The sequence below is a fragment of the Mesorhizobium sp. f-mel genome (genome assembly GCF_053850215.1).
In genome coordinates this window covers 1-55,651 of sequence record NZ_JBSPTO010000009.1, presented here as the reverse complement: position 1 = coordinate 55,651, position 55,651 = coordinate 1, and the positions used below count along the sequence as shown (strand labels likewise).

Annotated in this window: 53 protein-coding genes, 1 tRNA gene and 3 pseudogenes (1 of these 57 cut by a window edge); 19 read left to right on the top strand and 38 right to left on the bottom strand. The window is 63.1% G+C overall.

Annotated elements, in window-relative coordinates:
* A protein-coding gene (locus ACWUKX_RS13975) for a DMT family transporter (protein WP_456007411.1) crosses the window boundary here: on the top strand, positions 1-848 show its 3' portion. Its footprint begins 67 nt before the window's first position; the window shows 848 of its 915 coding nt (coding positions 68-915); its start codon lies off the left edge, out of view; the stop codon is at positions 846-848.
* Positions 849-926: 78 nt separating this feature from the next.
* On the opposite strand, the gene ACWUKX_RS13970 is transcribed toward ACWUKX_RS13975, so the two are convergent.
* Positions 927-1,826 (bottom strand): LysR substrate-binding domain-containing protein, encoded by a 900-nt coding sequence (locus tag ACWUKX_RS13970; protein ID WP_456007409.1) that lies wholly within the window; start codon positions 1,824-1,826, stop codon positions 927-929.
* 113 nt (positions 1,827-1,939) lie between these two features.
* On the opposite strand from ACWUKX_RS13970, the gene ACWUKX_RS13965 reads away from it, so the two are divergent.
* Both ACWUKX_RS13965 and ACWUKX_RS13960 read left to right on the top strand, forming a co-directional pair.
* Complete coding sequence (locus ACWUKX_RS13965) at positions 1,940-2,347, top strand: tautomerase family protein (protein ID WP_456007407.1); 408 nt, start codon at positions 1,940-1,942, stop codon at positions 2,345-2,347.
* A gap of 180 nt (positions 2,348-2,527) precedes the next feature.
* Positions 2,528-4,750, top strand: a complete 2,223-nt coding sequence (locus tag ACWUKX_RS13960; RefSeq protein ID WP_456007405.1) for an AMP-binding protein — start codon at positions 2,528-2,530, stop codon at positions 4,748-4,750.
* A gap of 103 nt (positions 4,751-4,853) precedes the next feature.
* On the opposite strand, the gene ACWUKX_RS13955 is transcribed toward ACWUKX_RS13960, so the two are convergent.
* The 3 genes from ACWUKX_RS13955 to ACWUKX_RS13945 all read right to left on the bottom strand — a co-directional run bounded on the left by ACWUKX_RS13955 (position 4,854) and on the right by ACWUKX_RS13945 (position 6,887).
* On the bottom strand, positions 4,854-5,117 hold the full coding sequence (locus ACWUKX_RS13955; protein WP_456007403.1) for a hypothetical protein: 264 nt from the start codon (positions 5,115-5,117) through the stop codon (positions 4,854-4,856).
* Between the two features lie 252 nt (positions 5,118-5,369).
* Complete coding sequence (locus tag ACWUKX_RS13950) at positions 5,370-6,185, bottom strand: CDP-alcohol phosphatidyltransferase family protein (protein ID WP_456007401.1); 816 nt, start codon at positions 6,183-6,185, stop codon at positions 5,370-5,372.
* 3 nt (positions 6,186-6,188) lie between these two features.
* Positions 6,189-6,887, bottom strand: coding sequence for a phosphatidylserine decarboxylase (locus ACWUKX_RS13945; RefSeq protein ID WP_456007399.1), 699 nt, complete (start codon positions 6,885-6,887; stop codon positions 6,189-6,191).
* Between the two features lie 351 nt (positions 6,888-7,238).
* Between ACWUKX_RS13945 and ACWUKX_RS13940 the strand changes: the two genes are divergently transcribed.
* Positions 7,239-8,105, top strand: a complete 867-nt coding sequence (locus tag ACWUKX_RS13940; RefSeq protein ID WP_456007397.1) for an SMP-30/gluconolactonase/LRE family protein — start codon at positions 7,239-7,241, stop codon at positions 8,103-8,105.
* Between the two features lie 3 nt (positions 8,106-8,108).
* Here ACWUKX_RS13940 and ACWUKX_RS13935 read toward each other — a convergent pair whose 3' ends face one another.
* The 3 genes from ACWUKX_RS13935 to ACWUKX_RS13925 form a co-directional block, all read right to left on the bottom strand.
* Positions 8,109-9,995, bottom strand: coding sequence for an ABCB family ABC transporter ATP-binding protein/permease (locus ACWUKX_RS13935; RefSeq protein WP_456007395.1), 1,887 nt, complete (start codon positions 9,993-9,995; stop codon positions 8,109-8,111).
* A 100-nt stretch (positions 9,996-10,095) separates the two neighbouring features.
* Positions 10,096-10,422, bottom strand: a complete 327-nt coding sequence (locus ACWUKX_RS13930; protein WP_456007393.1) for an ArsR/SmtB family transcription factor — start codon at positions 10,420-10,422, stop codon at positions 10,096-10,098.
* Positions 10,423-10,485: 63 nt separating this feature from the next.
* Positions 10,486-11,895: a LysM peptidoglycan-binding domain-containing protein gene (locus ACWUKX_RS13925; protein WP_456007391.1), complete on the bottom strand. Its 1,410-nt coding sequence runs from the start codon at positions 11,893-11,895 to the stop codon at positions 10,486-10,488.
* Between the two features lie 147 nt (positions 11,896-12,042).
* Here ACWUKX_RS13925 and ACWUKX_RS13920 point away from each other — a divergent pair, with 147 nt between their 5' ends.
* Positions 12,043-12,654, top strand: a complete 612-nt coding sequence (locus tag ACWUKX_RS13920) for an LOG family protein (protein ID WP_029354434.1) — start codon at positions 12,043-12,045, stop codon at positions 12,652-12,654.
* A 72-nt stretch (positions 12,655-12,726) separates the two neighbouring features.
* Here the strand turns inward: ACWUKX_RS13920 and ACWUKX_RS13915 are convergent, their stop codons facing one another.
* Complete coding sequence (locus ACWUKX_RS13915) at positions 12,727-14,079, bottom strand: PQQ-dependent sugar dehydrogenase (RefSeq protein ID WP_456007584.1); 1,353 nt, start codon at positions 14,077-14,079, stop codon at positions 12,727-12,729.
* A 213-nt stretch (positions 14,080-14,292) separates the two neighbouring features.
* Between ACWUKX_RS13915 and ACWUKX_RS13910 the strand changes: the two genes are divergently transcribed.
* Positions 14,293-14,922, top strand: a complete 630-nt coding sequence (locus ACWUKX_RS13910) for a CorA family divalent cation transporter (RefSeq protein WP_456007389.1) — start codon at positions 14,293-14,295, stop codon at positions 14,920-14,922.
* On the opposite strand, the gene rarD is transcribed toward ACWUKX_RS13910, so the two are convergent.
* The 7 genes and pseudogenes from rarD to cysS form a co-directional block, all read right to left on the bottom strand.
* Complete coding sequence (rarD, locus tag ACWUKX_RS13905; RefSeq protein ID WP_456007387.1) at positions 14,856-15,791, bottom strand: EamA family transporter RarD; 936 nt, start codon at positions 15,789-15,791, stop codon at positions 14,856-14,858. The genes ACWUKX_RS13910 and rarD overlap by 67 nt on opposite strands.
* Before the next feature lie 83 nt (positions 15,792-15,874).
* Positions 15,875-17,491 carry a citramalate synthase gene (gene cimA / locus ACWUKX_RS13900; protein ID WP_456007385.1) on the bottom strand — a complete coding sequence of 539 codons (1,617 nt, stop codon included), beginning with the start codon at positions 17,489-17,491 and terminating at the stop codon, positions 15,875-15,877.
* Positions 17,492-17,493: 2 nt separating this feature from the next.
* Positions 17,494-18,450 carry a prolyl aminopeptidase gene (gene pip, locus ACWUKX_RS13895; protein WP_029354441.1) on the bottom strand — a complete coding sequence of 319 codons (957 nt, stop codon included), beginning with the start codon at positions 18,448-18,450 and terminating at the stop codon, positions 17,494-17,496.
* Positions 18,447-18,923 (bottom strand): GFA family protein, encoded by a 477-nt coding sequence (locus ACWUKX_RS13890; RefSeq protein WP_082982530.1) that lies wholly within the window; start codon positions 18,921-18,923, stop codon positions 18,447-18,449. The genes pip and ACWUKX_RS13890 overlap by 4 nt, the downstream gene beginning before the upstream one ends.
* Positions 18,920-19,411 (bottom strand): GFA family protein, encoded by a 492-nt coding sequence (locus tag ACWUKX_RS13885; RefSeq protein WP_287091640.1) that lies wholly within the window; start codon positions 19,409-19,411, stop codon positions 18,920-18,922. Before ACWUKX_RS13885 ends, ACWUKX_RS13890 begins: the two co-directional genes overlap by 4 nt.
* Positions 19,412-19,415: 4 nt before the next feature.
* A pseudogene (locus tag ACWUKX_RS13880) lies at positions 19,416-19,803 on the bottom strand (VOC family protein).
* Entirely contained in the window at positions 19,800-21,272 is a 1,473-nt protein-coding gene (gene cysS, locus ACWUKX_RS13875) for a cysteine--tRNA ligase (RefSeq protein ID WP_456007383.1), read from the bottom strand. Before cysS ends, ACWUKX_RS13880 begins: the two are co-directional and overlap by 4 nt.
* 389 nt (positions 21,273-21,661) lie before the next feature.
* Here cysS and ACWUKX_RS13870 point away from each other — a divergent pair, with 389 nt between their 5' ends.
* Positions 21,662-21,817, top strand: a complete 156-nt coding sequence (locus ACWUKX_RS13870; RefSeq protein WP_082982528.1) for a hypothetical protein — start codon at positions 21,662-21,664, stop codon at positions 21,815-21,817.
* A gap of 61 nt (positions 21,818-21,878) precedes the next feature.
* Here the strand turns inward: ACWUKX_RS13870 and ACWUKX_RS13865 are convergent, their stop codons facing one another.
* Positions 21,879-22,640, bottom strand: coding sequence for an SOS response-associated peptidase (locus ACWUKX_RS13865; protein WP_456007381.1), 762 nt, complete (start codon positions 22,638-22,640; stop codon positions 21,879-21,881).
* A gap of 123 nt (positions 22,641-22,763) precedes the next feature.
* On the opposite strand from ACWUKX_RS13865, the gene ACWUKX_RS13860 reads away from it, so the two are divergent.
* The 4 genes from ACWUKX_RS13860 (at position 22,764) to ACWUKX_RS13845 (ending at position 25,081) form a co-directional block, all read left to right on the top strand.
* A complete protein-coding gene (locus ACWUKX_RS13860) occupies positions 22,764-23,183 on the top strand; it encodes an NUDIX hydrolase (RefSeq protein WP_456007379.1) in 420 nt (139 codons plus the stop codon).
* A gap of 48 nt (positions 23,184-23,231) precedes the next feature.
* Positions 23,232-23,609, top strand: coding sequence for a TIGR02301 family protein (locus tag ACWUKX_RS13855; RefSeq protein ID WP_029354446.1), 378 nt, complete (start codon positions 23,232-23,234; stop codon positions 23,607-23,609).
* Positions 23,610-23,917: 308 nt separating this feature from the next.
* The gene (locus ACWUKX_RS13850) at positions 23,918-24,175 is read left to right on the top strand and encodes a hypothetical protein (RefSeq protein WP_029354447.1); all 258 of its coding nucleotides are present in this window, start codon (positions 23,918-23,920) and stop codon (positions 24,173-24,175) included.
* Positions 24,176-24,277: 102 nt separating this feature from the next.
* Positions 24,278-25,081: a hypothetical protein gene (locus ACWUKX_RS13845; RefSeq protein ID WP_287091672.1), complete on the top strand. Its 804-nt coding sequence runs from the start codon at positions 24,278-24,280 to the stop codon at positions 25,079-25,081.
* A gap of 123 nt (positions 25,082-25,204) precedes the next feature.
* Here the strand turns inward: ACWUKX_RS13845 and ACWUKX_RS13840 are convergent, their stop codons facing one another.
* Positions 25,205-26,536 (bottom strand): dihydroorotase, encoded by a 1,332-nt coding sequence (locus ACWUKX_RS13840; RefSeq protein WP_456007377.1) that lies wholly within the window; start codon positions 26,534-26,536, stop codon positions 25,205-25,207.
* A gap of 83 nt (positions 26,537-26,619) precedes the next feature.
* On the opposite strand from ACWUKX_RS13840, the gene ygfZ reads away from it, so the two are divergent.
* The 3 genes from ygfZ to ACWUKX_RS13825 all read left to right on the top strand — a co-directional run bounded on the left by ygfZ (position 26,620) and on the right by ACWUKX_RS13825 (position 30,314).
* Positions 26,620-27,480: a CAF17-like 4Fe-4S cluster assembly/insertion protein YgfZ gene (ygfZ, locus tag ACWUKX_RS13835; RefSeq protein ID WP_456007375.1), complete on the top strand. Its 861-nt coding sequence runs from the start codon at positions 26,620-26,622 to the stop codon at positions 27,478-27,480.
* Positions 27,480-28,112: a hydrolase gene (locus ACWUKX_RS13830; RefSeq protein ID WP_456007373.1), complete on the top strand. Its 633-nt coding sequence runs from the start codon at positions 27,480-27,482 to the stop codon at positions 28,110-28,112. Before ygfZ ends, ACWUKX_RS13830 begins: the two co-directional genes overlap by 1 nt.
* Before the next feature lie 66 nt (positions 28,113-28,178).
* Positions 28,179-30,314: a putative bifunctional diguanylate cyclase/phosphodiesterase gene (locus ACWUKX_RS13825; RefSeq protein WP_456007371.1), complete on the top strand. Its 2,136-nt coding sequence runs from the start codon at positions 28,179-28,181 to the stop codon at positions 30,312-30,314.
* Positions 30,315-30,337: 23 nt separating this feature from the next.
* Here ACWUKX_RS13825 and ACWUKX_RS13820 read toward each other — a convergent pair whose 3' ends face one another.
* The 17 genes and pseudogenes from ACWUKX_RS13820 to rpoZ form a co-directional block, all read right to left on the bottom strand.
* A complete protein-coding gene (locus ACWUKX_RS13820) occupies positions 30,338-30,598 on the bottom strand; it encodes a DUF3303 domain-containing protein (RefSeq protein WP_456007369.1) in 261 nt (86 codons plus the stop codon).
* A 33-nt stretch (positions 30,599-30,631) separates the two neighbouring features.
* Positions 30,632-32,095, bottom strand: a complete 1,464-nt coding sequence (locus ACWUKX_RS13815) for a RimK family protein (RefSeq protein ID WP_029354461.1) — start codon at positions 32,093-32,095, stop codon at positions 30,632-30,634.
* Positions 32,092-33,198: a peptidase C39 family protein gene (locus ACWUKX_RS13810; protein WP_456007367.1), complete on the bottom strand. Its 1,107-nt coding sequence runs from the start codon at positions 33,196-33,198 to the stop codon at positions 32,092-32,094. The genes ACWUKX_RS13815 and ACWUKX_RS13810 overlap by 4 nt, the downstream gene beginning before the upstream one ends.
* Before the next feature lie 260 nt (positions 33,199-33,458).
* Positions 33,459-34,250: an anti-sigma factor family protein gene (locus ACWUKX_RS13805; RefSeq protein ID WP_456007365.1), complete on the bottom strand. Its 792-nt coding sequence runs from the start codon at positions 34,248-34,250 to the stop codon at positions 33,459-33,461.
* A complete protein-coding gene (locus tag ACWUKX_RS13800; protein ID WP_065009856.1) occupies positions 34,247-34,765 on the bottom strand; it encodes an RNA polymerase sigma factor in 519 nt (172 codons plus the stop codon). Before ACWUKX_RS13800 ends, ACWUKX_RS13805 begins: the two co-directional genes overlap by 4 nt.
* A 154-nt stretch (positions 34,766-34,919) precedes the next feature.
* Positions 34,920-37,673: a DUF2339 domain-containing protein gene (locus ACWUKX_RS13795; protein ID WP_456007363.1), complete on the bottom strand. Its 2,754-nt coding sequence runs from the start codon at positions 37,671-37,673 to the stop codon at positions 34,920-34,922.
* A gap of 165 nt (positions 37,674-37,838) precedes the next feature.
* Positions 37,839-38,347 (bottom strand): annotated as a pseudogene (locus ACWUKX_RS13790) (PaaI family thioesterase).
* The gene (gene recO, locus ACWUKX_RS13785; protein ID WP_456007361.1) at positions 38,344-39,120 is read right to left on the bottom strand and encodes a DNA repair protein RecO; all 777 of its coding nucleotides are present in this window, start codon (positions 39,118-39,120) and stop codon (positions 38,344-38,346) included. Before recO ends, ACWUKX_RS13790 begins: the two are co-directional and overlap by 4 nt.
* 133 nt (positions 39,121-39,253) lie before the next feature.
* Positions 39,254-40,186, bottom strand: coding sequence for a GTPase Era (era, locus tag ACWUKX_RS13780; protein WP_456007359.1), 933 nt, complete (start codon positions 40,184-40,186; stop codon positions 39,254-39,256).
* Positions 40,183-40,908 (bottom strand): ribonuclease III, encoded by a 726-nt coding sequence (gene rnc, locus ACWUKX_RS13775; protein ID WP_029354472.1) that lies wholly within the window; start codon positions 40,906-40,908, stop codon positions 40,183-40,185. Before rnc ends, era begins: the two co-directional genes overlap by 4 nt.
* A gap of 4 nt (positions 40,909-40,912) precedes the next feature.
* Entirely contained in the window at positions 40,913-41,662 is a 750-nt protein-coding gene (gene lepB, locus ACWUKX_RS13770; RefSeq protein ID WP_065009855.1) for a signal peptidase I, read from the bottom strand.
* Between the two features lie 77 nt (positions 41,663-41,739).
* Positions 41,740-42,153, bottom strand: a complete 414-nt coding sequence (gene acpS, locus ACWUKX_RS13765) for a holo-ACP synthase (RefSeq protein WP_029354476.1) — start codon at positions 42,151-42,153, stop codon at positions 41,740-41,742.
* Between the two features lie 44 nt (positions 42,154-42,197).
* Positions 42,198-42,287 (bottom strand): annotated as a pseudogene (locus ACWUKX_RS13760) (DUF2062 domain-containing protein); the annotation flags it as partial.
* A 252-nt stretch (positions 42,288-42,539) separates the two neighbouring features.
* Entirely contained in the window at positions 42,540-42,920 is a 381-nt protein-coding gene (locus ACWUKX_RS13755) for a VOC family protein (RefSeq protein ID WP_456007357.1), read from the bottom strand.
* Positions 42,921-42,992: 72 nt separating this feature from the next.
* Complete coding sequence (pyrE, locus tag ACWUKX_RS13750) at positions 42,993-43,571, bottom strand: orotate phosphoribosyltransferase (RefSeq protein ID WP_456007355.1); 579 nt, start codon at positions 43,569-43,571, stop codon at positions 42,993-42,995.
* A 31-nt stretch (positions 43,572-43,602) separates the two neighbouring features.
* Positions 43,603-45,831, bottom strand: a complete 2,229-nt coding sequence (locus ACWUKX_RS13745; protein WP_456007353.1) for a RelA/SpoT family protein — start codon at positions 45,829-45,831, stop codon at positions 43,603-43,605.
* A gap of 111 nt (positions 45,832-45,942) precedes the next feature.
* Entirely contained in the window at positions 45,943-46,344 is a 402-nt protein-coding gene (gene rpoZ, locus ACWUKX_RS13740; RefSeq protein ID WP_029354482.1) for a DNA-directed RNA polymerase subunit omega, read from the bottom strand.
* A 329-nt stretch (positions 46,345-46,673) separates the two neighbouring features.
* Between rpoZ and ACWUKX_RS13735 the strand changes: the two genes are divergently transcribed.
* Both ACWUKX_RS13735 and ACWUKX_RS13730 read left to right on the top strand, forming a co-directional pair.
* Complete coding sequence (locus tag ACWUKX_RS13735) at positions 46,674-47,255, top strand: LabA-like NYN domain-containing protein (protein WP_029354483.1); 582 nt, start codon at positions 46,674-46,676, stop codon at positions 47,253-47,255.
* Between the two features lie 11 nt (positions 47,256-47,266).
* Complete coding sequence (locus ACWUKX_RS13730) at positions 47,267-47,929, top strand: uracil-DNA glycosylase (protein WP_456007351.1); 663 nt, start codon at positions 47,267-47,269, stop codon at positions 47,927-47,929.
* Here ACWUKX_RS13730 and ACWUKX_RS13725 read toward each other — a convergent pair.
* From ACWUKX_RS13725 to dapA, 3 genes are read right to left on the bottom strand one after another with little or no spacing between them, the layout of a single operon-like run.
* Positions 47,898-48,641, bottom strand: a complete 744-nt coding sequence (locus ACWUKX_RS13725; protein ID WP_456007349.1) for a glycoside hydrolase family 25 protein — start codon at positions 48,639-48,641, stop codon at positions 47,898-47,900. The genes ACWUKX_RS13730 and ACWUKX_RS13725 overlap by 32 nt on opposite strands.
* 28 nt (positions 48,642-48,669) lie before the next feature.
* A complete protein-coding gene (gene smpB, locus ACWUKX_RS13720) occupies positions 48,670-49,149 on the bottom strand; it encodes an SsrA-binding protein SmpB (RefSeq protein ID WP_006202221.1) in 480 nt (159 codons plus the stop codon).
* 25 nt (positions 49,150-49,174) lie between these two features.
* Positions 49,175-50,056 carry a 4-hydroxy-tetrahydrodipicolinate synthase gene (gene dapA, locus ACWUKX_RS13715; protein ID WP_456007347.1) on the bottom strand — a complete coding sequence of 294 codons (882 nt, stop codon included), beginning with the start codon at positions 50,054-50,056 and terminating at the stop codon, positions 49,175-49,177.
* A gap of 330 nt (positions 50,057-50,386) precedes the next feature.
* On the opposite strand from dapA, the gene ACWUKX_RS13710 reads away from it, so the two are divergent.
* Both ACWUKX_RS13710 and ACWUKX_RS13705 read left to right on the top strand, forming a co-directional pair.
* Entirely contained in the window at positions 50,387-52,426 is a 2,040-nt protein-coding gene (locus ACWUKX_RS13710) for a lytic transglycosylase domain-containing protein (RefSeq protein ID WP_456007345.1), read from the top strand.
* 166 nt (positions 52,427-52,592) lie between these two features.
* A complete protein-coding gene (locus ACWUKX_RS13705; RefSeq protein WP_456007343.1) occupies positions 52,593-53,492 on the top strand; it encodes an alpha/beta fold hydrolase in 900 nt (299 codons plus the stop codon).
* A gap of 100 nt (positions 53,493-53,592) precedes the next feature.
* Here the strand turns inward: ACWUKX_RS13705 and ACWUKX_RS13700 are convergent.
* Positions 53,593-53,683, bottom strand: a tRNA-Ser gene (locus ACWUKX_RS13700).
* A gap of 463 nt (positions 53,684-54,146) precedes the next feature.
* Here ACWUKX_RS13700 and ACWUKX_RS13695 point away from each other — a divergent pair.
* A complete protein-coding gene (locus ACWUKX_RS13695) occupies positions 54,147-55,280 on the top strand; it encodes a porin (protein ID WP_456007341.1) in 1,134 nt (377 codons plus the stop codon).
* Positions 55,281-55,651: the final 371 nt, after the last annotated feature.

The window sequence follows — 55,651 nt, the reverse complement described above, 5'->3', positions numbered from 1 at the left end:
CAGTGTTCGGCCTCACCGGCGTGTTGACCAAGTCGATCCATGCCGACCCGCTGACCATCACCTGCTGGCGCGGCTTTGTCGGCTCGATCCTGATCACCCTCTATGTGCTTTGGCGGCGCCGCCGCTCCGGCAGGCGTGAAAGCCTGCGCCTCGGCTGGCGCGGCTGGCTGTTGGCGGTCGAGGGCGCGCTCGCCAGCATCGCCTTCATCTCGGCGTTCAAGTTCACCTTCGTCGCCAATGTCGCGATCATCTACGCCACCGCACCCTTTGTCACCGCGCTGCTTGCCTTCGTGCTGGTTCGTGAGCGCTTCCGGCTGCAGACGCTTGCCGCCGCCGCCGTGTCGCTCTGCGGTGTGGCGATCATGGTCTGGTCCGGCTTCGGCACCGGCCATCTGTTCGGCGACGGGCTGGCTCTGCTGATGACAATCGGCAGCGCGCTCTACATGATCATGGTGCGCGCTTTCCGCGACACGCCTGTGGTGTGGGCCGGGGCAGTGTCGGCATTCCTTTTGTTCGTGCTCGGCTGGTTCGTCGCCGATCCATTGGCGGTCTCAGCCAGAGACGCAGCGCTGCTCGTCGCCTTCGGCATGTCGTTCGCGCTGGCCTCTATTCTGTGGACGGAGGGCGCGAGGCTCATCCCGGCCGCCGAATCCGGCCTGCTGGGCTCGGCTGAGGTACCGTTCGCGATCCTGTTCGCCTTCGCGTTCCTGGCCGAGGTCCCGCCTGCCGCCAGCATGATCGGCGGCGCCATCGTGCTCTGCGCGGTGTTCGCCCATGCCGGGCGCGACTGGCAGGCGGCGAGGCAGCGTTCTGCGGTTGAAAAATCTGCCCCTGAAATAAATTTATAAAGTCATGGAACCATCATCGGGTTCAGGCATTGTTTAGGCCGACGGGTCATCCCAAGTCCCCCAAACCCCTCGGCCCGTCTAACCTATAGCCGACCGCAAGGTCGGCTTTTCTTTTCCGAAATCAGCCTGCGCCAAGGCAAGGGTGTCGCTGAACAGCGCAGCCAGCTCCTGTGCCGGCGGCTCGGCATCCTGGCGCAGCCGGATGGCGAACTCGGCGATGGGAACCTGCGGCAGCCCAAAGTCGCGCGGTGCTTCGACGATGCCGGATTGGGCAAAGCGCGCCGTCCGCAGCGTCAGCGCAATGCCGGCATTCACCGCCGTGCGCAGCCCGGCCAGGCTGGCACTGCCGGCGGCGACGCGGTAGCGGCGGCCGGCCGTGTCGAGTGCTGCGATCGCCGCGTCGCGAAAGCTGCAATGCGGATCGAGCAGTGCCAGCGGTACCTCGTCCTGGCGGGCGGCCAATCCCTTTTGCGAACAGAGCCAGAGCATCGGCTCCCTGAACAAGCCGACCTCGTCCGGCGCCGGCGCCTGTCGCATGGCGATCATCAGATCGAGGATGCCGGTTTGCAGTGCCTCGGCCAATTCGGCGGAGCGGCCGACGCGCAGTTCGATCCTGACGCGCGGATAGCTCGCGGCAAAGGCCCTGAGCAGCTCCGGGAGGCCGCTGTCGGCGAAATCTTGTGTCGTGCCTATGGCCACGCGCCCATCGGCTCGCACGCCCTTCAGGGCCAGCCACGCTTCGCGATGCACAGCAAGGATGCGCCGGGCATGGCCGACCAGATCCTCCCCGGCCGGCGTCAGGCCGCGGCCCCGCCCCTGCGGCACCAGAAGCGGTTCGCCGATAATATCCTCAAGCCGCTGCATCTGCGTGGTCACCGCCGACGCTGAGCGGCCGACAATTGACGCCGCCTGCGCCAGCGAGCCGCCATCGACGAAGGCGAGAAAGGTCTTGAGGAGGCCAGGGTCGAGTATCGGCATAATTCGATATTACCAAAGTGTCCTCGTTAAACAATTCGATTTTCATAATGGAAGAGCGATGGCAGAGATTTCTCACGGCGAAGAGATGCCGCGTAACCCGAGGAATGAAATTTATGCCGATCATCAATGTCAGCGTCACAGGCAAGCCCGATGCCGCTTTGTCCGCCGCTATCGCCAAGCAGGTGACCGAACTGACCGCAACGCATCTGCGCAAGGATGCGACCATCACCGCGGTCGCAATATCCTCTCATGACCCCGAGCACTGGTTCGCCGGCGGCAAGTCGCTGGCCGAGCATGGCGCCAACAGTTTCTGGCTCGACATCAAGGTGGTCGACGGCACCAACACCAAGCTTGAGCTGGAAGCCTATCTCAAGGCGATCTTCGCCGCATTTGGCCGCTTGCTGGGTGAGATGCACGAAGAAAGCTACGCCTTCGTGCACGAAGTGCCGGCCGCCGCCTATGGCTACGGCGGCAAGACACAGGAATTCCGTTTCATCAGCGGGAGGTTGAAAGCGGCGTGAGCAGCGCCGTTCAGTTCCACGCTCATCCGCTAGTAATTTTGTCGACGGTGAAGCGTGACAGGCCGGCAGCTTGCAGCCGGCCTGTCCGAGCAGCATTGACGTTGACCCCACTTCGTCTAGGTTCTCATCGAAGCGGTCAGGAAGAGCCGCGACGTGAAAATCTGTTGGGAGAGACGCGGCATGATCCTGACACTGGCGCTGCTTGCGGGGCTCGTCGCGGCCTGGCTGCTGATCGGCGTGGTGGAAAAATTTCGCCTCGGCCTGCGCTTCACGCAGGCGCTGCTTTATGTACCATTCAAGCTCGCCTATCGGATTGCCGACGGCCGCATCAACATCGCCCGCAACGCAGCCGCCCCGGTCATCTACGTCATTTCGCACCAGTCGCGCCTCGAACCGGCGCTGATGCTGTCACTGCTGCCGGAAGATACGCTGCACATTCTCGACCAGGCCTCCGCCAAGTCACCCTGGCTCGAACCATGGCGCGAGCTTGGCCGCACCATCGCCTTCAACGCAGAGCATATCTTCGTCAGCCGCCGGCTGGTGCGGGTGCTCAAGGGCAAGGGCCGCCTTGCCGTCTATTTGCCGGACGCGGTCGAGCCGGATATCAAGACATTTCGCCTGTTTCGCGCCGTTACCCGCATTGCCATGCAGGCCGATGCCCGCATCGTGCCGATCTTTGTCGCCGGCGCGCGCACGCTGCCGGTGTCGCTGACGCCGGCGGATAAGGCGCCGCGGCGCTGGTTTCCGCGCCTGTCGATCAGCGTGCTGGAGCCGATGACCATCGCCGAGCTGGTGGCGCGAAACCCTGATCAGTCCTCGAACACCAATGCGCTGTTCGACCGTTTCGCGGAAGCCCGGCTTTTCGGCAGCGATCTTAATCGCGGCCTGTTCCTCGCCATGCGCGACGCCGCCGACCGAGTCGGCGCCTCGCATCCTATCGTCGAAGACGTGGTCAGCGGCACGTTGAACTACAGAAAGCTGTTCATCGGCGCGCGGGTGCTGGGCCGCCGCTTCGAGGCGGTGACGGCGCCGGGCGAAGCGGTTGGAGTGCTGCTGCCCAACGCCAACGGTGTCGTGCTGTCGCTCATTGGCCTGTTGTCGGCGAGCCGGGTGGCGGCGATGATCAACTACACCGCAGGCCGGGCCAGCGTCACCGCCGCCGTGCGCACGGCGGAAGTCCGCACCGTGGTCTCGTCGCGAGCCTTTATCGACAAGGCCAACCTCGCTGACATCGTCGCGGCGGTGGAAGAAGGCGGCGCCAAACTGTTATGGCTGGAGGACGTGCGGGCCAGCGTAACCGTGCTGGACAAGCTCGCTGCCGCCTTGCTGTGGCGCTGGCCGCTGCAGCCGCAGAATGCGGCCAAGCCAGCAGTGATCCTATTCACCTCAGGCTCGGAAGGCACGCCGAAGGCGGTGGTGCTGTCGCATAGGAACCTTCTTGTCAACGCCATGCAGGCCGAAGCCCGCATCACTATCTCGCCGGCCGATATCCTGCTCAACGTGCTGCCGGTGTTCCACTCGTTCGGGCTCACCGGCGGCACCATCCTGCCGCTGGTCACCGGAGTGAAACTATTCCTCTATCCCTCGCCGCTGCACTACAAGCTGATCCCCGAGGTCGCACGCAAAGCAAGGCCGACCGTCATGTTCGGAACCGACACGTTCCTCGCCAATTATGCGCGCACCGCCAAGGACGGCGATTTCTCCAGCCTGCGCTTCATCGTCGCCGGCGCCGAGGCGGTGAAACCGGAGACGCGCCGCGTCTATCGGGAGCGCTTTCAGGCCGAGATCATCGAGGGTTTCGGGCTGACCGAGGCGTCACCAGTCGTTGCCGTCAATACCGCCATCCACGGCCGCGACGGCACGGTCGGGCGGCTGTTGCCGGCCATGCGCATGAAGCTCGAGCCGGTCGAGGGCATTAGCGGCGCCGGACGGTTGTGGCTCGACGGGCCGAATTTGATGATGGGCTACATAACATCAGATCGGCCCGGCGAATTGCAACCGCTCGACGGCTGGCACGATACCGGCGACATCGTTTCGGTCGACCGCGAAGGCTTCATCACCATTCGCGGCCGGGCCAAGCGCTTCGCCAAGATCGCCGGCGAGATGGTGTCGCTGGGCGCAGTCGAGATGCTGGTACAGTCGCTATGGCCGGAAGAGCACCACGCTGTGGTGGCGGTGCCGGACAGGCGCCGCGGCGAGCGCATCGTGCTGGTCACCACCGCTGATGAGGCCGACCCCGATGAATTGCGCAAATTCGGCAGACAAGCCGGTGCCGCCGATCTGATGGTGCCGAACGACATCGTCAAGGTCGAGGAAATCCCGGTGCTGGGTTCAGGCAAGACCGACTATGTCGCGACCCGTAAACTAGCGATTGAACGACTGGGGCTCAGCGCGGCAGCTTAACGCTTAGAGCGCTTTGCGTTTTGGTGGAACCAAAACCGCGCTCTAACTCTTTGTTTGACGCATTTTACCGGACGCCAAACGAACACGTTTGGCTGCAAATGCTCTAGAGGACCACAACCGACAACAGCAGGATGAACCCGACCGCTATCATCAGCAGGCCCGGCCAGTTCTGCGACAGGCCGAGGAAACCGAGCCCGCGCCGCCGCGGCTCAAGTGTCGGACCTGGCGCTGCGAGCTCTGGCGTCGAGCGATCCGGCGCCGCGCGAACAGGTGCCGGATCGCTGAGCCGCCCACGCCTTAAGGCGGCGCCAGCCATGTACACAACGCCAGCGACAATGAGCAACGCACCAATGAGGACGACAGCCATTTCTACTCACTCTTCTTCGGCTCCTGCGCCGGGCACAGCAACTTGAGAGGTTGGTAGCGAGACGTTTCGCGAGGTCGCCCGCTGAGACAGAACGGTCAAGATACCCAGCAGGTTCCCGCTAAAGCGGGATGCGTCCAAATTGATGGAAATCCCGCCCATTTATTTGTTTTAGCCGCATTTCTGCGACGCCAAGTGATTCCACTTGCTGTAAAATGCTTGCGGTGACCGTCGGAGCGAATTGGCGGCAGGACGTCAGCCGATGTCTGAAGGCGGCACCTTCTCGCCTTCGCGCTTGGCGCGCTTTGAATAGGCGCGGATGCTGAACGGCAGGAACAGCAGATAGCCGGCAACCGACGCCGTCAGCGTGTACCAGGGATAGGTCATCAACAGCAGGATGTAGAGAACGACGCCGAGGATGATCGGCAGCACCTTGTCGCCCGGGACTTTCAGGCTTTTTCCGGAATAGACCGGCAGCCGGCTGACCAGCAGGAAGGCTACCAGAACGGTGAAACCGGCGGCGATGAAGGCGGCAGGGCGGGACGGCTCCACGCCAAGCCGCAGGAAGAAGACATAAAGCGGCAGCATCACCAGCACGGCGCCCGCCGGCGCCGGCACGCCGACGAAATACTCGGTCTGCCACTGCGGGCGATCAGTTTCTTCGTCGAGCACGTTGTAGCGAGCGAGCCTCAGCCCGCAGGCGATGGTGAACAGGAGCGCGGCAATCCAGCCCGGCGAGCCGGCCTGGTCGAGCAGGAAAGCATAGAGCACCAGCGCGGGTGCGACGCCGAAATTGACGATGTCGGCCAGCGAATCCATCTGCGCGCCGAATTTGGACGTCGCCTTCAGCATCCGCGCCAGGCGGCCATCGATGCCGTCGAGGAAGGCAGCGAGCAACACCATCACCACTGCCGGCTCGAAACGGCCTTCGAAGCCGAAGCGGATGCCGGACAGGCCGGCGCAGATGGCGAGCACTGTGACGAGATTGGGCAGCACCATACGCATCGGAATTTCACGGATGCGCGGACCGCCGCTGCCATGCGCCTCGAATTTTTTGAACGGCGCGCCCACGGCTCAGGATACCCGCACGAGCGGCGTTGCAGCAATGCCGCCGAATTCGGCCAGTATGGTTTCACCGCCGACTGCGGTCTGGCCGACGGCGACACGCGGCGTTGCGGTCGAGGGCAGGAATACGTCGACACGCGAGCCGAAGCGGATCAGCCCGAAGCGCTCGCCGATGCCGATCGTGCCGCCGGTTTCGGCCCAGCAGACGATGCGCCGCGCCACCAGACCGGCGATCTGCACTGCGGCCACCGTGCCGTTAGGGCTTTCGATGACCAGACCGTTGCGCTCGTTGTCGGCGCTGGCCTTGTCGAGTGCGGCGTTGAGGAACTGGCCCGGCCGATGCTCTATCCTTGTGATGCGGCCGCGCACCGGAGCCCGATTCACGTGGCAGGAAAAGACGTCCATGAACACCGAGATGCGGGTCATCTCGCCGCCACCGAGGCCAAGTTCGCGCGGCGGCACTGCCGGCCCGACCGCCGTGATGATCCCGTCGGCCGGGCTCACCACCAGCCGGTCGTCGACAGGCGTGACGCGCTCGGGATCGCGGAAGAAATAGACGCACCAGGCCGTCAGGATGAGGCAGACCCAGAACAGGATCGACGAGAAATAGCCGAGGAAAAGCGTCACCGCTGCGAACGCAGCGATAAACGAAAAGCCTTCGCGATGGATCGGAACGAACGTTTTCTTGATCGTGTCGACGAGGTCCATGGGATGGGAACAGCCCTAGTTTCAGGTCCGGCCTCAATAGCGGAAACACCCTGTGGCCGCAACGCAACAATGGAGAAAGGCCGGCTCGGCTATTGATCCCGTTCACCGTCGATGGGACGCACAACAGCCGAGGACGACGCCGCCGTTACGCGGACGATGAGAGAGGTGGATCGACGCGTACGGCGCATTGAGCCGGTTCACGCGGCCAATCCTAATCTGGTGACGCAAAAAACCGCCGTCGCCGGCCCTCACCTGTCGGGACGGAGCACTCTCGCCCGTCCTTGGCAGGACAGCGCTTTCTCGTCGGCCCGTTAGCCGTGACGATTCGCGCAACCTGGAGGTTCTCGGTCCATGCAGAAAACAGCAGCCAAAGAAGTAAATGTCGTGATGAACGGTCCGGCGTTCGGCGAGTCGCCGCGCTGGCATGACGACAGGCTTTGGTTCTGCAACTGGGGGACCGGCCAGATCGTCGCCGTCGATGCCGAGGGCAACAGTCAAGTCATGCTCACCGTGCCGGCCACCCTGCCCTACTCGATCGACTGGCTGCCGGACGGCCGCCTGGTCGTCGTCAGCGGGCGTGAGGGGCTGGTGCTGCGGCAAGAACCAGACGGTACGCTGGCCACCCACGCCGATCTGCGAGGTCTTTCAACGAGCCCTTGGAACGAGATCGTCGTCGACGGGCGCGGCAACATCTACGTCAATGGCGGCGGACCGGCGCCGGCTCCTGGCCAGCATTTCGGCCCCGGCACCATCGTGCTCATTGCGCCGGACGGGTCGGTGCGGCAGGTGGCGGACAAGATCGCCTTCGCCAATGGGATGGCGGTGACGCCTGACAACAAAACATTGATCGTCGCTGAATCGCACGCCAACAGGCTAACCGCCTTCGACATCGCCGCCGATGGCAGCCTCGCCAACCGGCGGCGATGGGCCGACCTCGGCAACGGCTTTCCCGACGGCATCTGCCTCGATGCCGAGGGCGCGGTCTGGTATGCCGACGTCCCCAACCGGCACTGCGTGCGAGTGCGCGAAGGCGGCGCAATGCTCGACAACGTCGATGCCGATCGCGGCTGCTTTGCCTGCATGCTCGGCGGTGCCGACGGCAAGACACTGTTCATCGTCGCCGCCGAATGGCGCGGCTTCGAACACATGATCAGCGATGCCCGCACCGGCCAAGTGCTCAGCATCGAGGCTTCCGCGCCGGGCGCCGGCTGGCCATAAGGGCTACGACACCTCGGAGGGGCGGCGGCGGACAACGACGCCGAACTCGTCGCGCTCGCGAGCAATGCGCAGCCGCTCCTCGGCCTCGGTTGCCTCACGCTGGCGGTCCCACATCGACGCGTACAGACCAGCCTTGCGCATCAAGGCGGCATGCGTGCCGCGCTCGGCGATCTGGCCGTCCTGCAGCACGATGATCTCGTCGGCCGAAATCACCGTCGACAGCCGATGGGCGATGACGATGGTCGTGCGGCCCTTACTGACGAGGTCGAGCGCCGCCTGGATCTCCTGTTCGGTATGGCTGTCGAGAGCCGAGGTCGCCTCGTCGAGCATCAGGATCGGCGGCGCCTTCAAGATGGTGCGGGCGATCGCCACACGCTGCTTCTCGCCACCGGACAGTTTCAGCCCACGCTCGCCGACCATCGACCGGTAGCCGTCGGGCAGACGTTCGATGAACGGCCCGATCTGAGCGAGTTCTGCCGCCTTGCGCACATCCTCCTCGCCGGCATCGACGCGGCCGTAGCGGATGTTGTAGGCGATGGTGTCGTTGAACAGCACGGTATCCTGCGGCACCATGCCGATCGCCGCGCGCAGGCTCTCCTGCGTCACGTCGCGAATGTCCTGGCCATCGATCAGAATCTTGCCGCCCTGGATGTCGTAAAAGCGGAACAGGAGCCGCGAAATGGTCGACTTGCCGGCGCCCGATGGCCCGACAATGGCAACCGTCTTGCCGGCCGGCACTTCGAAGCTGATGCCTTTCAGGATCTTGCGGTTGGGATCGTAGGAAAAGTGCACGTCGCGGAACTCGACCTTGCCGGCGCCGACGACCAGCGGCTTGGCACCCGGCTTGTCAACGATCTCCTGCGGCACATCGAGCAGATCGAACATCTGCTCGATGTCGGTCAGGCCCTGGCGGATTTCGCGATAGATGAAGCCGATAAAGTTGAGTGGGACCGAAAGCTGGATTAGCATGGCGTTGATGAAGACGAAGTCGCCAACCGTCTGCGTACCAGCCTGCACCTCCAGCGCCGAAAGGCACATGACGATAACCGTGCCGAGACCGAAGATGACGCCCTGGCCGAAGTTCAGCCAGCCGAGCGAGGTCCATATCCTGGTGGCGGCGGCCTCGTAGCGCGCCATTGAACGGTCGAAGCGCTCGGCTTCCATGCTCTCGTTGTTGAAATATTTAACCGTCTCGAAATTGAGCAGCGAGTCGATCGCCTTGGTGCTGGCGTCGGTGTCGCTGTCGTTCATGTCGCGGCGAATGACGATGCGCCAGTCGCTCGCCCTGATGGTGAACCAGATATAGAGCCAGACCGTCACCGCCACCACAGCCACGTATTTCCATCCATAGGTGACGGCGAAGATGCCCGCTGTCAGCGCGAATTCGAGGATGGTCGGCAAGGTGTTGAGCACGGTGAAGCGGACGATCGTCTCGATGCCCTTGGTTCCGCGCTCGATGATGCGCGACAGGCCGCCAGTGCGGCGCTCGAGATGGAAGCGCAGCGACAGTTGATGCATGTGGATGAACGTGCGGAAGGCGAGCTGGCGCACCGCATACTGTCCGACGCGGGCAAACAGCGCGTCGCGCAACTGGTTGAAACCGAGTTGCACCAGCCGCACGACATTGTAGGCGATGACCAGCATGACCGGCGCCAGCAGGAAAGCCGGCAGCGGCGGCACCGACTTCGCGTCACCAGCCAGCGCATCGGTTGCCCATTTGAAGAAATAGGGGCCGGCAACCAGTGTCAGCTTGGCGACGACCAAAAGCACGGTCGCCCACACCACCCGTGCCCTGAGGTCACCACGGTCGGCCGGCCACATGTATGGCCAAAGATTGCGCAATGTCTTGAAGGTCGAACCGGATTCAGCGGAAACGGTTTTTTCGGCCATTTTTATCGCCTTTTTCTTATATCTTACTGCTTGCCGCCATCTTTTCCGAAAACCGGCTTCCACTTTTCGCTGACGCGGTCCTTCGATTCGGGACCATGATCTAGCGGCCGGAGCAGCACGAATTGACGAGCGCGGTAAGCGATGCGGAAACATTGGCGAGCGCATCGCTGTCGACTTCATAGCGCGAGCGTTGCCGGTCCGGCTTGTAGCGGACGAGCCCGGCGTCGACCAATACCCTCAGGTGCTGTGAAACCGTGGACTGCGCCAGGTCGAGATGGTCGACGACCTCCCGGCAGCAGCAGGAGCGGCTGGCCGAAAGGTGCCTGAGGATCTCGATCCGGGCCGGATGCGAAAGCGCGGCGAGCTTCGCGGCCACGGACTGGCTGTCGGCGAAGCCGCAAGTCTTCTCGGTCAAGGGAGCATTCATCGTTTATCGGCGATAGACGATGAACGAGCTTTCCGCAAGAGGGCGGAAAGAAGAAAAAGATTTCTAATCAGCCTTCGTCGGGGCCGTCGTCATCTGGTCGCCCATCGCCTTGAGGTTGGCGGCTTCGCCTTCCTGCGATTTTTCCGGAACCTTGAACACCTGCCCCGGCCAGATGCGGTCGGGATTCCTGATCTGATCCTGATTGGCGAGGTAGATGGTCGAATAGCGCACGCCTTGGCCATAGACGCGCCGCGAGATCTGCCACAGCGTATCGTGGCGGCGGATAATAACGGCGCTGTCGGCGTGTTCGAGCTTCGGCGCCGCGGTCTCGGGAATTTCAGCCGATGTGGCGGCAACTGCGGGCGCTTCGGCTGCGATTGCAGCAGGCGCGCCAGCGGCGGAGGATGGCGTGGCAGGTTTCTGCTCGGCGGGCGCCACGGCGGCGACCGACTCGCCCGGCTCGCGCTCGAACGGCACGGCGGCGCGGGCCAGCACCTTTGCCCCGTCGGCATCGAGTGCGTCGACATGGATGGTGTAGGTGCCAACGGGAATGCTGCGCGTCGCCTCGACCAGGAAGTGGCCGTCGGGCGAAGTTTTCGCGTCGCCGAGCAAGATATCGTTGGCATAGGCGCGCACCTTGCGGCCGGGATCGGCGAGCCCGGCGACGAAGATCTTGTTGCCGTCGATCTCGATGGCTTCGACGACGATCTTTGGCCCTGCAGCTGGTGTCGCCGGTGCGACAGGCATGTCCGGAGCCGGCGCGGGGGCGACTTCGGCAGTGGCCGGCGCCGTGGCAGCCGGTGCGCCTGGGGCCGGTGCTGCGGCAGCGGGGTCCCCGGCAGCGGAGTCCTCGGCAGCCGGGGCGGCCGCCTTGTCGCCAACAGGCGCTTCAGGCTTCTTCTCGGGTGTAGGAACGGTGAGCAATTCGGAGGCCCTGCCCGGCTCTTCGATCATCGCCAGCACCTGGCCAGCAGGACTCTGGGGAATCGAGACGACGGCTGTCTGCGCCGAGGGGGTCACGACATTGCCGGTCATTGAGCGCAGCGCGATCGTGTAATCGCCGGGTTTCAGCGGATCGTCGAGAACGATGGCAAAAGCACCATCGGCGCCGGCGACCGTCGAGCCGAGAACCGTCGAACCGTTGAGAATCTCGACCTTGGCGCTGGGTGCGGCATTGCCGGCGACGACGATAGAGCCCTTGATCTCGACCCGAACAATATCGAAGGTCGGCGCGATCGCATCGGCCGTGGCCGGCGCTGCCGGTGCCCTCGCATCTGTGGCCGGCGCGGGCGAAACCGATCCATCGGTCCCCGGCTCGGCCGGCTTCTCCGCCGGCGGCGTCAGCGATGCCACTTCCGCCGGTGGCGCGCGATTGAGATACGGGTCGAGCGCGCCCGACACATAGGCGGTTCCCGCCGCGGCGACGGAGCCGCCGACGGCGAACAAAAGCGCCTTTACTGGATTAATTGTCATATTTCCCTGCCCTTAGCCACCTAATGCCGGTCTAGCCTGTTTTGCCCAAACCGACAAGAAAAAGGGGGCCGACAAGAAAAAGGAGGCCAGCAAGAAAAAGCCCGCCCGGGCTTGACCGCGAATAAAGACCCAATCACCAATCATCTCATGAACACGATTCGATCCATCTGCGTCTATTGCGGCTCGTCTCCAGGCCGCGATGAAACCTATGCCAAGGCCGGACACCTGCTTGGGCGTTCGATCGCCAAGTCCGGCCTGCGTCTGATCTATGGCGGCGGCACCAGGGGCATCATGGGAGCCGTTGCCGAAGGGGCGTTGCGGGCCGGCGGAAAGGTGACGGGCATCATTCCGCGCTTCCTGATCAACAGGGAGGCCACCGAAACCGCGCTTAACCGGCTCGACGAGCTCGTGATCACCGACAACATGCACGAGCGTAAACATACGATGTTCGAGAAATCCGACGCCTTTGTGGCGCTGCCGGGCGGCATCGGCACGGTCGAGGAAATCATCGAGATCATGACCTGGGGCCAGCTCGGCCATCATCGCAAACCGATCGTCTTCGGCAACGTCGGGGGATTCTGGGACCCGATGCTGGCGCTGCTCGACCATATGATGGCCGAAGGCTTCATCCACACCGCGCAGCGGGTCAAGCCGCTGGTGGTCGACGATCCGGAAGCGATCGTCGCCGCCATCATAGTCGCCGGATCATCGGTCGACGCACCGACCGAAGGTGTGCAGTCGGTAATCGACAAGCTTTAGGGGAGTAAAGGCAGTAGGGCAGTAGGGCAGTAGGGCAGTAGGTAGTGAATACCGCGCTTATGAAGCGCGATCCTACTCCCCTACTCCCCCCGCAAGTCGGCGACTTGCCCGGCGGACCCGCCAGATGACATTGCCGACATCGTCGGCGACGAGCAGTGCGCCGGTCCGATCGATAGCAACGCCGACCGGACGGCCCATCGCCTTGCCATCACGCCCGATAAAGCCAGCGAGCACATCTTTTGGAGGGCCGCTCGGTTTACCATCGCGGAACGGCACGAAGATCACCTTGTAACCGCTGAACACGCTTCTATTCCACGAGCCATGCTGGCCGACGAAGGCGCCGTTGCCGTAGGCCGGGCCGAGCGACGTGCCTTTGGAGAAGGTCAATCCCAGCGAGGCGGTATGGGAACCCAGCGCATAATCGGGCTTGACCGCCCTCGCCACGAGATCGGGGCGCTGGGGCTTGACGCGTTCGTCGATGTTCTGCCCGAAATAGCTGTAGGGCCAGCCGTAAAAAGCGCCGTCACGAACCGAGGTCATGTAATCCGGGACGAGATCGTCGCCGATCTCGTCCCGCTCATTCACGGCGACCCAAAGCTCGCCAGTTTCAGGGTTCCAGGACAGCCCGTTCGGGTTGCGCAGCCCTGACGCGAAGACCCGGGTGCGGCGGGTCGACCGGTCCACTTCAAGGACGGCGGCGCGATTCTTCTCCGCGGCCATGCCATTTTCTCCAACGTTACTGTTGGAGCCGACGGTGACATAGAGCTTGCGTCCATCCGGACTTGCGATCACATCCTTGGTCCAATGATGGTTGAGATCTCCGGCCGGTAAGTCGACGATCTTTTCCGGCGGCGTTGTGGCTCGGGTCTGGCCATTGGAGTAGGGGAAAGCGACGAGCGCGTCGGTATTCGCTACATAGAGCCTGCCTTTGGACAGCGTCATACCGAACGGTGAATTGAGGCCTTCCGCGAACGTCCTGCGCACATCCGCAATGCCGTCGCCATTGGTGTCGCGCAGGAGCGTGATGCGGTTGGCGCTTTTGGTCGCGGCCCCGGCGCGCTTCATAGCCAGGTCCATGAAAACCTTTCTAAGGCTGAAGCCTTGGTCATGCTTGGCAGGGGCATTGGTTTCGGCAACCAACACGTCGCCGTTCGGAAGCACGTGCAGCCAGCGCGGATGGTCGAGGCCGGTGACGAAGGCGTTCACCGTCAGCCCCCGAGCCGGGGTTGGCATACCACCTTTCTGCCAGCCTTTCGCCTCGGCGATGTTGACGGTCGGGATCAGCGTCGGTCTTGGTTTCGGTAAAGTGGGGTTGGGGCCATAGCCGGTTATTGCCCCCGTTTGCTGCGCTGAAAGGCCAGCACAGCTCGCCATGACGGCCCCCAATACCGCTATGAGTACGCTTCGTTGGAAGCCGGCATGCATCGGACGTCCTCCGCATGGATTTGCGTCGTGCTCTTTGTCTAAACGCAAGTCAACGGGGTATTCTTCCAAATTGCCTCCAAACAGCGGCGTTCGTAAGCGCCTCGGATGACAGTCAAAGTGTCAAGAAACCGTCACACGAAACCGGGGCGCCCGTGCTAGGAATCACCGGCCGCCGCCGCGCGGCGTTGTTTTCGAAAAGCTGGCGAAGCGACCATGAACATCGCTCTCAACCCGGAAGGCACCGACCGGTCGCCGTACCTGCCCGACGAGCACGGGCTGTTCTTCATCTATCACTTCACCGCCGAAGGCACGCGAACCAAAGACCCGGCCGCCGCACACTGGACATGGCGCAGCTACCGCTTTCCGACATGCGCGCGCGCCACGAGATCGCGGCCGCCGGTGCGCGATGCCTTCCTGTCGGCCGGCCATGGCTGCCATATCGACCTCGAGGGCGACTGGCTCTGCGGCGATCTGCCGGACCTGCGCCACGACTATTCGGCGGAGGCGCGCGGGCTCGGCCATTTCCGCTTCGCTCTCAACGACACGACGCTGATCGGCGGCCGCAAGCAGCCGCTACGGTCGGTTGACAATATCCGCAAGACGATCGACAACGGGTCGCGCAAATTCCGCTCTCCCGCCGAACTGATCGAGGCTGTCATGGGCCAGTCGCTCGACGGCATGGCGACGGAACTCGGGAGCCTGGGCGATACGCTCGACGGCATCGAGGACCGCATCGTCTGCGACGCATGGCGTCGCGGCGGTCGTCTATCTGTTCGTCAGGCGGCTGGGGCGCGGGATGTAGCGCCGGCCTTGCGCGCCGAAGAAAACATCGACCAGGAATAGATCGCCAGTGCCGTCCAGATCAGGCCGAAGGCGATGGCCTGGGTGCTGCCGAAGGGTTCGCCGAAAATCAGCACGGCGATCAGAAATACAATAGTCGGCGCGATATACTGCATGATGCCGATTGTGGAAAGACGCAACAGCTTGGCGCCGAAGGCAAACAGCAGCAGCGGTATGGCGGTGACCGGGCCGCAGCCGATCAGCAATGCGGTATCGTTCAGGGAACTGGAGACGAAATGGTCCTGCCCTGTGACGATGAGCAAGATGATGTAGCCGAGCGCCGGCACCGACAGCAACAGCACCTCGAGCAAAAAGCCCTGGCTGGGACCGATTGGCAGCGTCTTGCGGAAAAAGGCATATGCGGCAAAGGAAAACGCCAGCACCAGCGACACCCAGGGCAGCTTGCCGGCGTTGATCGTCAGCACCGCGACCGCGATGGCCGCCAGCAGCACCGCCGCGATTTGCAGCCTGTCGAGCCGCTCGCCAAGCAGCAGCGCACCGACAACGACGCTGACAAGCGGGTTGATGTAATAGCCAAGCGCGGTCTCGATGGTGCGGTCGACCGCGATCGCCCAGACATAGATGCCCCAGTTAACCGAAATCAGCGCCGCCGTCAGCGCCGCCATCGAAATGATGCGCGGCGAACGGATTGCGGCCTTGAAGTCCGCGGTGCGGCCGGCCCAGACCAAAACGGCGGCGGCAATCGGCACCGACCAGACGATGCGGTGCGCGATGACTTCGGCCAGCGGCAGATGCGCGACAGCTTTCATGTAAAAGGGCAGCAACCCCCACAGGAGATAGGCGCCCAGGGCCAATAGAAAGCCACGCCGGGCCTTTGAGTCTGCTTCGAGCTGGATTGCTTGCGTGGGCATGGCCCAACGCTATGCGCCAGCCGCCGGGCCAAGACCATCGCAAAGTTCTGATGGATCAATGGACTTTCGCTGATGGTTCAATCCTACTCCGCCGCGACCAGCCCGGCCATCTCGCGGTTCTTCATCAGCTTGTAGACGATCGAATCCATCAGCGCCTGGAACGAGGCGTCGATGATGTTTTCTGAGACGCCGACCGTCCACCAGCGGGCGCCGGTTGCGTCATGCGATTCGATCAGCACGCGGGTGATCGCCTCGGTGCCACCATTGAGGATACGCACCTTGAAGTCGGCAAGTTCGAGGTCGGCGATCTCGTTCTGGAATTTTCCGAGATCCTTGCGCAGCGCGATGTCGAGCGCATTGACCGGGCCGTGTCCTTCGGCCACCGACATCTTCTCCTCGCCGTCGACCATCACCTTGACGATCGCCTCTGAGACCGTCTTCAGCTGGCCGTTGGCGTCGAAGCGGCGCTCGACCATGCAGCGAAACGAGGTGACGCTGAAGAATTCCGGCAGGCCGTGCAGCATCTTGCGCGCCAGCAGCTCGAAGCTGGCATCAGCGCCCTCATAGGCATAGCCTTCGGCCTCGCGCTCCTTGACCACAGCGATCAGTGCGTCGAGCCGGTGGTCGTCTTTCGGCATCTCGATGCCGCGCCGCTTCAACTCGGCGAGGAAATTGGCCTTGCCGCCCTGGTCCGAGACCATGACGCGGCGGCGATTGCCGACCGATTCTGGCGGCACATGCTCGTAGGTGGCCGGCTCCTTGGCCAGCGCCGAGGCATGGATGCCGGCCTTGGTGGCGAAGGCGGAAGCGCCGACATAGGGCGCCTGCGCTTCCGGCGCGCGGTTCAGCAATTCGTCAAAGGCCCGGGAAAGGCGCGATATTCCGGCCAACGCTTCGGCCGAAATGCCTGTCTCGAAGCGGTTGGAAAAGGCCGGCTTCAGCGCCAGCGTCGGCACGATCGAGATCAGATTGGCGTTGCCGCAGCGCTCGCCTATGCCGTTCAGCGTGCCCTGGATCTGGCGCACACCGGCCTCGACGGCGGCCAGCGAATTCGCCACCGCCTGGCCGGTGTCGTCATGGGCATGGATGCCGAGATGGTCTCCGGGAATGCCTGAGGCGATGACCTTCTCGACGATGGCGCGCACTTCCGACGGCTGCGTGCCGCCATTGGTGTCGCACAGCACCACCCAGCGCGCGCCGGCGTCGTAGGCAGTCCTAGCGCAGGCCAGCGCATAATCGGGATTGGCCTTGAAGCCGTCGAAGAAATGCTCGCAATCAACCAGTGCTTCCTTGGCCGAGGCAATCGCCGCTTCGACCGAGGCCTTGATCGCTTCGAGGTTTTCCTCGTTCGTGCAGCCCAGCGCGATGCGGACATGGTAGTCCCAGCTCTTGGCGACAAAGCAAATGGCGTCCGACTTCGACTGGACCAATGCGGCAAGGCCTGGATCGTTCGAAGCCGACACCCCAGCCCGCTTGGTCATGCCGAAGGCGACGAATTTGGCACTGGCCGTGCGGGGCTCGGCGAAGAAGGCGGTGTCGGTCGGGTTGGCGCCGGGATAGCCGCCCTCGACATAGTCCATGCCGAACTCGTCGAGCAGCCCGGCGATGGCGATCTTGTCCTCGACTGAAAGGTCGATACCCGGTGTTTGCTGGCCATCACGCAGTGTCGTGTCGAAGAGATAGAGGCGCTCGCGGCCCATGATCATTTCCCCGCAAACCGATCCGTCGCCCGGATCAACCGGTCGAGGATGCCCGGCTCCGAATAGGCATGGCCGGCGCCCTCGATCAGGTGGAAATCCGCTTTCGGCCACGCCTTGTGCAGCGCCCAGGCATAGCGCGCCGGGCACGGCATGTCGTAGCGGCCATGAACGATGGTGCCGGGGATGTCCTTCAACTTGAAGGCATCACGCAGCAGTTGCCCTTCCTCCAGCCAGCCGGCATGGACGAAATAGTGGTTCTCGATGCGGGCGAAGGCCACGGCATAGTCGTCTTCGCCAAACCGGCTGCTGGTTTCCGGATCGGGCAATAGCGTGATCGTCTCGCCCTCCCACAGGCTCCAGGCGCGGGCGGCCTCGACCTGCGCCTTGCGGTCGCTGCCGACCAGCCGCTTGCGATAGGCGGCCATCATGTCGCCGCGCTCGGCCTCGGGGATCGGCGCCAGGAAGCGCTCCCATTTGTCGGGGAACATTTCCGAGACGCCAAACTGGTAATACCATTCGAGTTCCGCACGCGTCAGCGTATAGATGCCGCGCACGACCAGCTCGCTCACATGTTCGGGGTGTGTCTCGGCATAGGCCAGCGCCAGTGTCGATCCCCACGAGCCGCCGAACACCAGCCATTTGTCGAAGCCGCACATGTCGCGCAGGCGCTCGATATCGGCGACCAGATGCCAGGTGGTGTTGGCCTCGAGCGAGGCGTTGGGCGTCGACTTTCCGCAGCCGCGCTGATCGAACAGTATGACATCGTAAAGCTTCGGATCGAACAGTCGCCGGTGCTTTGGCGAGATGGTACCGCCCGGTCCGCCATGCAGGAACACAGCCGGCTTGGCACCCCTGGTGCCGGACCGCTCCCAATAGACCTGATGGCCGTCGCCGACATTGAGCATGCCTGACTCGAAAGCCTCGATCTCTGGGTAGAGGGTGCGGAGTTCACTGCTCATAATTTCAGGCCCTGCTGCGGCCAGTTGGCCGTCTCGTGATCCGGATGCTGGAAGGAGATGATCTGCTCCTGCCGGGTGTAGTAGTCAGGATCGTCATGGACCGGCGCCTCGAAGATCTTCTCCACCCAGGGCAGCCGCGCGGCGTAGTTGACCTGTATCTGCGGCGCGAGGTCGGAGCGATCGTCAAAAGCGCCGATGGCGATCTCAAGCCCGCCGGGCTGCCGATAGGTCAGCGGCGTGCCGCAGCGGGCGCAGAACCCGCGATCGATATTGACCGACGACTGAAAATAGCTCGGCTCCTCACGGACCCATTCGACGCCGTCCTTGGGTACCGTCACCAGTGCGCCGAAGAAGGAACCAAACTGCTTCTGGCACATACGGCAATGGCAGATGGACGGGCGGCCAAGCGCCCCACGGATGCGGAAACGCACGGCGCCGCACTGGCAGCCGCCGGTTCGAACGGTTTCGGTCATGATCTTTCCTCCGGCGGCCATTGTTCGGTGTCGTGGTCGGGATGCTGGTAGGAGACGAGATCGGCGAGATAGGAGGCTGACGAGATATCGGCCATCGTGTCCTCGCCGGGCAATTCGTGGATGCGGTCGACGTAGGGGAGCTTTGCTTCGGTACCCCACTGGATGGTCGGCGCGATCTCCTGCGGAGCGTCGAAGGCGGCGATGGCGAGCGCGATACCCTCGGGCGCCTCGAAGGTCAGCGGGGTGCCACAATCGGCGCAGAAGCCGCGCAATGCGGCGTTGGACGAGCGGAAGCGTTTGGGCTCGCCGCGCGTCCAGTCGAATTTTGCGCCACGCACGGACACCAGCGGCAGGTAGAAATTGCCGCTTGCTTTCTGGCACATGCGGCAATGGCAGACGGAGGCATCACCCAGCGCGCCTTCGACACGGAAGCGCACGGCGCCGCACTGGCAACCGCCTGTGTAGACCGGTCTGTTGTCTAGACTCATTGCTTCACTCCGCGGCATGGCAGACGGCTTCGATATTGTTTGCCGTCAGGGTCGAAGACAAAGGCGCCATAGTAGTTCGCGTGATAGTGCGGACGCAGGCCTGGCCCGCCATTGTCCTTGCCGCCGGCGGCGATTGCGGCTGCGTAGAAGGCGTCGACCTCGGCGCGGCTGCGCGCAGTGAAGGCGACGTGCTGACGGTCCTTCGGCTTGTCCTTGCCTTGATGCAGCCAAAACACCGGCCGGTCCCGGCCATAGCCGCCGACCTTGGCGCCGCCGGTATATTCCTGCGGCACCATATAGAGGAGCGCGGCACCGAGCGGCGCCATCGCCTTGTCATAGAACGCCTTGGAAGCGTCGAAATCGGAAACGGTGATGCCAAGATGATCGATCATCTTTTTACCTCCCAAGTGGTGATGCGGGCGCCGGTGACGGGATCTTTGCCGTCCTTCAACTGAATACCTTGCGCCAGCAAGTCGGCACGGATGCGGTCGGCCTCGGCCCAATTTCCGGCGGCGATCAGTGCGAGCCGTTTGGCGATCGCCCTGGCGATGGCGTCTTCATCGACCTTGGTCGGCGTGACGTCGAAGCCGAGGAACAGCAACGCCGCCTTCAGCGAAGCGGCAGCATCGTTGCCCGCTGCGGCAGCCTTGCCGCCATCGGCAGCACTGAAATCTACAGCCTCACCGGCCAACTGCGTCAGCACCTGGAACGCAGAATAGGTTGCGAGATCGTCCGACAGGGCTTCCACCACTTCCACCGGCAATTGCTTTGCCGCCCCCGGTGCCAGATCCGCCGCCCGCTTCCATTTGCGCAGCGTGTTTTCCGCCTCTTCCAGCTTGCGCACGGAAAAGTCGATCGGCTCGCGATAATGCGTCATCAGCATCGCCAGCCTGAGCACCTCGCCCGGCCATTTGCGGCCGCCAAAGGTATCCGTCTCCAGCAACTCGTTGATCGAGTAGAAGTTGCCCAGGCTCTTGGACATCTTCTGCCCCTCGACCTGCAGGAAGCCGTTGTGCATCCATACCTTGGCCATCACGTCAGTGCCGTGGGCGCAGCGCGACTGGGCGATCTCGTTTTCGTGGTGCGGGAAGATCAGGTCGAGCCCGCCGCCATGGATGTCGAAGACCTCGCCGAGATAGGCGGCCGACATCGCCGAGCACTCGATGTGCCAGCCCGGCCGGCCTCTGCCCCACGGGCTGTCCCAGCCCGGCTCTTCCGGCGAGGACAGCTTCCACAGCACGAAATCGCCAGGGTTCTTCTTGTGGGGATCGACGGCGACGCGAGCGCCGGCCTGCTGTTCGTCGAGATTGCGATTCGACAACTGGCCGTAGTCCGGCATCGAGGCCGTGTCGAACAGAACTTCGCCTGCCGCAACATAAGCATGGCGGCGTTCGATCAACCGTTGAATCAAGGAGATCATGTCGACTTTGCCATCGGCGCGCGGCTCGACGAATTCGGTGGCGCGCGGCTCGACCGTCGGTTCCAGGCAGCCGAGCGTCGCCACATCCTTGTGGAACTGGTCGGCGGTTTTTTCGGTGACGCGCCGGATCGCCTCGTTCAGCGACAGCTTTCCCGAGGCAATTTCGCCGCCGAAATCGCGCAGTGCGCGGTCGTTGATCTTGTCGTCGACATCCGTGATGTTGCGCACATAGGTGACGTGCGCTTGCCCGTAGAGATGGCGCAGCAGACGGAACAGCACGTCGAAGACGATCACTGGCCGCGCGTTGCCGATATGGGCAAAGTCGTAGACCGTCGGGCCGCAGACATACATGCGCACATTGCGCGGATCGATCGGGAAGAAATCCTCCTTCGTCCGCGTCAGCGTGTTGTAGAGGCGCAGGCCCTTCGATGCGTCAGACATTCGTGCCTTCCCGGTGCGTTACCTTTTGGTTGGAGCCACTTGCGCTGAGACGCAAATCAGGCACCAGCCTGCTGGCCGGGGCGTTTGTCCACTCTAGAAGGAAGATAGGCGAAAACGTCCGGACCAGCGCGAAGCTAGCCAATAATGCAAATGCCACAAATGGCGAAAGACGTTCTCATGAGCGGCTTTATCGCCTCACCCAGTGTTGCCGTCAAGTCGCAACTTTCGGCAAAAGAGTCGCCGGATCACAGGTAATGACGCAGTGAAACATATTATTAAACATCTCGGCACAGTCATGAAACATTCGCCGGCTAGATCACCAGATGTCACGATTTGGTCGGATTCGACCAGCAAACGCGGACACGAAGACGTTACCAGGGAAGAGAAAAATGCCCCGAACCAAGCAGGACTCCAGCAGCGCGAAGCAACCGGCGCTCGCCAGCCAATACCGGGCGATCGGCCCGGCCGCGATCGTCGCCGCCCTTCTCCATACCGCGAAGAAGAAAAAGCCGGCGCAAAAGATCACATCGCCGCGCGCTGCCTGATGCGACGTCAGCCGACGCCATGCGCCGGCAATGAGGCGCCGAATGTGCCAGGAAATAGCTGCTAGAACAAGGTCATCTGACTGTCGTCCGCGCCGGGATTCTGGCGCCTGGCATTCTCGGGCTCCGGCCCCACGACGCCCCTTTCCTGAATCTCCGGTCCGGTGTTGGCGACCTCGTTGACGAGGTCGGAAACCGGGACAGCCTCGAAGAAGTCGAGCTGTGCCGGTCTGAGCAGGTCCGCCACGTCGCGCGGCTCCAGGGTGCGGCAATCCAGCCAGCGGGCGAAATCCTGCGGATCTATCACTACCGGCATCCGGTCATGGCTATGGGCGATGTCGGTATTGGCGTTGACGGTCAGGATGGCGCCGGTGTCCATTTCGGAACCGCCCGGCTCGGCATAGGTCTCGATCAGCCCGGCGAAGGCGACAAGTCCGCCATGCCTCGGCCGCACCCAATAGGGCTGCCCCCTCTTGCCGCCTGATTGACGCCATTCGTAGAAGCCGGAAGCCGGCACCAAAGCGCGGCGATGGCGCATGGCGGTGCGAAACGAGGCCTTTTCCGTTGCTCCCTCCGAGCGCGCGTTGAACAGCAGCGGAAACTCACGCGTGTCCTTCACCCAGGCCGGGATCAGCCCCCAACGCACCAACATCGACCGCCGGTCGGGCTGGTTCGACCCTGGCGCCTGCGGCAAGCCTGCAATCGCCATCAGGACCGGCTGCGTCGGCGCGATGTTGTAGCGGGCCGGAAAATCCTCCAGCTCCGCCAAACCGAGAAAAGCGGCAGTCTGGTCCGGCGTGGCGGTCAAGGCAAAGCGTCCGCACATAAGCTAAACTCGTTGAAACGGTCGAATGCGAAGGTGGCGATGGAACTGGCGTTGCGCAACCGCTAATGCTTCTTCACGCCGACCGGTCCACAACCGGCTGCAGCGGATGACGATCGGAGATCCATGGACGAAATGCGCAAGATTCTGCCGGCTGTCTCGGTCGCCATTGTCCGCGGCGACACGGTGCTGCTGGTCAAGCGGGCGCGGCAGCCTTCGCAAGGATTTTACGCGTTTCCAGGCGGCAAGGTCGAGGTCGGCGAAACGCTGGAACAAGCCGCGCAACGCGAATTGCTGGAGGAAACCGGGTTGCATGCGCACAACTACCGCGCACTTCGGGAAATCCACATCGACGGCGGCAGCGACGGGCACCCGGTCGACTATCTGCTGACGGTGTTCGGCGCTACCTATGCCGGCGGCGAGCCCGTGGCCAGCGAGGACGCCGAGAACGCCGCCTTCTATACGCTCAGCGAAATGACGGCGCTGCCGCTTGCCGCTTCGGTGTTTGCCGTTGCCGAAGAATTGCTCAGGAATGCAGGGGCGTAACCTCCAAAATCGCCTTGCAGGCGACAGATTGTTTGACCACATAGACTCATGATCCGCGCATCGCTTTTCCTTGCAGCTTGCCTCGCCGCCAGTACGGCATTCGGGGCGCGGCCGGCTCTGGCCGCCGAGTCGCCGTTCGAGCCGGGGCTGATGCGGCTGGCGGAGGTGCTTGGATCGCTGCATTTCCTGCGTAATCTGTGCGGCGAGAAGGGCGACCAGTGGCGGGTCGAGATGGAGAAGCTGATTGCTTCGGAAAATCCGGACTCGGAGCGGCGCGCCCGCTTCATCGCCAGCTTCAACCGCGGCTACCGCTCCTTCGGCGGCACCTACACGCAGTGTACCGCCTCGGCGACCGAAGCCATCAGCCGCTATATGAAGGAAGGCGAGACGCTCTCGCGCGACATCGCGTCGCGCTACGGCAACTGACCTTGACACCTCGCTGCTTGTCCGGTGGCGCCTTAATCCTTGTGTTGCACTTTTGCAACGGTATTAACGAAACGTTACGGGGCGGATGTGGAATTAACTCAAACTGAAGGTTTTCATCCCGCTCGCCGGCCTAATCGGCTAAGTTTGAATCGGATCGAACGCAGGTTTGCAAAACGTGACGAGCCCTTGTCGAAACGATCCTAGAAATGTCGTATTTACAAGTACTTACTTAACCTGCGTGTAAAAAGGGACAGCCCAAGCCTGATCCGCATCTGCCGGATCGCCGCTTGAAAAGGGTGGACATCGCAATGGAACATGCCGTCAACGACATCGACGCGCTGGTCAGGGAAGAAAAGCGCCTGACCGCTGTGGAAAGCCACAGCGAGGCCTGGGCGGAAGGGCTTTCGGCAGGAATCGAGCCGGAAATCATCGCCGAGGCGGCCCTTGAAACGGCGTTCGGTGAAATGCTGCGCGCCAATGGCGAGACCTCGGCCCTTGCCCTGCTCGACCGCATGCGTGAAAAGGTGATAGCCGGGGCCTTCGAACCAGGACGGCTGCGGCACTGAACCGGCATCAGGCTCTTTGACGACGGCGTGCCGCTTGGGCGGTCATGCCCCGGGCACCTGGGCGGGCCTGGGCATCTGGACGGAATCATGGAGAGGCAGGCGGTGAATTTTTCGACGTCAGGCCAGCCGCGTGGCTTGGCCCTCAGCATCCGGCTCGTCGCTTTTTGCGCCGCGGTCCCTCTGGCTTTTTGCCTCGCAAGCAGCCCTGCTTATGCGCTGAGTGAAATCAAGCGCGAGGACCTGCCCTCGCCAGTCACGCCGCCCGCCGATGACGACATGTCGCCGCCCGGAACCGCGGTGCCGATGCCCGATCCGCTCGGCACGACACCGCCTGCGACCAACCAGCCGAGGCCCCCCGACGAGCGGGAACAGGTCGAACCGGAGGGGCCAAAAGACGATGGTGGCATGGCCAATCCGCAAGCCGATCCGGATGAACCCTTGCCCGAGGTCGTCTACGATCTCGGCAAGCTGCCGGAGCCGGTCAGGCGCATGCACGATTTGATCCTCGAGGCCTGCAAGAGCGGCGACATCGAAAAGCTCCGGCCGTTGATCGGCCAGGGCGATACGATGACCCAATTGTCGCTGAGCGAGATCGAAGGCGACCCGATCACCTTCCTGAAAGGTCTTTCGGGCGACACGGAAGGCCAGGAGATCCTCGCCATCCTGGAAGAGGTGCTCAGTGCCGGCTATGTCCATGTCGATGCCGGCACGCCGCAGGAGCTCTATGTCTGGCCATATTTCTTCGCGCTGCCGCTGGACAAGCTCGACGCCAGGCAGCGGGTCGAGCTGTTCAAGATCGTCACCGCCGGCGACTATGACAGCATGAAGCAGTTCGGCGCCTACATCTTCTACCGCGTCGGCATCACGCCGGACGGACAGTGGACATTCTTCGTCGCCGGGGATTGAGCGGCATTGCCCTTCCTACCCTCAAGCCCGCTTAGAGCATCGGAGTGGGTCCCCGCTTTGGGAAAGCCGATGCTCAAAGAAAGAGATAGACTGGCGGTCCGATCGATTTGAAAGTCCGCCGCTCTAGACCGGCAGCGCCTCGGAAAACTCCACAGCCTTGCCCTGCCCTGGCGTGACGATCTCGCCTTCCCACATCACGCGGCGGCCGCGGACGACTGTTCCGACCGGCCACCCGGTTACTTCTCTGCCGTCATAGGGCGTCCAGCCGGCCTTGGAGCCGGCCTGCGCATTGGTGATGGTTTCGCGGCGCTTCAGATCGACGATGGTGAAATCGGCGTCGTAGCCGGCGGCGATGCGGCCTTTCCTGGCCATGCCGAAGATACGCTGCGGGCCGTGGCTGGACAGGTCGACGAAACGTTGCAACGTCAGCCGGCCGGCATTGACGTGATCCAGCATGATCGGCACCAGTGTCTGCACGCCGGTCATGCCGGACGGCGAGGCAGGATAGAGTTTTGCCTTCTCCGCCAGCGTGTGGGGGGCGTGGTCGGAACCCAGCACATCGACAATGCCTTGTGCAATGCCGTGCCAGATGCCGTCGTGGTGGCGCGATGCGCGCACCGGTGGGTTCATCTGGATCAGCGTGCCAAGCCGCGCATAATCGTCCAGGCTCAGCGTCAAGTGATGCGGCGTCGCCTCGCAGGTCGCGACGTCCTTGTGCTGTTCGAGGAAGGCGATCTCCTCTGCGGTCGAGATGTGCAGCACGTGAATCCGGGCGCGAACCTGGCGCGCGATGCGCACCAGGCGCTCGGTGCAGCGCAAGGCGGCGATCTCGTCGCGCCACACCGGATGCGAGGACGGATCGCCCTCGATGCGCTCACTCAGCCGCTCGCGCAACCGGAACTCGTCCTCGGAATGAAAGGCGGCCCGACGGCGCGTATTCCTCAGAATCGAGGCGACGCCCACATCGTCCTCGACCAAAAGGTCGCCGGTGGACGAGCCCATGAATACTTTTATGCCGGCAGCACCGGGTAGCCGCTCCAGTTCGCCGGCATCCCCAGCATTGTCGCGGGTGCCGCCGACCCAGAAGGCAAAGTCGCAATGCATGCGGCCGGTGGCGCGCCGAACCTTGTCGGCAAGGGCTGCTTCGCTGGTGGTCAGCGGGTTGGTGTTGGGCATCTCGAAGACCGCGGTGACGCCGCCCAGCACCGCTGCCCGCGAGCCTGTCTCCAAATCTTCCTTGTGCTCCAGCCCTGGCTCGCGGAAATGCACCTGGCTGTCGACGACGCCGGGCAGGATGTGCAGGCCACGACAGTCGACCGTCTCGCCGGCTGATGCCTGGCCGAGATCGCCGATGGCGGCGATGCGCCCGCCGTTGATGCCGATGTCGCGCCGGCCCTCGCCATCGTGGTTGACCACCGTGCCGCCTGTCAGGATGAGGTTGTAGGTCGTGGCCATGCTGATCCGGTCTCTTGCGGGGGGAGTGTCAGCGGCTTACGTAATGGCCGACTGTTTTGCAAGATCAGGTTCTTTTTCCGCCCATGCCCTTCGCCCAATTGAAAGACCGCGCCCTCATTTCCGTGTCAGGCCCGGATGCCGAGATTTTTTTGCAGAACATTCTGACCACCGACCTCGACGCACTGGCTGCGGGCGAAGCAAAACCTGGCGCCTTGCTGACGCCGCAAGGCAAGATCCTGTTCGACTTCCTGATCTCCCGCGCTGGCGAGAATTCCTTCCGCCTCGAATGCCGAGCCGATATATCAGACGATTTCATGCGCCGGCTGATGCTCTACAAATTGCGCGCCAAGGTCGAGATCGCCAAGTTAGATCAGGGGCTTGTCACCGTCGCGTGGGGAAGTGATTCAACCACTTCGCAAGCTGATTCAACGCCGGTTGCCGATGCACGGTTCCGCGACGCGTCCGTGACGCGCTGTTATGGCGGCACGGCGGAGGGCGGCGACCCGGCCGCATGGCAGGCTCTGCGCATCGCCCATGGGATTGCCGAAAGCGGCTGCGACTATCCGCTCGGCGACGCCTTCCCCCATGATGTGCTGCTCGACGAGACCGGCGGCGTCGGCTTCAGGAAGGGCTGCTATGTCGGCCAGGAGGTGGTCTCGCGCATGCAGCATCGCGGCACCGCCAGACGGCGGGTGCTGATCGTTTCGGCCGAACGGCCCCTGCCCGCTCCTGGCGCCGAACTGACAGTTTCCGGGCGACCGGTCGGCACGCTTGGCACTGCCGCCGGCACGGCAGGCCTCGCCATAGCCCGTATCGACCGCGTCAAGGCAGCGCTCGACGCCGGCCAGCCGATCATGGCGGAAGACGTCCCTGTGTCGCTCGCCATCCCTGCCTGGGCGAAGTTCACCTTCCCGCAGCAACCTGTCGGCGCGGAGGAGACCTGATGGCGGCCGACCGTGCCGGCGCGCCGCCGCGCGCTTGGCAGCGCATGCTGTCGGGCCGGCGGCTCGATCTGCTCGACCCCTCGCCGCTCGACATCGAGATTTCGGACATCGCCCATGGGCTTGCCCGCGTCGCCCGCTGGAACGGCCAGACCAGCGGCGACCACGCCTTTTCCGTCGCCCAGCATTCGCTGCTGGTCGAGGCGCTTTTCGGCGAGCTGGTGCCAGACGCCCCGGCCGACGCGCGGCTGGCGGCTTTGCTGCACGACGCGCCGGAATATGTCATCGGCGACATGATCTCACCGTTCAAATCGGTGATGGGCGGCAGCTACAAGGAGTGCGAGCTGAGGCTGCAGCGCGCCATCCATCTGCGCTTTTCGCTGCCGGTCGAACCTAGCGCGGGCCTGCGCAAGGAGATCAAGCGCGCAGACCAGATCGCCGCCTATTTCGAGGCGACGCTGCTTGCCGGCTTTTCGACCGCCGAGGCGACCGAATTCTTCGGCCGGCCGCGCGGCTTCAATGCCGACCGCTTCGATTTCACACCGCGTTCGGTGACCTGGGCGCAAAACGCGTTCCTCGAACGGTATGCGGCGATCGAGAGATCGCGGCGCCAAACGGTGCAGCCGGCCGACTGAAAAAACGGTAAATTAACCGGAAAGGACAACAGTACCGTGTTCGATCACGGTCTGCAGGCGCGCCTCATGTCCGTCACTCATGCCAAGGCTGGTTCGCCCGTCCGCGGACGGAGGGCCGAAGGCATAGGCCTGCCGCGACGGATAGAAAACGAACTGCGCAAGCAGAATGATCGTTTTTCGGCCGCCGTCGAGAACATGTCGCATGGCTTGGCCATGTTCGATGCCGACGAGCACATGATCATCTGCAACGGCAATTATATCAGCATCTTCTGCCTCGACGCCGAGATCGTGCGGCCCGGCATCCGGTTTTTCGACATTCTCCAGCACAGCGTCGACATCGGCGTCGCCTCGCACAGCGCCGAAGAACTTTATGCCATCCGCAAGCCCTATATCGACCAGGCGAAACCTTCGACCTATGAGGAAACGCTGTCGGATGGGCGCATAGTTAACATCTCGCACCGGCCGCTTGCATCAGGGGGCTGGGTGTCGATCTATGAGGACATCACCGAGCAACGGCGTGCCGAACAGGAACTGAAGGAGCAGCACCGCCGTTTCGACGCAGCACTCGCCAACATGTCGCAAGGCCTTTTGATGTATGACTCGGACGGCAGGCTGATCGTGCGCAACGAACGTTTCCTGGAACTCTACCACGTGACGCCGGCCGACATTCCGCTTGGCATGGGCCACCGCGACGCGCTCGAGCAACTCGTCCGCCTGGGTCTCTATGCAGAGATCGACATCGACAGCGAAATCTCGAAAACCGCGGCCTGCCTTCAAGCCGGAGAAATGCGGTCGAACTACCGCCATCTTGCCGATGGCAGAACCCTTTTGGTCGTGCGACGGCCGATGAGTGGCGGCGGATGGGTCGCAACCTTCGACGACGTTACCGAGCGCCGCCGCGTCGAAGAGCGCATGACCCACCTTGCGCATCACGACACGCTGACCAACCTGCCCAATCGCTCAATGTTCCGCGAACGGCTCGATCAGGCCTTGGATGAGGCCACGGACCTGGCGATATTCTCGCTCGACCTCGATCGCTTCAAGGCCGTCAACGACACCTGGGGGCATCCGGCCGGCGACTGGCTGCTGAAATGCGTGGCCGAGCGGCTGCAACGTTGCCTACGCAACGAAACGGACGTAGTCGCTCGTTTCGGCGGCGATGAGTTCGTCATCATCCAGTCCAATACCAAAGGTGCCGGCGACGCGGAAAAACTGGCAAGACGCATTGTCGACATCATCGGAAGGCCGTTTCGCGACAAAAGCCGCGACATGCATATCGGCATCAGCCTTGGCATCGCCCTTTTCCCCGATGACGGCAGGGATGCCGACACGCTGCTGAAAAACGCCGACATGGCCCTCTACAGGGCGAAAAGCGAAGGACGCAACGTCTATCGCTTCTTCGAGCCAGGCATGGATGTGATGGTGCGGGCACGACGCGCACTCGAAACCGATCTGGAGGCAGCGCTGCGGCGGCAGGAATTCGAGCTCGACTTCCAACCCATCATGAACATCGCTTCCGGCGAAATCGTCGGCGCCGAAGCCCTGATGCGGTGGCACTCGCCGGCACGCGGCTTGGTGCCGCCAGACGACTTCATCCCGGTCACCGAAGAGATTGGGCTGATCGTGCCGCTGGGAGAATGGGCGCTGAGGAACGCCTGCACAGTTGCGGCGGGCTGGCCGCATGGGCTGCGTATCGCGGTCAATGTCTCGGCTGTGCAGATCAAAAGCGGCACCTTTGCCCGCAGCGTGATCTCCGCGCTGGCATTTTCCGGCGTGCCGGCCGATCGGCTTGAACTGGAAATCACCGAAACGGTGCTGATGGATGAGAGCGATACCGTGCTCAAGACGCTCAGCCAGTTGCGCGACCTCGGCATCCGTATCGCGCTGGACGATTTCGGCATCGGTTATTCGTCGCTCAGCTATCTCCGCCGCTTCCCGGTCGACAAGATCAAGATCGACCGCTCCTTTATTCGCGACATCGACAAGCGCGACACGGCCGCGATCGTGCGGACGGTCATCGGCCTCGGTGCCCAACTTGGGATCACCGTCACCGCCGAGGGCGTCGAAACCGAAGCCCAGCTGGAGTTCCTGAGCAGGGAAGGCTGCGTCGAGGCCCAGGGCTATTTGATCGGCGCACCGTCGAAGGCGGCGGACATCAATCCCCTGCCGAAGTCGCGCGCCGCGATCAGGCAATCCGGCTAAGTGCGACAGGCCAGACGAGCCAGTCAAAGGTGTCCGCTCAATGCCTCCACCATGTCCTTGTTCGTCGCCACAGGAACGATCTCGAATTCGACCAGATCCGCCCATTCGACGACCCACTGTTGCAGGAGCGTGACGTCATCGGCCTCCACCAGCAGGAAGCAGCGGCTCATATCCGCCGCGATCCAGCTGTGGTGCACCAGAAGCGCGTCCGGCTTCAGGCGGCCCTGGTCGCCGAAGCGACGGTAGATCTCCTTGCGATCACAGCCGCGAAAATCCTCGGTCACAAAAAACAGCATCTCTGTCCCCCTCTCGGATGATTATCGCCCCGGCCGGTCGAGCCGCTCCAGGAACCACTGCGTCAGCCGCACCCAGACCTCATCTTTTTCGCCGGAATCCTCCCAGCCATGGTCGAGGTTGGGATTGTCGTTGACCTCGATGACGAAGACACCGTCCTTGGTCTCCTTGAGGTCCACCCCGTAGAGGCCATCGCCGATACAGCGCGCGGCCCTCACCGCCGTCTCGATGACATGGGCCGGCGCCTCTTTCAAGGTAAAGGTCTTGATGCCGCCCTGGTCGGGCTTGCCGTTGGCCTTGTGGTTGACGATCTGCCAGTGCTTTTTGGCCATCAGATAGTGCACGGCAAACAGAGGCTGGCCGCCGAGCACGCCGACGCGCCAGTCATATTCGGTCGGAATGAATTTCTGCGCGATCAAGAGATCGGAATCCTCCAGCCATTCGGTGGCTAGCGTCTTCAGCTCCTCGAAGGTGGCGCATTTCTTGACGCCGCGTGAAAACGACGAGTCCGGGATCTTCAGCACCAGCGGAAAGCCCAGCGTCTGCGCCGCGACTTCGAGATCCGAGGTGCCGGCGATCATCACCGTCGGTGGCACCGGAACCTTGTTGTAGGTCATCAGCTCGTTAAGATAGACCTTGTTGGTACAGCGGATCATCGACAGCGGATCATCGATGACAGGCATGCCTTCCTGCTGGGCGCGGCGCGCGAAGCGATAAGTGTGGTTGGAGATCGAAGTGGTCTCGCGGATGAACAGCGCGTCGTAGTTGGCGAGTTTGGCCAAATCCTTTTTGGTGATCGGCTCGATTTCGACGCCCATCTTTTCGGCGATCTTGGCCCAGTAGCGCAGCGACGAGATCTCCGATGGCGGCAACTCCTCGTGCGGATCGACCAGCGTGGCGAAGGTGTAGCGCGCCGGTGTGCGGCCTTTGGTGTCACGCCACTCGCGGTTGGTGTAGGTCTCGAGGCACTGAAGAAAGCGCTTTTCTTCCTCCTCGGTCATCCTGGCCAGCGGATGGAAGCCGATCTTGCGGATCGACGCCCATTCGGAGCTGTCCGTGATGTGGACTTCCAGTGCCGGCGCGCGAAACCAATCGAACAAAAGCTTGGCAAAGCGATCCCATATCCTCGACGGGCCGATGCCGAAGAAGATGCAGACTTTTTGCGGAAAGGCGCCGCCCAGATCCTTGCGGCACTTGTTGAGCGCGAGTTCCAGCTCCGGCAGCGCGTGATCGTAGAGCTTGCGCTCGGACAGGTCGATCATCGTCTCGACCGTCGGGATGACCTTGTGTCCGCGCGAGCCGGCGAGCAGCGAGGCATAGTAGCCGCGGCTTTGATAGCCGTAATTGTTCGACAGGTTGATGACCTTCGGCCGCTGGCCGCGAAACAGCGCCGGATGGGCAAGGTAGTCGCGATTGGTGATGATCTTGTGCGGTGTCGCCACCTGATCGAGATCGTTCTGCCGGCCGGTAAGGATGACCCAGGTCATTGTCTGTCGCGCTTTCCGAGGGTAATGGCGGCACGCAATCCGTCGCGGCCGAACTGCGCCATGTTCATAAAGATGCCGTAAGGCACGGGAATATTGGCGGCATCAAGAATGGTCTCCTGTTTCTCGTCTTCGACCCAGGGATCGTGGATCAGGATATGGTCGCCGTCGTCGCCGATGGCCAGCACCCAGTGCGGAACCTTCTTGCCGAACATCAGGAAGCCGCTGATCAGGACCAACACCAGTTTCCCCTCGGCGATCGCGGTGCGGATATCGTCTATGGCGAATGGACGGTAATTCACCGGGATGCCGTAAAGTTCCGCGCGCCGGCGAAAGTCGACCTGCGCCAGTTCCATCACCCGGCGCTTGTCTTGGCTGCGCACCGACTGCAGGAACAGCGCGCCATGGAAGGAGACATATATCTCGGCAGAGAGCCCGCTTTCGTGGCCGGCAACGGCGAGGCCGAACGGCTCACAGCCGCCAGGCCCCGACATCATGAAAACGGTGGTCGCCTCGCGCCACAAACGGATTTCCATGACTGGGTCGGGCACGAAGCCGGGCTCGAAATTGGCCATTGCCATCATCAGGCAGCACGGGCCGCAGGTGAATTCGCAGGTCTGCTGGTAGAACGGCACCTTGGTGGCGACCGGAATGTCGCCGCGCAAAGTCTTTTCGTAGCGCAGCGCCGTGGCGCCGTCCTCGTAATAGCCCGGTTCGCGGCCGATCTTGCGGTAGCCGCTCTGCTCGTAGATGCGAATGGCTCGGCTGTTGTCCTCGCGCACCTCGAGGCGCAGCATCATGCGGTTGTGTTCGAAGGCGGTCTCCTCCGCCGATGCCAGCAGCATGCGGCCAATGCCGAGCCCGCCGAAAAAGGGACCGATGGCGATGGAATAGAGCCGCGCGACGCCGCTGCCTTTGCGAAACAGCACGACCGCATAGCCGGCGACGCGGCCGTCGCTTTCGGCAACCAGCAGCTCGGCACTTTCGCGTTCGATCAGCTGGCGAAAGGAGCGGCGGGATATGCGGTCGCTCGAGAAAACAGCCTTCTCGATGACGGCGAGGTCATCGACGTCGGACGCGCGGGCCTTGCGAATCTCGGCAGGCATGCGGGCTCGGAAAACCTCGATTGGGTTGTGGAAAAGACCCTGGTCAGAAGTGTCGACAACACAGCCGAAGCGCCAGCATCCGTCAAGCGCTATCGCACTTCGATTCGGGCCGAATTGTGACAGTTTCGGCGGGCGCATGACGCCGAAAATCGAAATCGATTTTCGGAAGGATCATGCGCAAAATTAAAGTGCTACAGTGGTCCTTTGCGCGTCCAAAGGACGCGCGGCGCTGTAGACGCAAGCTTTGAAAAATTGGGTCTTCAGCTGGCCAGCCCGGCCAGAAGCTGGCTGTAGGCGCTCTTCGCCACCGCAGTCAGCTGCGCGCGCGGTAGCGAGCCGACGACGGCGCAGCCATAGCCCTTATCCAGCCAGTAGACGGCCTCGGGGCCGTTCTCTTCCGACCCGTAGGTGCCCTTGGCCTTCTCGGCCGATTCAGCCGTGACGAACAGCGAGATGCGCTCGCCCTTGTCGTCCTCATAAAGCAGCATCGCAGCCTTGCTCTCGCCAGCAGGCAGCAGCCGGCCGCCGACGAGTTGGAACCCTTCCGCCGCCAGATTCGGTGCGACCAGCTTCAGGCCGACCCTATTGGACAGCCAAGTCTGCAGATGATCCTTGTCGCTGGCGGGCACTTCCACCGCATGCCGCTGCTCGGCGGCATAGATGACATGGGCTGCGATCGCCTGCTCGGCGAGCTGGTCCTCGGCCGGCTCTTCCAGACCGAGATGGTCGATGCCGGCGACATAACCACCAACACCGCCGATGGCCAGCACCGCCGCCGCCGCAGCCGCCAGCCACCAGCGCGAGCGCGATGCCGCCGTCTTGACCGGCGCCTCGCCGAACACGATCTTTTGCAACCGCGCCGGCACCGGCTCGTCGAGCACGCCGGCGAAAGCGGCACGAAGGGCTGCGCGGTCGGCGACGTAGCGGGCGCTTCTCGCCTTCAATTCAGGATTGGCATCGAGCCAGGCGTCATACGCCACGCGCTCGTCGCCCGGCAACTCGCTGTCGAGCGCCATGTGGATGTCGCGTTCGGAAAAACCGCGCCGGGTCATTTCTCGACGATCCTTATCGCCCGGCGGCGCGCGGCGTCATCCAGCAGGCCGCGCAACTCATCACGCCCGCGCGCGATGCGCGACATCAGCGTGCCGGCTGGCACGCCGAGGATGGTCGCGGCCTCGGCATAGGAAAAGCCTTCGATGGCGACCATGACCAGTGCCGCGCGCCGGTCGGGGCTGATCGCCTGCAATGCGTCGATAATCTCGCGCGAGGCGATGCTCTCCACTTGCTCGGCGGGTGCTGCCTGCGCTTCGCCCGCTTCCAGCGGCAGCATCGCGGCTTCGCCACGCCGGTTCACCTTGCGCATCTGGTCGATGAATAAATGATGCATGATCGTAAACAGCCACCTCCTGGGGCTTTCTCCAGTCTGCCAGTTGTCGAGCCGCACAAGCGCCCGCTCGAGACAGTCCTGAACGAGATCGTCGGCGGAATCGCGGTCACGCAGCAGCGAGCGCGCATATCGGCGCAGGCGCGGTATTTCGCCCAGGATTGCTGCCTTCTTTTCGTCCATGACCGCTGGTTCTGAGGTGCCTTGTTCATCCGATTGAACGCGCCTTCGCGGCGCGGCGCAAGCGGCCAGCGCGAAGCGGTCCGCCGCCCTGGTCACCCAAGCAACAAGCTAACGCGGCCGGCGGGCGATTTATTCCCGGTTAAATTGAAAACTGTTAGCTATTGCTCGTCTGAAGCTTTTCCCTCGCCGCTCTTGTCAACAGCCGCTGATAGAACAGGCCGATGCCGATCAGCACCGCGCCGAGGCCGATGAAGGACAGCGCCCTCAGCACGCCTTCCAGTTCCGACATGTCGAAGAGGAAGACCTTCAACACGGCGACCGAGATCAGCGCGGCCGACGCGATGCGCAGCACCTGCGACTTGAGCCAGACGCCGGCGGTAAGCAGCGCCACACCAATGATCAGCCACAGCGCGGAATAGGTGTAGGTTTCAAGCTGGCCAAGGCCGCTCCACAGGCCGATGAACTCGCCCTTGAACAGCCGCCTCACCGACAGCGTCGCATAGACGAAAGCGAGCAGTGCCGCCACCAGCGCCAGCATCGCGGCATACCATTTCGGCCGCTTGTCTCTGGCATAGAGCGCGAGCCCCCCAGCAGCCACGGCCGGCAAGAGATAGGCGAGAAACAAAAGGTTGAACACCGGGATCTCGCCCGTCGATTCGTCAGTAAGCAGCGGGTTCAGCGCCAGAAAATGCTGGATGACGATGAAAGCGACCGAGACCACGCCCGCAGCAAGCGAGCCATAGCGCAGCACCGAGCTTGGCGAGCGCATGTCGATGGCGATCAGGATGGCGCCGGCGCCGATGGCGATCAGCGTGTAGATCGCCTGTTCGGCGAGTGTCGCAGCACCCGTGTCGATGACGCCGCCATGCATAGCGTGGCGCACCAATATGGCAATCGTGAGCAGCGCAAATAGCGCAGCGCCCGCTTCCATGGCGAGGCGCGGCCGGCCATTGGTGGTGCGGGCGAGCTGCCACGCTGTAAAGCCAAAGGCGAGCGCCGGAACGCCGTATCCCGGCATCAGCCAGTTGAATACCGGCGTCGTCGACAGGAATTGGGCGCCGACGATTGTCGGATCGAAGGCGACGCGGCCGAGTACGGCAATGACCGCGCCGACCGAAATCCAGCCGAGCACCGGATAGGCGCGCCAGCGGGTGGCCAGCGCCGGCACAATGGCCGCGGCACCCAGCAGAATCGTGGTCCAGCCGGACCCGAAAGCCATGTAGATCATCAGCAAGGCGGCGACTGCTGCCCCACCAAGCGCGAACGAGACGGCAGCACCGCCCCTTAGCGGCGGCTCCTCACCGCGCGCGATCCACTCGCCGCCGGTGGCGAAGACCACGACCAGAAGGGCTGCAAACGCCGCGTAGACAAGATCGCGGTCGAGATTGCCGAAAGTGAACCAGAGCGCCAACAGAATGACCAGCGGTGCGACAATGCCCCATGCCGCCCATGAGGCGGCTCGGATGTGAGCCGATGCGGCAGATTTGCGCGCAGCCCAGAATCCGGCGCCGATAAACATAAGTCCAAGAAAGATACCGATCCTGAGCATCAGCGTATCGGCAACTGCAGCCGGCAGACCTTCGACGTCGAGAACGCCACCTGAAAAGTCTGAAGCGACGGAGGCTGGCGGAATGATGCCGAGATAGACCAGCACCGTCGCCAGCCCTGCGGCGTGCAGAAGCGCCAGCGCCAGCGGCCGGTAGAGCGCTATCGCGACCAGGGCTGCGATAAGGGCTGCTCCCGGCAGAGCATCGCCGGCAGCGAATGCCGGGTCGACGAACAGCGCCATCGCCGAAAGGCCGACGAAGAAGCCAGGTGCGATCGACGGCCAGTCGAAGCCCCTGGCGGGCTCTGCTTCGCCACCGCGACGGCCGAGCCAGACGAAGGCGAGCACGGCCAGGGTCACCGCATTGATGAAGAGGATGACGGGCAGGTTCGTGCCCGGCGCATCAGTCATGTAAAGAATGGTCCAGAGGCCGGTGCCGACGAACGCTGCCGCCATCAGCAATTTCCAGTCGCGCAGGCGGGCGATGACGCCGGTGGCGGCGAGCACGATCGCCAAATAGCCGAACAGCGCCCAAGGATTCGGCGCGTGCGAGGCGACCAGCATCGGCGTCACCACCGCGCCGAGCAGGCCGATGCCGGCCAGCGCCTGGCCGTGGACGAGGGCGGCCGCGATGGTCGCCACACCGATGGCGCCGAGCAGCGTGAAGGCGAGCGCCGGCCCGATGAAGCCGTAAACGCCATGCGCGGCATAAACCGTGCCGAACAGGATGAAAGCACCGGCCGCCGTCAGGATCGCCGGAATATAGGCGCCGGCGACGCCCTGCACCGGCACCCTGAAGCCGGTGCGGCGGATGAACTCGCCAACGGCGACCAGCACCAGCCCGAGCATTGCTGCCATGCTCAGCCGCACGCCGGGACCGAAAATGCCGGCCTCGATGGTGTAGCGGATCAGGAACAGGCCGCCCAGCGCCAGCGCGATGCCGCCGACCCAGACCGCCCATCGGGTGCCGAGCGCCGTTTCGATGTCGGGTTTTTGCGTCGCTTTCGCCGTCACGGCGGCCGGTTGCGCTGGTGCAGATCCAGCCGGCGCCGCTTCGCCCGCAGCCCACGGTCCGGATGCAATCTCCGCGGCCTCAACCTCTGTGGACGGCTTTTCCTCAGCCTCGCCCGCCGATGACGGGACAATATCGGTCACGGCCCCAACTGCCGCGTCTGCTGGCTTGCTGTCGTTTGCGGCCGGTTCTACCGGCTTGGCCTGCGGCGGGGCCACATGCGCGCCCGAAAGCACGAGGCTGCGCAGCGCACCAAGTTCGCGCTCGATCAGGCCGATGCGGCTCTGCTGGCGCGAGATAATGACGAATAGCGCGATGATCGCGACTAGGCCGATCAGGCTTTCGAACATGGCGGTTCCCCCAAACCAAGCCAGTAGTTACTTACAAATACGGCGGCCAGACGGCCACACTACAGCGCCGCGCGTCCTTTCGGACGCGCAAAGGACGCTGTAGCGCCTTAATTTTCCGCATGATCCTTTCCGAAAATCTATTCGATTTTCGGGGTCATGCGGCAGTCAGCGCGCCGCCAGATTGGCGGCCGGAAAGATCGAGCACGTTTCGGTGCCGAAAGCCAGCAGCTTGCCGTTGGCATCCTTCAGCGTTGCTTCCGAAACCGCCAATGTGCGGCCCTTGTGCACCACCCTGCCCTCGCACACCACCTCGCCGGTCTTCGCGTGATCGGCCGTGTCAGGTTCACCTTGAACTCCGCCGTCGTATAGACCTCGCCCTTGTCGAGCAGCGTTTGCACCCGCAGGCAAGAGCCGAATCCAGCAGCGTCGCGGCCCAGCCGCCATGCACCCACCCAGCGGATTGAGATAGCGCTCGTTCGGCAGGCCGCGGAACACCGCGCGTCCTTCCGACACTTCGGTCAGGTCGAAACTGAGCTGGAACGAAATCGGCGGCGCCGGGTATTGTTGTCGATGATGCGCTGGAGCAATTCCAGGCCGGTATATCTAGAGATGTCGCCGTGCGGAATGGTGCGGAGGCCGAGCGGCGAGACCCGGCCGAGTTCCACTTCGCTCATGTAATGTTTTCTCCGGCGGCGGTCTCGGCGCCAATCTCCTTGCCCGCCGCGTGGTGCTTGCGCACGGCGGCGAGGAAGCCGGCGCGGGCACCGGGCGCCTCGATCCCGCGCGGCTCGTAGACATGGCGGGTAAAAAAGAAGCCGGTCAGCCGGAAGGCATCCTCGATCGCCGCCGGATCGGCGCGCAGGCCGGAGCCGCGCTGCAGGAATGCGGGGAGCACCAGCATCTTGTCGCGCCAAGGCGCGCCTGCGGCGCGTGACACGGCGCGCCCGGATTTCGGCGAGACATAGGCGAGGTCCTGCCTGGCGCCGGTCGCAGCACACTGGCTGAGATCGAGGCCGAAGCCGAGTTCGTCGAGAATCAGCAACTCGAAGCGCGCCACCAGCTCGCCGGCGGCGTCCGTATCGTAGAGGTGGGCGATCATCACGGCCAACGTCTCGTAGAGGCCGCCATGAGCGTCGCGCTCGGGCAGCAGGCGCAGATGCGCAGCCATGGTTTGCAGCCCATAGATGGCGACGGCGCTGTCCATCAGCCGGGCGGCGTTCATCTCGATCGCTTCGGCCTGAAAGGTGCCAAGATGTTCGTCGAGCCGCGCCCGCCACAACAGGTCGACACGGTTGCCGGGCTGCAGAACGGGCTGCTGCTTGCGCGAGCGGCCGCCGCGCACAAGGCCGAGGTGGCGGCCATGCGCACGAGTCATGACCTCAAGAATGGCGCTGGTTTCGCCATGCTTGCGGGTGCCGAGAATGATTCCCTCGTCGCGCCACTCCATCAACGGAGCTTGTCACCGCTTCGATGGCGAAATCAAGATTGGGTTTTGGGCAGGGCGCTGGTGATCGGCAAGCACTCGGCAGGGAAATTGCGTGGCGTCCAACCGGCTCAGGAGAGCTGTGTCGATAGTGACGTTAATATGGAAACTCCAGCCCCATCTCGCGATAGCGTTCGGGGTCGTCGCCCCAGTTCTCGCGCACCTTGACGAACAGGAAAAGATGCACCTTCTGTTCGAGGATACCGGATATCTCCATGCGTGCCGCCTGGCCGATGGCACGGATCGTCTCGCCCTTGTGGCCGAGCACGATCTTCTTCTGGCTGTCACGCTCGACATAGATGGTCTGGTCGATGCGCACCGAGCCGTCCTTCTTCTCCTCCCATTTCTCGGTCTCGATATGGGAGGAATAGGGCAGTTCCTGATGCAGCCTGAGATAGAGCTTTTCGCGAGTGATCTCGGCCGCCAGCTGACGCATCGGCAGGTCGGAGATCTGGTCTTCCGGGTAATACCAGGGGCCGGCAGGCAGGGTTTCCGAGAGATAGTCGAGCAGGTCCTTGCAGCCCGACCCGGTTAGCGCCGAGACCATGAAAGTGCGCTTGAAGGGCACTTTTTCGTTGGCTGCCGCCGACAGGGCCAGCAGCGCCTCGGGCTTGACCCGGTCGACCTTGTTGAGGATCAGCACCATCGGCTGGCGGACATCCTTCAGCCGTTCGAGGATCGCGTCGGCGTCGCCCCTGATGCCGCGCTCGGCGTCGATCAGCAACAGAACGATGTCGGCGTCCTTGGCGCCGCCCCAGGCGGTCGTCACCATCGCCGTGTCCAACCGCCGCTTCGGCTTGAAGATGCCCGGCGTGTCGACGAAGACGATCTGTGCGTTATTGTGGATGGCAATGCCGCGCACGATGGCGCGCGTCGTCTGCACCTTGTGGGTGACGATCGACACCTTGGCGCCAACCAGTTGGTTGACCAGCGTCGATTTTCCCGCATTGGGCGCGCCGATCAACGCGACGAAGCCAGAGTGCGTGGTGGTGGCTTCTGCTGCCGGCGGAACGTCTTCGGTGGCGGTCATGCCGCGCTCCCCTTGCTTAGCCAGACGCCTTCGCGCAACAGCAGTGCAGTAGCGGCGGCTTGCTCGGCCTCGCGCTTGGAGCGCCCGCTGCCGGTCGCCGGCGGAAAGGCGCCGACCTTGACGCTGACGGTGAACAGCGGATCGTGGTCCGGTCCCTCGCGGCTGTCAATTATGTAGACCGGCACGGCGCCTGCGGCCTGATGCGCCCATTCCTGCAGTTCGGTCTTGGCATCGCGGCGGGCGGCACCGATGGCCTGCGAGCGCGGCCGCCAGTATTTGTGGATGAAGGCGCGGGCCGCCTCCAGCCCGCCGTCGAGATAAAGCACGGCGATGAGCGATTCCAGCGCATCAGCCCGCAGATTGACGCGCTTGCGCCCATCCAGGCCGCGTACGTCCGAGCCGGCACGGATCAGCTCCGGCAGGCCGATCTCCTCGGCGATCTCCGCCAGCACCTCGGCATTGACCAGCGCGTTGAGCCGGAGCGACAGCTCACCTTCGGCAGCGTCCGGATACGCCGCCAGAAGCATGTCGGCGACGACCAGGCCGAGGACGCGGTCGCCCAGGAATTCGAAACGCTCATAGTCGATGCCGGCATGGCTGCTGCGGGCGCTGGCATGGGTCAGCGCGCGCTGCAGGCGCTGGCGGTCGGCAAAGGCGTGGCCGGTGCGCTGCATGAGCGCTTCGGCGAGCGCGTCGATGGTCAGCCGTTTTGTCGCCGCCATGATCCTAATTGACGAAATGCAGCAGGCGCGACGCGCGCATCAGCGACGGCCATTTCCAGATTTCGAGCGGGCTGGCGCTGCCACCGATCGAGAAGAAGATGAGGTTGGCGCGGCCAACGAGATTGTCGTCGGGGACGAAACCGACGGTGAAGCGGCTGTCCGAGGAATTGTCTCTGTTATCGCCCATCATGAAATAGTGGCCGGGCGGCACGTCGAATTCCTGTGTGTTGTCACCGATCGAGTTGGGTATCAGGTCGAGCGTGTCATAGCTGACACCGTTCGGCAATGTCTCGCGATAGACGTCGACCGGCCCGCTCTTCTCGGTGATGTCGCGATTGTCGATCTGCCCGACCTTCTGGCGCGGCACGCCGACGCCGTTGATGAAGAGCTGGCCATCCTTGACCTGGATCTTGTCACCCGGGAGGCCGACGACGCGCTTGATGTAGTCGACGGAGGGGTCCGGCGGGAACTTGAACACCGCCACGTCGCCGCGCTTCGGCTCGGCGCCCCAGATGCGGCCCGAAAAGAGGTCCGGCCCGAACGGCAGCGAATAGCGCGAGAAGCCATAGGACCACTTGGTGACGAAGAGGTAGTCGCCTTCGAGCAAGGTCGGCCGCATCGACCCTGACGGGATAGAGAATGGCTGAAAAAGAAGCGTGCGGATGACCAGAGCGAGCAAAAGCGCCTGGACGATGACGCTGACGGTTTCGCCAAGCCCGCCGGATTTCTTCTGAGATTTTTCAGCCACGCTCATGTCGTCCTCGATTATGCGTTGGTTGGTATAGAGTCTCGGCGCGCGCTGGGCAACGTCATGCCGGTGGTCAGATGCAATCAATATGGCGCTTCTTCGACGGGCAACGCCTCGATGATCACAAAGGCTTGAGCAAGCGGAAAATCGTCGGTGATGGTGAGGTGGATCGCCGCTCTGTGGCCTTCAGGCAGGATTTTGTCCAGCTGCGCCGCCGCCCCGCCGGTCAACGCTATGGTCGGCTTGCCGCTGGCCAGGTTGACGACGCCCATGTCGCGCCAGAACACCCCTTGCGCCATACCGGTGCCCAGCGCCTTGGCGCAGGCTTCCTTGGCGGCGAAGCGCTTGGCATAGGAGGCGGCGCGGGCGCCGCGGTTTTCGGAGCGGGCCTGTTCGACCTCGGTGTAGATGCGCTGGATGAAGCGCTGGCCATGGCGCTCCAGCGATTTTTCGATGCGTCTGATATCGATCAGGTCGCTGCCGATGCCAATGATCATTCGGCGCGAACTTCCCGTCCGGCGATTCCAGCTCTGTCCGCCAGACGCAGCGAGCGCGAGAAAGAGCGGCGTGGCCACAGATAGATATGCATCCGCTCGAGAAAACCATCAGGCTTGCGGCGTCGAAAAAGCACTCTGTTCCTGTCCTGATATCAAAGCTGCCGCTCCGACCATCCCGGGCCGGGCGCGATAGCTACATTTTGCGCTTTGCGGCCGTCGAAAGGCAACAACGACCTTGATATAGCGATACGCTGGCCGCAGAACAACCGTAGCTGCATGCCGTCCGCTGCTGTCGCCTGCGGGACCGGCGTTTCGCCACTCCGGACACAGTGTAATCGCGACGGATTTGAGGAGGAGAGTTCGCCGCAGAATCGGCAGCAAGCTATCTACGGCCCATACTCGTTGACCTCGACGAGATTGCCGTCCGGGTCGCGGAAATAGACCGACATCATCGGGCCACGGGCGCCGATCCGCTCGACCGGCCCGACTTCAACGCCAACGCCGTTGGCCGCCAGGCTGGCGCATATCTCCGAGAGCGGACGAGCGGCGACCAGGCAGAAATCCGCGGAGCCCGGAGTCGGCGCCTTGGCCTTGGGCTCGAAGGTGCGCCCGACGTCATGCACATTGATCTTTTGCGTTCCAAACAGCAGCGCCGTCGGCCGGTCCGGCTCGTCGAGCCGCCTGAAGCCGAGCACGCGCTGATAGAAGGCGCAGGTGTCTTCGACGGAGCGAACCGTCAGCACGAAATGATCGATGCCTGCAATCACGGCTGCGCCTCAGTTAACGTTGTTTTATGCATGTCGTTGTCCCAAAACCGCTGCGCACTTTTGGGCGATGCATCAGATATTGCGGCTGCCCGGTTTGATGGCCGGTATGGCGGCGAGCTCGGGCGGCAGCCTGTCGGCTGGGTAGGCCGGAACCTCGTATTCGGCGAGCGCGGTCAGCGGCACGCCGACATCGGTCTTGCCGGCCGAGCGGTCGATGATGCAGGCAGCGGCAACGACCTCGGCGCCAAGCGCGCGCAGGCAGTCAACGGTCTCGCGGATCGACAGGCCGGTGGTGACGATGTCCTCGACGATGACGACGCGCGAACCCTTGGCGATCTCGAAGCGGCGGAGCCTGAACTCGCCCCCTTCCCGCTCGACCCAGATCGCCGGCGCGCCAAGATGGCGCGAGGTTTCATAGGCCGGGATCAGCCCGCCGATCGCCGGACCGACGACGTAATCGATCCTGCCGGACACAGCAGCGCGGATCTTCTCGGCCAGCGCCTTGCACAGGCGCTCGGTCTTGTCGGCATGCATGAAGACCCGCGCCTTCTGCAGGAAGACCGGGCTTCGCAAGCCCGACGTCAGGATGAAATGCCCTTCGAGAACGGCACCGGCTTCACGGAAAATGCCCAGCACTTCGTCGGTGTTCATCTCTGCCTTGACTCCAGCACGCTGATGATTTCTAGCCGTTCACGCGTCGCGCATCGCTGACGCTCGAATTGTCCTTGAGCTGCGACAGCAGCCGGTTCAGGTGCTTCAGGTCCCAGACTTCGAGATCGATCAACATTTCGGTGAAATCGGGCGCGGTGCGCACCATCGACAATGTATGGATGTTGGCGTCGTTGGATGCAACGACCTGCGCGATGTCGGCCAGTGAACCCGGCGCGTTGATGGCGGTGACCGAGACTCGCGCCGGAAACCGCTCCTTGGTGCGCTCGTCTATGTCCCAGCGCACGTCGATCCAGCGTTCGGGCTGGTCGTCGAAAGCCTGCAGCGCCGGCGACTGGATCGGATAGATGGTGATGCCGGTTCCCGGCTGCACGATGCCGACGATGCGGTCGCCGGGGACAGCACCTTCCGGCGCGAAGCGCACCGGCAGGTCGCCGCGGACGCCGCGGATCGGCACGGCGCCGTCCTTTGGCTGGTCCTTGTCCTTGCGTGCCGCGCGGCCCGGAATCTGGAACAGCATGCCGGCGGCGTTGCGGATCTTCGACCAGCCCTCCTCGCGCTGCTTGGGCGCGGCCAGCGTGACGCGCTCGTCCTTGTAGTCGGGAAACACCGCCTTCATGACATCGGTGGAGGAAAGTTCGCCGCGGCCGACAGAGGCCAGCACATCCTCGATGTCCTTGCGCGCCAGCCGATGCAGCACCGACTTCAGGCTCTCCTTGGTAAAGATCTTTCCGGATCGTTCGAAGGCGCGTTCCAGTATGCGGATACCGAGACCCGAATACTGCTTGCGGATGGCATTCTTGGTGGCGCGGCGGATCGCCGAGCGCGCCTTGCCGGTGACGACGACCGACTCCCACGCCGCCGGGGGCACCTGCGCCTTGGAGCGGATGATCTCGACTTCATCGCCATTCTTCAGCTCGGTCATCAGCGGCATGATGCGACCGTTGACCTTGGCGCCGACGCAGGTGTCGCCGACATCGGTGTGCACGGCGTAGGCGAAGTCGATCGGCGTGGCGCCGCGCGGCAGCGCGATCAGCATGCCTTTGGGCGTGAAGCAGAACACCTGGTCCTGGAACAGTTCCAGCTTGGTGTTTTCGAGGAAGTCCTCGGGATTGTCGCCTTCGGCAAGCTGCTCGATGGTGCGCCGCAGCCAGGCATAGGCGTTGGTCTCCTTCGAGATCGCGTGGGCAGTGCCGTTCATCTTGCCGCCGCTGTCCTTGTAGATCGAATGCGCGGCAACGCCATATTCGGCAATCTTGTTCATCTGATAGGTGCGGATCTGCAACTCGACGCGCTGGCGCGACGGTCCGACGATCGTGGTGTGGATCGAACGGTAGTCGTTCTGCTTCGGCGTCGAGATGTAGTCCTTGAAGCGGCCTGGCACCATCGACCATGTCGTGTGGATGGCGCCGAGCGCCCGGTAGCAGTCCTCGACGGTATCGACGACGACGCGAAAGCCGAAAATGTCGGATAGCTGCTCGAAGGACAGCGCCTTGGCCTCCATCTTGCGGAACACAGACCACGGCTTCTTCTGGCGGCTCTTGACCTCGGCCTTGATCGCATATTTCTCGAACAGCGTGGACAGCGCCCTTTCGATCTCGGACAGCACATCCTTGTTGCGTTCGAAGATTTCGGCGAGCCGCGCGGTGACCGCGCGGTAGGCTTCCGGATTGATGAAGCGGAAGGCGATCTCCTCGAGCTCCTCGCGCATGCCTTGCATGCCCATGCGCCCGGCAAGCGGCGCATAGATATCCATCGTTTCCTCGGCGATGCGCAGGCGCTTGGCTTCGGGCACATGGTCGAGAGTGCGCATGTTGTGCAAGCGGTCGGCGAGCTTGACCAGCAGCACGCGAACGTCTTCCGAGATCGCCAGCAAGAGCTTGCGCAGGTTTTCCGCCTGCTCGGCCTTCTTGGAGACGAGGTCGAGTTTCTTCAGCTTGGTCAAGCCTTCGACCAACTTGCCCATTTCCGGACCGAACAGTTCGTCGATCTCGGCCCTGGTCGCCGTGGTGTCCTCGATCGTGTCGTGCAGCAGGGCAACCGCGATGGTCGCCTCATCCATGTGCATTTCGGTGAGGATGGCGGCGACTTCGAGCGGATGCGAGAAATAGGGATCGCCGGAGGCGCGCTTCTGGTGACCATGCTTCTGCATGGCGTAGACATAGGCCTTGTTGAGCAGCGCCTCGTTGACGTCAGGCTTGTAGCGCTGGACGCGCTCGACAAGCTCATACTGACGCATCATGGGCGGGATCTCGCAGTGCTGAAACGAATCATGCGCCGCACTGGCGTACGGCGCATGTCATAGATAACCACGAAACTGCCGACGCGAAAGTGTCGGCAGCCGTTGCGAAGATCAATAGTCGTCGCTTTTTTCCGGCGGCACCAGACCTTCGATGCCGGCCAGGAGATCTTCCTCGGTCATGCGGTCGAAGGTGATGTTGTCCTCGGTGTCGTCGGCATCGGTTGCCGCAGCGGCGGTACCGGTCTGGTCGGCGATCGCCTCGCCATCGGCTTCCGGCTCGTCGACCTCGACATGCTTCTGCAGCGAGTGGATCAGATCTTCCTTGAGGTCGTCGGGCGACAATGTCTCCTCGGCGATCTCGCGCAGCGCGATGACCGGATTCTTGTCGTTGTCACGAGGGACGGTGATCTGCGCGCCCTGGCTGATCTGACGGGCGCGATGGCCGGCCAGAAGCACGAGCTCGAAGCGGTTGTCGACCTTGTCGATGCAATCTTCAACGGTTACGCGGGCCATGAGCTGCCCCTTTCATGCCTGGATTTGATGGAAAACAGGCGCGGTCCATAACCCGGACGCCGCCAAAATACAAGCTTTTTGGCAATCTCAGGTCTGGGGCCAAGTCCGGGGCCAGGTCAGGTGCGGACTAAGGCCGGGCCAAGGCGAGTCTGGGGGCGCCGCCTGCGACGATACGGCACCGATCACAATTGCTTGCTATACAGCATCATACCCTTGGATTGCCGTAAAACCGGCGTTATCTCGAATGACGAAGGTCAGCCGGTTATTTCAAGCCGACCGATAGGCACGCGCATTTAGACGACCGCTTATTTTCGAAAAGGAATATTTCCATGTTCGACCCTCGTGAAAAAATCGCTCTTTTCATCGACGGTGCCAATCTTTACGCCACGTCGCGCGCGCTCGGCTTCGATATCGACTACCGCAGGCTTTTGTCGAGCTTCCAGAAGCGCGGCTACCTGCTGCGTGCATACTACTACACCGCGCTGGTCGAGGATCAGGAATACTCCTCGATCCGGCCGCTGATCGACTGGCTCGATTACAACGGTTTCAAGGTAGTAACAAAGCCGGCCAAGGAATTCACCGACTCGACCGGCCGCCGCAAGATTAAGGGCAATATGGACATCGAGTTGACCGTCGATGCGTTGGAACTTGCCGATGTCGTCGACCACTATGTCATCTTTTCCGGCGACGGCGATTTCCGCACACTGGTCGAGGCGCTGCAGCGGCGCGGGCGCAAGGTGTCGATCGTCTCGACCATGGCATCGCAGCCGCCGATGATCTCCGACGACCTGCGCCGCCAGGCCGACCATTTCATCGATCTGATGACGCTGAAGAACGAAGTCGGCCGTGATCCCTCCGAGCGGCCGGTGCGCCGGCCCGAGCCGGCTGAAGTCGACGAGGACGATTTTTGACGGCGGGGGTCTTGACCGCCCCCTTGGTCGCCTCCCCCGAGCCCGATCGCGACTGCCCGCTCTGCCCGCGGCTGCACGATTTTATCGCGCAATGGCGGCAGCGCGAGCCGTCCTGGTTCAATGCGCCGGTGCCGACCTTCCTTCCGCCCGAGGGCGAGGATGCGGTGCGGCTGCTGATCGTCGGACTGGCGCCGGGCCTGCGCGGTGCAAACCGCACCGGACGTCCCTTTACCGGCGACTATGCCGGCGACCTCCTCTACAACACGCTGATCGCGCACGGCTTTGCGCGCGGCCAATTCAAGGCGCGGCCCGATGACGGGCTGGAGCTTGTCGGCACGGCGATCACCAATGCGGTGCGCTGCGTGCCGCCGGACAACAAGCCGGTCGGCGCCGAGATTGCCACCTGCCGGACGTTCCTCGTGCCGACGATCGCGCGGTTCAAGAACCTGCGCGCCGTGCTGGCGCTGGGCTCGATCGCGCACCAGTCGACGGTGCGGGCGCTCGGCCAACGTGTTGCTGCTTATCCGTTCAAGCATGGCGGGCAGCAGCAAACCAATGGCGTGACGCTATTTTCCAGCTATCACTGCTCGCGCTACAACACCAACACCGGCGTGCTCACGGAAGCGATGTTTGTCAACGTCTTCAGGGATATAGCGGCGTTTCTCGAGAGCTAGATTTGGGCGGAGGCGCAAACAGCTCGGCCAATTTCTCCTGCCCGCCCTGAAGGACATTCAGATCGACATCGCCGCTGGCGCCGTCGACGCGACCGCTGTCGTGGTACTGCCAATAGATCCAGTCGTCATGACCTGGCCACAGCGCCAGTGAACGAACCCAGTGCGGGCGACCGACGATCTGGCCGGCGTAGGCCCGTGCGGCCTCGTCGGTCACATAGAGGATCGCCGTTTTGCCGAAAGCTGCCTCGACAGGGCCGAGGAAAGCCGAGAGTTCGACATTCAATTCTTCGGGCGATGGCCGCCGCGGACAATTGCCGACGAATTCGATATCCACCACCGGCGGCAGCAGCGGTTGATCGCGCGGCACGACGGAGATGAAATTCTTCGCCTGATCGGCGCCAGGCCTGCAGAAGGTGAAGAAATGATAGGCACCGACTGCCAAACCAGCCGCGCGGGCCTCGCGCAGATTGGCCTCGAAGGCATCATCGACGTGGTCGCCGCCCTCGGTTGCCTTGATGACGGCGAAGGCAACATCGTCGGCGGCAACACGCTGCCAGTCGATCTGCCGCTGGTGATGGGAAACGTCGATGCCCCTGACCGGATACTTGCCGCGATCCGGAGAAAACGGACGGAGGTAGAAATAGCCGCCGGCCGCGACGAGGCACGCCAGGATCAGGCTGGCCGCACCCCAAAGGACGATCCGGTTCTTCATCCAGTCCTTCAAAAGAGTGGCTCCCAGCCTACCCACGCTCCTTCAGCAGCCGGCCCTTCTCGCGCGACCAGTCGCGCTGCTTTTCGGTTTCGCGCTTGTCGTGCAGTTTCTTGCCGCGGCCAACGGCAAGCAGCAGCTTGGCCCGGCCCTGGTCGTTGAAATAGATTTTTAGCGGCACCAGCGTCATGCCTTCGCGATCGACACTCTGCGAAAGCTTGGCCATCTCGCGCTTGTTGAGCAGGAGTTTGCGGCGCCGGCGCGGCTCGTGGTTGAAGCGGTTGGCTTGCAGATATTCCGGCAGATAGGAGTTGATCAGCCAGATCTCACCGCCCTCGACCGAGGCGTAAGAGTCCTGGATGTTGGCCTGGCCCTGGCGCAGCGATTTCACCTCGGTGCCGGTCAGCACCAGGCCGGCCTCGATCGTGTCGAGCACCTCATAGGAAAACCGCGCCTTGCGGTTTTCCGCAACGGTCTTGTTGTTGGGATCGGCTTTTCTGACTTGATTCATGATGCGGAGAGGTGGCGCCTCATCCCTAATTAATCAAGCCGGCGTGGTTCATGGCCGCATCGATCTTCTCGGCGGTCGACTGCTCGACGGTGACCAGCGGTGAACGCAGCACGTTCTCGACCTTGCCGAGCTTCGACAGCGCATATTTCGCGCCGGACACGCCGGGCTCCAGGAAAATCGCCTTGTGCAGCGGCAGCAACCGGTCCTGCAAGTCCAGCGCCTTGGCGTTCTCACCGGAAAGCGTCGCCTCCTGGAATTCGGCGCACAGCCGCGGCGCGACATTCGCCGTCACCGAGATGCAGCCGACGCCGCCATGGGCGTTGAAGCCGAGCGCCGAGGCATCCTCGCCGGAAAGCTGGATGAAATCCTTGCCGCAGGTCGCGCGCTGCTCGGAAACCCGCTCGACCTTGCCGGTGGCATCCTTGACGCCGATGATGTTCCTGAAGTCACGCACCAGCTCGCCCATCGTCTCGGGCGTCATGTCGATCACCGAGCGCGGCGGAATGTTGTAGATGATGATCGGCAGGCTGGTCGCCTTGGCGACGGCGGCGAAATGCGCGTAGAGACCGCGCTGCGTCGGCTTGTTGTAGTAAGGCGTGACAACGAGTGCAGCGTCGGCGCCCGCCTTCTCGGCATATTGCACCAGGCCAACCGCCTCCTCGGTGTTGTTGGAGCCGGCGCCGGCGACGACCGGAGCGCGGCCCTTGGCGACCTCGATGCACACTTTGACTACGTGGCGGTGCTCGTCATGCGACAGCGTCGGCGACTCGCCGGTGGTGCCGACCGGAACCAGACCGGTCGTGCCTTCGGCGATCTGCCAGGCAACGAGAGCGCGAAAGGCTTTCTCGTCGAAACGGCCGCTCTTTTCGAACGGTGTCACGAGCGCGGTAAGCGAGCCTCTCAGCATGTCGTCCAACTCCCTGGGACTAGCGCATGACCCCGAAAATCGAGTCGATTTTCGCTGGGGATCATGCGCCAAATTTAAGTGCTACAGCGTCCTTTGCGCGTCTGAGACGACGCACGGCGCTGTAGGTGTTTTGTCGTGCGCGCCTTCTAGCCGAAAGCGAAGCGGCGCACCATAGTCTCGACACTGTTGCGCGGCAAGCATGGTGGTAATGCCAGCAAGCGCAATTTGAAAGGCCTCGATAGCCTTGTTTACGGGCTCTTCATCACAGCCAACTAGGCTTCGGTTGATCTGTGCCTGTTGGTAATGTGTAGACAGGAAATGATGAAGACCATGCCGACCAGGCAGCCTCATTTTTTTGCGCTGCTTGGCGCAATTCTCCTGCTGACGCCGAGCCTTGTGGCCGCGGGCAAGATCGATGTGCAGGTCACGTCGGCCATACCGACGCCAAACCTGCAGGATACGGGCCTGCACGATACGGGATCTCCATCCGTCAGTGTCGCCAGGCTGAAAAGCGGCCTCGATGCACTGGCGGCAAACGACATTGCCGGTGCGCTTCAAGTGCGCGAAACCCTGCCGGTCAATTCGCTCGACCGGCACATCCTTGCCTGGGCGATCGCACTCTACGGCGGCGACAAGGTGCCAAGCGGCGACATCGCCGATGCTGCGAAAATGCTGCCGAACTGGCCGGGCTTGATCGCCTTGCGCAAGAACAGCGAGCGCGCGCTCTATCGCGAAAATCCCGCGCCTGAGACCGTGGTGAAAGCTTTCGGCGGCAGCCAGCCACAAACAGTCGAGGGCGTGGTGATCCTCGCCCGCTCCTATGTGTCGCAGGGCAACGTCGAGGCAGCGCGCTCGGTGCTGTCGCCTTTCTGGCGCACTGAGAAACTGGAAGCCAAGGACGAAGCGGCGATCATCTGGGAATTCGGCAAGCTCATCGCCGCCGCCGACCACAGCTTTCGCATGGAGCGCATGTTCTATGCCGACCGGGTCAATTCCGCGCTGCGCGTCGCCGGCCTTGCCGGCGCCCAACAGCTGGCCGATGCCTGGGCAGCGGCGGACAGGGGCGACAAGAAAGCGGCCAAACTGCTGAAGGCGGTGCCCGCTGCGCAGCGTTCGGCCGGCTATCTCTTCGCGCAAGCCCAATATCTACGCAAGCAGCAGAAGTTTTCCGACGCCGCCGCAGTGATGATGAAGGCGCCGAGCGACCGCAGCGCACTGATCGATCCGGATGCCTGGTGGGCCGAGCGCCGGGTGCTGTCGCGCGAACTGGTCGACCAGGGCGACATGAAGACCGCCTACAAAATAGTCGCAGCACACGCCGCCGAAAGTGCTGCCAACGCGGCGGATGCGGAGTTTCATGCCGGCTGGTACGCGCTGCGCGGCCTCAACGAGCCCAACACCGCTGCCAGGCATTTCGCGCGGATCGCCGATCTCGCCCAGGGGCCGATCTCGCTGTCGCGCGCCTATTACTGGCTCGGCCGTGCGGCCGAAGCCGGCGGTCCCGGCAGTGCGAAGGATAATTTCACCCGTGCCGCTGGTTACGGCACGACCTTTTACGGCCAGCTCGCCGGCGAGCGCGTCGGCCGGCAGGTCCTCAACATCGCCCATCCGCAGCCGAGCGCCGCCGATCAGCGGAATTTCGCCAATCGCGAGGCGGTCAGCGCCATCAAGCGGCTGCAGGAGGCGGGCTATGAGCGCTACGCCGACACGCTTTATCGCGACCTCGCCGGGCAGTTGACCAGTCCCGGAGAGCTGGCGTTGCTCGCCGCTATGGCGGAAAAGCAGGGCAACCATTTCCTGGCGCTGAAAATCGGCAAGATCGCCGGCGCGCGCGGCATCGATGTCGGCGCGCTGTCGCATCCGCTCGGCGTCATTCCCGCCACCGCCAACATTTCCGGCTCCGGCAAGGCGCTGGCCTATGCGATCGCTCGCCAGGAAAGCGAATTCAACATCGGCGCTGTCTCCAGCGCCGGTGCGCGCGGGCTGCTGCAGCTGATGCCGGGGACCGCCAGGCAATTGGCGAAGAAGGCCGGGATGACCTTCTCGCAGGCGCGGCTGACCACCGACGCCGGCTACAATGCGACGCTGGGCGCCGCCTTCCTCGGCGAGCAGCTCGGCCGCTTCGACGGTTCCTATGTACTGACCTTCGCCGGCTACAATGCCGGCCCCAACCGCGCCGCCCAGTGGGTGGCTAGATTTGGCGATCCGCGCGGCAAGAACATCGACTCAGTAGTCGACTGGATCGAGCGGATTCCTTATACGGAAACAAGAAGTTACGTCCAGCGCGTGATGGAGAATTACGAAGTCTACAAGATGCGCATTTCCGGCAAGTACGATATCGTTGGAGATTTGGTGAACGGGCGGAGTTGAAGAGCGTCGACGGCGTTCAAGATTGGCGAATGCGTCGATGACGGCCAATCTCCCTCACGAGGGGGGAGATCGGCAGTTTCGCCGGTCCGCCTTCCCGATTTGACCGCACCTTCCCTCGCCTGTAGCAGTCGGAGACTATCCGGCAGCAGCGAGGAACCACGTCTAGATGCCCAGCGACCAGGGTTTTTCCGATTTCTTCTACGCCTCGCCGGACGGGCTGCAACTTCACGCCCGTGTCTACGGCGAAGCGAATTCCGAACACTGGCCGGTCGTCTGCCTGCCTGGCCTGACCCGCAATTGCCGCGATTTTCATGAGCTGGCGCTGCACCTGTCGCGACGGGCGGAAGGTTCGCGAAAAATTGTCGCTTTCGACTACCGCGGGCGCGGGCAATCCGCCTACGACCCCGATATCGGCCATTACAATATCGGCGTTGAAGCCGGTGATATCCTCGCCGGGTTGGCGGCGCTGAGCATCGAGGCGGCGGCGTTCATCGGCACGTCGCGTGGCGGGCTGATCATCCATGTGCTCGGCACGATGCGGCCGGCCGTCCTTAAAGCCGTCGTCCTCAACGACATCGGCCCGGTGGTCGAGGCTAGCGGTCTCGCCTATATCCGCTCCTATCTCGAGCAGACACCAAAGCCGAAAACCCATGCCGAGGCGATCGGCGCCCAGTGCGGCGCGCATGGCAGCGACTTTCCAGCTCTGACCGAGGCGGATTGGGAGCGGATGGTATCGGCCCTCTACCGAGAGACGGGTGACGGGCTGGTGCCGGATTTCGACCCGAAGCTGGTCGATACGCTGGCGGGTCTCGATCTTACTCAGCCACTGGCAGATCTGTGGCCGCAGTTCGAGGCGCTGGCGGCCATACCCTTGCTCGCCATCCGCGGGGCCAATTCGAAGCTGCTTTCCGCCGAGACGCTCGAACAGATGCGAAAGCGTCACCCTTGTGTCGAGACGATTACGGTCGAGGGCCAGGGCCATGCGCCTTTCCTCGAGACCGGCGGCCTGCCCGGCGCCATCGCCAATTTTCTTGATATGGCCGAGCAACGCATCGGCTCGAGCTAATGCTCGAGAACTGAGGAATTTATTTGAGGCAGTGCCGCAGCGCATCCTGCTTTCGCGGAAAGGGGGACTTATCCTGCGAAGCGCCCAGCGCGAAGCAGGATGGCGGAGAGGATGGGATTCGAACCCACGAGAAGCTTTTGACCTCTACTCCCTTAGCAGGGGAGCGCCTTCGACCACTCGGCCACCTCTCCGTTGCGCCGGTGGATAAAGAAAAGCGCCGGCACAATCAACAAGCCGGCGCGATTATCATTGAAAAAACCGGCTTCCGCCAAATGGCGCTTTCGCCATGCGGCGATTCTGCGGCAATCCCTCGGCCGGCGACTCACGACATCGTCGCAATTCCGGCGGGCAATTGTCAGAATCGGCCGGATTGCAAAGGTCTCGCCCAAGGGTTTCCGATAGCTCAATGGTTAACGGGAGCTTTCCGAGTGAGGCCAAATCGTGTCATTTGTGCAACAAGGCAGGGGGATAGCGCCTGCACAGACCTTTCGCCGATACGATGGTGGTTGAACGCCGCCGCCTCATGGGTAATGTCGAATTCGAAGGAGCGGCGCGGTGCGCATCTTTTTCGGTAGTGGGGATGGGGCAGGGAACGCTGTCCTTCAGCAAAGAATACCCAGACCCGTTTTTTAACTTTTGACTGGAGGTCAGAAAATGAACATCAAGAGCCTTCTTCTTGGCTCCGCTGCGGCACTGGTCGCAGTTTCCGGTGCGCGCGCCGCCGACGCCGTCGTCGTTGCCGAGCCGGAACCCGCTGAATACGTCCGCATCTGTGACGTCTACGGCGCTGGCTACTTCTACATCCCCGGCACCGAAACCTGCCTGCGCATCGGCGGCTATGTCCGCTACGACATCGGCGTCGGCGACATCGGCGCATTCACCGGTGCGGGGACCGTCGACGTCGAGGACGGCGACGATCAGGATACCTACTGGAAGCGTGCTCGCTTCGCGCTGAAGACCTGGACCGGCCAGGAAACCGAGCTCGGCACCTTGAAGACGTACACCGAGACCCGCTTCAATTTCCGCAACATCCAGGGCGATACATCTCCGTACCTCAACGAAGCCTACAACCCCGGCGTTTCGCTGAACTTCGCGTGGATCCAGCTCGGTGGACTGCGCGTCGGTAAGGACGAATCGGCCTTCGATACGTTCATCGGCTACGCCGGCAACGTCATGAACGATACGCTGGTTCCCTACGGCGGCTTCGACACCAACGTCGTCCAGTACTATTTCGACGCCGGCAACGGCTTCTCCGCCGTCGTCTCGCTCGAACAAGGTTACGGCGACTTCACGATCGACAGCTACGTCCCGCATGTCGTCGGCGGCGTGAAGTGGACGCAGGGCTGGGGCGCGATCACCGGCGTCATTGCCTACGACAGCAACTATGAAGAAGTGGCCGGCAAGGTTCGCCTCGACGTCACCCCGATGGAGAACCTGTCGCTGTTCATCATGGCCGGCTACGGCACGGACGACAACTACACGGATGGCGGCTTCGCAATCCCCGCCGCCGGCCGCGGCATGTACAAGCTGTGGAGCGGCAATTGGGCGCTCTGGGGCGGTGGCACCTTCACTATCAACGAGAAGACCTCGTTCAACACCCAGATCTCCTATGACGAGGGCGAGAATCTCGGCGTCGTGGCGAACATCGCTTACGATATCGTCCCCGGCCTGACGATCACGGCCGAAGCCGCCTACTTCCATCTTGGTGATGAGAGCGTCAGCAACTGGACCGGTGCCGATGACGACGACAACTTCGGCGGCATCCTTCGCTTCCAGCGCTCGTTCTAATCAGCAGCGTTTGACTGAAATCGAACCCGGCGGGCAACCGCCGGGTTTTTTCGTATCGGCGTGGCTGTCAAGGGCGGAATGTATGGCGCGGCCGATGCCGGCCATGGTCGTTCTGTGCGGCCTTCAATTGCCAAATCTCAAACGCCGGCGAGTGGCATCAGCCACCATGCCTTTCTCATCCCGGGGCGGAGCGAACGCGAAGCGGAGCAGACCCTGGGATCGCGTTACCTCAGCCGAACAATGCAGCCGCGCAGAATGAAAGCAGCAGCGATCCTTCGCGCCCCGCCATTTGGGGGAAGACGACTAGAGCCTTTCGCATTTAGGTTGACTTGTATCCGGCGTTTTCGATGTAGTTTCGGCATTCCAGTGGG

Excerpts from the sequence above, each read along its gene's own strand:
- ACWUKX_RS13970 (WP_456007409.1), bottom strand. The coding sequence starts at position 1,826 with ATGCCGATACTCGACCCTGGCCTCCTCAAGACCTTTCTCGCCTTCGTC.
- ACWUKX_RS13965 (WP_456007407.1), top strand. The coding sequence starts at position 1,940 with ATGCCGATCATCAATGTCAGCGTCACAGGCAAGCCCGATGCCGCTTTG.
- ACWUKX_RS13960 (WP_456007405.1), top strand. The coding sequence starts at position 2,528 with ATGATCCTGACACTGGCGCTGCTTGCGGGGCTCGTCGCGGCCTGGCTG.
- ACWUKX_RS13955 (WP_456007403.1), bottom strand. The coding sequence starts at position 5,117 with ATGGCTGTCGTCCTCATTGGTGCGTTGCTCATTGTCGCTGGCGTTGTG.
- ACWUKX_RS13945 (WP_456007399.1), bottom strand. The coding sequence starts at position 6,887 with ATGGACCTCGTCGACACGATCAAGAAAACGTTCGTTCCGATCCATCGC.
- ACWUKX_RS13940 (WP_456007397.1), top strand. The coding sequence starts at position 7,239 with ATGCAGAAAACAGCAGCCAAAGAAGTAAATGTCGTGATGAACGGTCCG.
- ACWUKX_RS13935 (WP_456007395.1), bottom strand. The coding sequence starts at position 9,995 with ATGGCCGAAAAAACCGTTTCCGCTGAATCCGGTTCGACCTTCAAGACA.
- ACWUKX_RS13930 (WP_456007393.1), bottom strand. The coding sequence starts at position 10,422 with ATGAATGCTCCCTTGACCGAGAAGACTTGCGGCTTCGCCGACAGCCAG.
- ACWUKX_RS13925 (WP_456007391.1), bottom strand. The coding sequence starts at position 11,895 with ATGACAATTAATCCAGTAAAGGCGCTTTTGTTCGCCGTCGGCGGCTCC.
- ACWUKX_RS13920 (WP_029354434.1), top strand. The coding sequence starts at position 12,043 with ATGAACACGATTCGATCCATCTGCGTCTATTGCGGCTCGTCTCCAGGC.
- ACWUKX_RS13915 (WP_456007584.1), bottom strand. The coding sequence starts at position 14,079 with ATGCATGCCGGCTTCCAACGAAGCGTACTCATAGCGGTATTGGGGGCC.
- ACWUKX_RS13910 (WP_456007389.1), top strand. The coding sequence starts at position 14,293 with ATGAACATCGCTCTCAACCCGGAAGGCACCGACCGGTCGCCGTACCTG.
- rarD (WP_456007387.1), bottom strand. The coding sequence starts at position 15,791 with ATGCCCACGCAAGCAATCCAGCTCGAAGCAGACTCAAAGGCCCGGCGT.
- cimA (WP_456007385.1), bottom strand. The coding sequence starts at position 17,491 with ATGGGCCGCGAGCGCCTCTATCTCTTCGACACGACACTGCGTGATGGC.
- pip (WP_029354441.1), bottom strand. The coding sequence starts at position 18,450 with ATGAGCAGTGAACTCCGCACCCTCTACCCAGAGATCGAGGCTTTCGAG.
- ACWUKX_RS13890 (WP_082982530.1), bottom strand. The coding sequence starts at position 18,923 with ATGACCGAAACCGTTCGAACCGGCGGCTGCCAGTGCGGCGCCGTGCGT.
- ACWUKX_RS13885 (WP_287091640.1), bottom strand. The coding sequence starts at position 19,411 with ATGAGTCTAGACAACAGACCGGTCTACACAGGCGGTTGCCAGTGCGGC.
- cysS (WP_456007383.1), bottom strand. The coding sequence starts at position 21,272 with ATGTCTGACGCATCGAAGGGCCTGCGCCTCTACAACACGCTGACGCGG.
- ACWUKX_RS13870 (WP_082982528.1), top strand. The coding sequence starts at position 21,662 with ATGCCCCGAACCAAGCAGGACTCCAGCAGCGCGAAGCAACCGGCGCTC.
- ACWUKX_RS13865 (WP_456007381.1), bottom strand. The coding sequence starts at position 22,640 with ATGTGCGGACGCTTTGCCTTGACCGCCACGCCGGACCAGACTGCCGCT.
- ACWUKX_RS13860 (WP_456007379.1), top strand. The coding sequence starts at position 22,764 with ATGGACGAAATGCGCAAGATTCTGCCGGCTGTCTCGGTCGCCATTGTC.
- ACWUKX_RS13855 (WP_029354446.1), top strand. The coding sequence starts at position 23,232 with ATGATCCGCGCATCGCTTTTCCTTGCAGCTTGCCTCGCCGCCAGTACG.
- ACWUKX_RS13850 (WP_029354447.1), top strand. The coding sequence starts at position 23,918 with ATGGAACATGCCGTCAACGACATCGACGCGCTGGTCAGGGAAGAAAAG.
- ACWUKX_RS13840 (WP_456007377.1), bottom strand. The coding sequence starts at position 26,536 with ATGGCCACGACCTACAACCTCATCCTGACAGGCGGCACGGTGGTCAAC.
- ygfZ (WP_456007375.1), top strand. The coding sequence starts at position 26,620 with ATGCCCTTCGCCCAATTGAAAGACCGCGCCCTCATTTCCGTGTCAGGC.
- ACWUKX_RS13830 (WP_456007373.1), top strand. The coding sequence starts at position 27,480 with ATGGCGGCCGACCGTGCCGGCGCGCCGCCGCGCGCTTGGCAGCGCATG.
- ACWUKX_RS13825 (WP_456007371.1), top strand. The coding sequence starts at position 28,179 with ATGTCCGTCACTCATGCCAAGGCTGGTTCGCCCGTCCGCGGACGGAGG.
- ACWUKX_RS13815 (WP_029354461.1), bottom strand. The coding sequence starts at position 32,095 with ATGACCTGGGTCATCCTTACCGGCCGGCAGAACGATCTCGATCAGGTG.
- ACWUKX_RS13810 (WP_456007367.1), bottom strand. The coding sequence starts at position 33,198 with ATGCCTGCCGAGATTCGCAAGGCCCGCGCGTCCGACGTCGATGACCTC.
- ACWUKX_RS13805 (WP_456007365.1), bottom strand. The coding sequence starts at position 34,250 with ATGACCCGGCGCGGTTTTTCCGAACGCGACATCCACATGGCGCTCGAC.
- ACWUKX_RS13800 (WP_065009856.1), bottom strand. The coding sequence starts at position 34,765 with ATGGACGAAAAGAAGGCAGCAATCCTGGGCGAAATACCGCGCCTGCGC.
- ACWUKX_RS13795 (WP_456007363.1), bottom strand. The coding sequence starts at position 37,673 with ATGTTCGAAAGCCTGATCGGCCTAGTCGCGATCATCGCGCTATTCGTC.
- recO (WP_456007361.1), bottom strand. The coding sequence starts at position 39,120 with ATGGAGTGGCGCGACGAGGGAATCATTCTCGGCACCCGCAAGCATGGC.
- era (WP_456007359.1), bottom strand. The coding sequence starts at position 40,186 with ATGACCGCCACCGAAGACGTTCCGCCGGCAGCAGAAGCCACCACCACG.
- rnc (WP_029354472.1), bottom strand. The coding sequence starts at position 40,908 with ATGGCGGCGACAAAACGGCTGACCATCGACGCGCTCGCCGAAGCGCTC.
- lepB (WP_065009855.1), bottom strand. The coding sequence starts at position 41,662 with ATGAGCGTGGCTGAAAAATCTCAGAAGAAATCCGGCGGGCTTGGCGAA.
- acpS (WP_029354476.1), bottom strand. The coding sequence starts at position 42,153 with ATGATCATTGGCATCGGCAGCGACCTGATCGATATCAGACGCATCGAA.
- pyrE (WP_456007355.1), bottom strand. The coding sequence starts at position 43,571 with ATGAACACCGACGAAGTGCTGGGCATTTTCCGTGAAGCCGGTGCCGTT.
- ACWUKX_RS13745 (WP_456007353.1), bottom strand. The coding sequence starts at position 45,831 with ATGATGCGTCAGTATGAGCTTGTCGAGCGCGTCCAGCGCTACAAGCCT.
- rpoZ (WP_029354482.1), bottom strand. The coding sequence starts at position 46,344 with ATGGCCCGCGTAACCGTTGAAGATTGCATCGACAAGGTCGACAACCGC.
- ACWUKX_RS13735 (WP_029354483.1), top strand. The coding sequence starts at position 46,674 with ATGTTCGACCCTCGTGAAAAAATCGCTCTTTTCATCGACGGTGCCAAT.
- ACWUKX_RS13725 (WP_456007349.1), bottom strand. The coding sequence starts at position 48,641 with ATGAAGAACCGGATCGTCCTTTGGGGTGCGGCCAGCCTGATCCTGGCG.
- smpB (WP_006202221.1), bottom strand. The coding sequence starts at position 49,149 with ATGAATCAAGTCAGAAAAGCCGATCCCAACAACAAGACCGTTGCGGAA.
- dapA (WP_456007347.1), bottom strand. The coding sequence starts at position 50,056 with ATGCTGAGAGGCTCGCTTACCGCGCTCGTGACACCGTTCGAAAAGAGC.
- ACWUKX_RS13710 (WP_456007345.1), top strand. The coding sequence starts at position 50,387 with ATGCCGACCAGGCAGCCTCATTTTTTTGCGCTGCTTGGCGCAATTCTC.
- ACWUKX_RS13705 (WP_456007343.1), top strand. The coding sequence starts at position 52,593 with ATGCCCAGCGACCAGGGTTTTTCCGATTTCTTCTACGCCTCGCCGGAC.
- ACWUKX_RS13695 (WP_456007341.1), top strand. The coding sequence starts at position 54,147 with ATGAACATCAAGAGCCTTCTTCTTGGCTCCGCTGCGGCACTGGTCGCA.